This window comes from Aphanizomenon flos-aquae FACHB-1287 (assembly GCF_014698755.1).
In the GTDB taxonomy this organism is placed as follows: domain Bacteria; phylum Cyanobacteriota; class Cyanobacteriia; order Cyanobacteriales; family Nostocaceae; genus Dolichospermum; species Dolichospermum flosaquae.
Window position 1 is genome coordinate 1 of the sequence record NZ_JACJTO010000007.1, and the last position, 57,671, is coordinate 57,671.

Consider the following 57,671-nt stretch of genomic DNA (forward strand, 5'->3'; position numbering starts at 1 on the left):
GGTTAATGCTATTACTGATGAAAATGCTCTCAATTGGTTTAATCATTGTGGATTGTTTTTTGACCCTATTTAGATAGCTATTCTTGTACTGGACTTGATATCAAACTGCTGTAATTCCGGCTTGTGCTAGTCTATCAAAGACTTTGGCTAATTCGGCTTCATTACCTGCTTTTACAATCGTACCTCTGTCTAACCAAATTGCCCGAATTTCTGGTTGTGCTAATCGTTGATTAGTTGGAAATTGTTGCCATAAATTTGCCTTAGTTTCTAACCATTGCTGTCGCGCTAATGCATAGTTTTTTTGTTGAATTAATAAGGGGATATTTTTGATTGTTTCTCTAGCGTTTTCTATTGCTGCTACTTGTTGTACTTGGGAATTAGTGGTACTATTATTGATGTTTTGAGAAGAATTATAAGCTAATGCTGCTACATGGGTACTTTCTAATCTACCAATGAGATTTTCTAATTCTTTTTGCAGGGAAATTTCTTCTTTTTTATTAATTGGTTGATTAGAATTAGGGACAACATCTAACCGGACATTTTGCTCTAGTTGATTAATTGGATCAATTAAATTTTCATTGATGATTTTTGCAGAACCTAATAATTCTGAATTTTTTGACTTTGCTTGCAATTGGGAAGTAATATTTGTTTTCTTATTAGGGTTTTTGGCTGGTGGAGATTGGGAGGTAACAGTTGGTTTTTTAAGAGTTTGTGGTTTTGGGTTTTTTGGTTCAGTAATGATTATTGACTGACAATTTTTAGCGGGATAAGAAACTTGATTTTTACTATTATTTGTTAATTTTAAATGACGATTTAAAGCTGCTTTTAACCAAGCAATATCTAATTCTACAGATGCTACTTGATTTTTTCCCCAATGCCAACCGAATAAAGTAGATTTTTCAGTTGTTAATATTGCAGGTGGACGCTCCTTAGAGTTCCAAACTACAGGACTTTGGGTAGTAGAATTATTAGGAATAATCACACCACCGATAACAGAACCAAACAGTTCTTTTTGATTTATCCAATCGGGAATAGTTTTATTTGTGGGTTGTAAATTTTCCATAGTATTAAAGCTAAATCCCCAATAACCTCCCAAGAGTTTTCGTAATAATTGCCGGACTCCTGGGGTAGATAAATTACCCACTGGACCACTAGCTATTAAATATCCACCTTGACTCACCCATTGATCTAAAGCGATCGCCTGTTCCGTTGTCAATAGCTCTACATTTGGCAAAAATAACACCCGTGGTTTACCCCAATCATTGGGATCTTTAACTTGACTCAGAGGAACAATACAATAGTTAACATTTAACTTTTGTAAACGACTACTAATTTCTTGCCATTGTTCAGGATTATTCTCGCTATTGACCACACTAAATACAGGAAAATCATTTTTTACTGCTTTTACCGGCAATACTCCCAGGACATTAAACAGAAACAGGTTAACATTTAAAATAACGAATCCCACTGTCTTTCTATTCATTAGTCTGCTGTTAATTATTTAGAGGGTGGGAAAGATTTTTGTACATCATCAATCCTATTGAAAATAAGTATTAATTAATTCCTGCACTCCTGCTAGGGGGAAAATACTGACATTTAATTATTGAGATAGGATAGTTTTTCAACATTCAGATCATCTGATAAAATCAGAATAAATCAACAAAAGGTGGCACTTATGGCAACCCTACTCAGTGAAATTAAATCACAGACTGGACTGGTCATCTCCTGGGAAGCCTTACCCGATGATTTTCAGTTAGAGGACGAACCAGTGGAAAATACAGGACAACCACTTTTAGCGGGGGCTTTACGTGAAAGTTTAGAAATTAGTGGATTTCTGCAACCACAGATGTTAATTGCTGCTAATTTTGGGCTATGTTCCACATTAAATGGGCAATTTATCGCTAAAGCACCAGATTGGGTATACATACCTTCAGTTAAAGAGATATTACCTGATAGGAAAAGTTATACCCCCAATTTAGAAGGGGATATACCGGCAGTAGTGATAGAGTTTTTATCAGATAAAGACGGTGGGGAATATTCAGTTAAACGTACCTATCCACCTGGGAAATGGTTTTTTTATGAACAAATTTTACAAATCACTACGTATATAATTTTTGAGCCAGAGGGGGGATTATTAGAATATTATCAACTGGAAAATGGACGTTATGAATTACAGCAACCAGACGAAAATGGTCGTCATTGGGTTGATACAATGGGACTATTTTTAGGAACATGGAGAGGTGCAAAGGAAGGCCGTAACGGGTACTGGTTGCGATGGTGGGATAAAAAAGGTAATTTGTTATCTTGGGCTGTAGAATTGATTGAACAGGAACGTCAACGGGCAGAACAAGAACGTCAACGGGCAGAACAAGAACGTCAACGCGCAGAACAAGAACGTCAACGGTCAGAAAAAGAATACCAACGCGCAGAACAAGAACGTCAGGAAAAAGAACGACTAATAGCTTATTTGCAATCTCAGGGGATTGATCCTAATATACATCTTCCGTGAAAACTATGGGGGCAATTTACGTCCCCATAATAGATAGGTTCTTGAAATAGTGAAAGCGGTTATTTCTTGAAAAGGTGATATGAAATAGACATCTGGAGGTAGAGTGAAGTTTGTAGAAACCACATATTTAATTTTCACAAGGTGTCTAATTAATTGAAAATTCTCAATTTATTACCCACGAATACAAGTATTAATTAATTCCTCTACTCCTGCTACGGGGAAAATATTGACATTTAATTGTTGAGCTACTTCTTCAACCGTCATATCATCTAAAAATACTAGTTCCCCGTGCTTAAGCATAACCATAGGTAATAAAATTCCCTCTCCTAAATCTTGTCCTTTGAGATTTAAGAGTAAATCATGTCCTGTTAATAACCCTGTCACACTGATATTTTGTCCCCAATAATCGCTACATAAAGACTGCATATTTACCTCTAAACCCTCCACAGTATTTAATTGCTGTACCAGAGGTTTAAAAGCAGTTTCCACTGCATTACCGACCACCCAAGTTAATCTACGCTGATGTATAATTTTCGGTGGTAATAATGCTTTTGCAGTTTCCGTAAATTGTTTAATAAATAAGCGAATTGAACCGACCCCATTATCAATTTGGGGGTATTCTTCGTATTCAGCTTCGGTGGGTAATTCTTCCCCCGCAATTAAAAACCATTCATCAGCTAACCATACCACACTAGAACCAAATTTTTTGCGAAACTTTTCACAAAGTAATTTAACTTGACAAATTACCTCTTGTGCTTTTTCTTTTGTTACCGGACTCAACTCATCTTTTTGGGGACGAAACCGCGTTAAACCGACTGGAACAACTGCTACGGAAGCCACTGTTGGTAATTCTCCAGTATAAAAAGATGTTAAATCCTGTAATGTCTTCTCCAAAAATTTACCATCATTTATACCGGGACAAACGACAACTTGAGCATGAATTTGTAATCTTCGTTCTTGAAACCAGCGAATTTGTGATAATATTTCACCAGCACGATGATTTTTTAAAAGTCTAATTCTCACGTCTGGTTCTGTGGAATGCACGGAAACATACAGAGGTGATAACCGCATTTGCTCAATTCTTTGCCATTCTTTAGCGGTTAAATTCGTTAAAGTCAGATAAGAACCATATAAAAAGCTTAATCGGTAATCATCATCTTTTAAATATAAACTAGTCCGTTTTCCTGGTGGTTGTTGATCAATAAAGCAAAAAGGACAACGGTTATTACACTGAATTAAACCATCAAATAAAGCTGTAGCAAATTCCAGTCCTAAATCATCATCATCATCTTTTTCAATTTCTAGATGATGAGTTTTTCCGGTGGTATCTAAAACTTCTAATTCTAGAATTTCGTCAGCACACAAAAACTGATAATCAATTAAATCACGGGGTTTTATGCCGTTAATAGAAATAATAGCATCACCAACCTCAAAGCCAATTTCTTCAGCAATTGAGTCAGCAAGCACCTTGGTAATTTTAGCAGGTTGAATGGTAGTCATAAGTCAGTGGTCAATGGTCAATGGTCAATGGTCAGTGGTCAGTGGTCAGTTGTTTGTTGTCCCTTAGATTTGCGATTTAGCGATATATTTTTTCACTAAGTCTATATAGCGTTTTCCACTATAATAAGGTACAAAATTGAATCATTAAACTCTTGTGTCAGTTGTCAATGGTCAGTTGTCAGTTATTTGTTGTCCCTTAGATTTGCGATTTAGCGATATATTTTTTCACTAAGTCTATACAGCATTTTCCACTATAATAAGGTACAAAATTGAATCATTAAACTCTTGTGGTACGGGCATCTTGTCCGCTAGATATGTACCTCATAACACCGGGAAGTGCTATAATACCCAATTCCCAACTACCGTAAATATTCTAACAGATTTATCCTTGCCAACCCGCCTTAATTGCTAATAATATAGAAATACCAAAAGCCAATCTATACCAAACAAAAACTAAAGTATTTTTAGTTTGTAAGTATTTGATTAAAAAAGCAATTGATAAATAAGAGAAAATAAAGGTAGAAACAATACCAACAATTAACAAAATTACAATATTATCTGGTAACTCATGAGCTTGGAACATTTTGAATATCTTCAAACTTTTGTACAAAGTCGCAATAGTCAAAGTTGGAAATCCTAATAAAAATGAAAATTTCGCTGCTGCTTCTCTTTTTAACCCTAAAAATAAGCCAGTAGTTAAAGTTGAACCAGAACGGGAAACTCCTGGAACTAAAGCTAGAGTTTGTCCTAATCCTACCAAAATACCATCTCGAATTTCCAAAGCATTAAAACCTCGTTTTCGATTCCCCAATTTTTCAGCTAAACCTAGCAAAATTGCCATAATTAAGGACATTATCGCAATAATTAAGGCACTTTCAGGAATTACATCTTTTAATACAAACCCAATAGTTAAAGCGGGAATTGTCCCCGCAGCAATTCCCACAACAATTTTCCAATCTTCACTTTCCCAATCTTTATTTTTAAAAGCTTTAATTGCACCTTTCACTAAACTAGAAATCACAGACCAAAAATAACATAAAATGGCAATTACACTCCCAAATTGAATAGCGTCAACAAAATCTTTAGAACCAAGTTCTTTCCAATCAAATACCTTGGTAAAAATTAGTAAATGTGCTGTACTACTAATTGGTAAAAACTCTGTAATTCCTTGGACAATTCCTAAAATAAATGCCTGTATCATTCCTGGAACTAAATCAACTTGAATACTAACTCCTGTACTAGGTGCTGTTATTTGTGATAATATTATATTCATGCTACTTGTTTCTAAGATTGTTGTCATTAACCAGACTCCTCAGATGAATGAATAATTATAGCAAGTTATCCGACTTTACCTGGTTATGGTCAGTCTGTTTAGGGAAAATTCTACAATTTTATAGCACTTCCCATGCTCGTGAGGTACAAAGTTTTTTAGTTTTAGGGAACAGTTAACTTGTGTGTACTTCATTACACACAGAAACGATATAACATTATTATATTATTCGTTAGTAGCACAATATTATTTTCTTATTCCCCCACTTCGGAGATTTGTGTGGAAAATTATGATCTTGAATAAATAAAAACTCTATATATATGGGCGCACTATTTTCCACCCATAACATCATCATACCCGAAATTCAAAACACTGTCAAGCCCCCCGGCTGAAATTACCAAAACTCGTAAAATTATTGACGAAATTCTCAATAATCATGAGAATAAACCCCCCTTTATTGAGAAAACCCTTTTTTCCCAAAATTCTATATAAATAACTTATATCCCTGTAACAAAATACGCGAATTATCTAATCAATCTTGTGATCATCATATTTCTGAAACCTTAGCAAGATTCAAGTGCATAGGCCGATAAACAATTTTTATGTATAATCAAGATACCCCCTGGGGGGATTTTCAATTATGATATTGTGAGATAAGTAAAGTTTAGTAACAAATATTAAAAACGTTGATTAATCATACATTCTTTTCCTATACAGCTACTAACCCCACGCCAGATATCAATGACGACCTTAAAAATCCCTCTTTAGCAAACTTCATATCTTCCCGACAAAATTGGTTAGTATTTGCAGCATCAGTATTTTTAGTGTCAATACCAGTGTTCATGGAAGCTCCATTAGTGCGATTATTCCCTATCCTTAGCGTATTAATGACAGGGTTTTGGGTATGGCTCAGTATGAGATTAATGTCAAGTTCACGAACTTATTTATGGGGAGATCTACTTTTTGGATTTAGTTGGACTTGGTTAACGGGAGCAATTTATTGGGGTTGGTTAAGATATGAACCAATCTGGCATATACCCATAGAATCACTAGGATTACCCTTTGCTGTGTGGTGTTTAACGAAAAATTGGGGTAAAATCGGTAATTGGTTCTATTTAGGTTCTTTATTGGGGACAGTTTTAACCGATATTTATTTTTATATAGTAGATTTGATGCCCTATTGGCGACAAATTATGAGAATAGATCCGGCTGGTGCTTCACAAATCTTACAAAATGCCTTAGAAAAAGTTGAAACACCCTGGGGAGAGGGCTGGGCAGTGATTCTTGCCATTATACTGATGACAGTAGGAACAGGATCTTTACTAAATAAGCAATCCCATTGGTACGCCTTTGGGGGCGCGGTTTTGAGTACAATTCTAGTAGACAGTCTTTTCTTATTGGCAGCGGCTCTGGCGTAAAATTCCCATTAACTGAGGTAAAACGGAAAAATGGGCGCGAAGGTGCTAGGAGGTGAGACTTTTGGCAAAAGTCAAATCAAACCAAATAGTGGTAAATATTATGGATATTGATCCGCTGTATATTAGTTTTTGATGACTGTTGTGCAAGCTATCAACAATCTAGCTAAACCATGAAGAAACTAGGATCAAGTTAGAAAAGAAACTGCTTTAACAGACCTAAACTTCCGGTTTATGCCCTACTGTTAATAGCTTTTAGCTGCAACATTGTATTATTCCTTGAAAAAAAGAGGTAAAAATCGTGAAAGGATTGGTGCGTTTATTTACTGTGTTTACATTGTTGCTAGGCTGCTGGGGAATACTGGGAACTACTCAGACAGCCCAAGCCTTGAGTTTCAATAGCTTTGTAGGAAATCAAGTCCCTGTTTTAGCATTTGCCCGCCAAAACAAAGCAGATCAGAAACTAGGAACAGATTTTGGTAAAAAAATTGATTTGAACAATACCAACATTGCTGCTTTCCAAAAGTATCCAGGACTCTATCCCACCTTGGCTAAGAAAATTATCAAAAATGCTCCCTACAAAAAAGTGGAGGATGTATTAAATTTGGCAAAATTGAGCGATAAACAAAAAGCACTTTTGCAAGCTAATTTGGATAACTTCACGGTTACAGAAAAAGCGTCTGAATTCAACGAGGGTGACGACCGCATTAACAACGGTATCTATAGATAACCCTAGTTGGTTTGGTAATTGGTGATTGGTGATTGGTAGGGGCAATAGGCAAAAAGTCTAATAAATAAATTTCTCTATTACCCATTACCCATTACCTATTACCCATTACCTATTACCCATTACCCATTACCTATTACCCCATCTTGTCTGATATAGATATTCCTAACCAATTTGATGTTTTAGTAGTCGGTGCTGGTGCAGCAGGACTATATACAGCCCTGTGTTTACCCCCCTGCTTACAAGTCGGCTTAATTACTAAAGAAACAGTTTCTCTATCCGCTAGTGATTGGGCTCAAGGTGGTATAGCCGCAGCTGTCGCTCCAGAAGATTCGCCAAAACTGCATATTGAAGACACATTAAAAGCTGGGGCGGGTTTATGTGATCTAGCTGCTGTGAAATTCTTGGCTGAACAAGCTCCTCGTTGTATTGAATCTTTGGTTAATTTAGGTGTCGCTTTTGATCGTCATGACAGTAACTTAGCCTTAACCTTAGAAGCAGCCCATTCTCGTCCTCGTGTTCTCCATGCGGCTGATACTACTGGTAGGGAAGTCACAACTACTCTGAAAAATCAGGTTTTGCGTCGTCAAAATATTCAAGTCATTCAGCAAGCTTTGGCTTTGAGTCTTTGGATAGAACCAAAAACCGGTCAATGTCTGGGAATTAGCCTATTTTATCAAGGTAAAATTACCTGGATTAGAGCCGAAGCAGTAATTTTAGCTACTGGTGGCGGTGGTCAAGTATTTGCCCAAACTACTAACCCAGAGGTAAGTACAGGCGATGGTGTGGCCATTGCTTGGCGGTCCGGGGCTATTCTTCGGGATTTAGAATTTGTCCAGTTTCATCCTACAGCCTTGAGTAAACCAGGACGTTTTCTCATTAGTGAAGCTGTTCGTGGTGAAGGGGCGCATTTGGTGGATGATACCGGGCGACGTTTTGCTTTTGATTACCACCCAGCCGGGGAATTAGCACCGCGTGATGTGGTTAGTCGAGCAATTTTTAGTCATTTACAAAAAACGGCTGCTGACCCGGCTACAGCGAATGTCTGGTTAGATATGCGTCCTATTCCCCCTGAGAAAATTCGTCACCGTTTCCCCAATATCATTAATGTTTGTCAACATTGGGGTATTGATGTCTTTAATCAACCCATTCCCGTTTCTCCCGCTGCTCACTACTGGATGGGTGGTATCCTTACAGATGTGACTAATTCGACAAATATTCCTGGTTTATATGCTGTTGGGGAAACTGCTAGTACGGGGGTACATGGTGCAAATCGTTTAGCCAGTAATTCTCTTTTAGAATGTATTGTCTTTGGGGCGCAAATGGCTAATGTTGATGATCAAAAATTGATAATTCAAAAACAGGAATCTACGGGAATTATTGAAACTGGAAATTTTGCATTTAACCCGTCTGTGATTGAGTGGGAAAATCAACAAAGACAATTAGCAGAAATTCGCCAAAATTTACCCCGGATAGTTTGGAAAACCGCGGGTATTTGTCGAGAAAAATCAAGTTTAGAAACTGCCATTTTGCAAATTTCATCTTGGCAAGAAGACTTTGCTGCTTTACCTTTAAGTCAATTATTATTAAGTTTAAAACCGACACAATCAGTTAGTTTTGAACAGCCGAAAATTGAAAAAGAATTGAGGCTTTGGGCAGAAACTCGTAATTTATTAGATATTGCCGAATTAATTCTTAAAAGTGCTGTGTTTAGAACGGAAAGCCGGGGTGGACATTACCGTTTAGATTATCCCCAAACTGATCCTAATTGGCAAGTGCATACTCTGGTAAAAAATCAGGAATGGTGGATAGGTAATACAGCATTTTCCGCATTGTGAATAATGAAACTCTTGTGGTGCGGGTATCTTGCCCGCTATTAAAAAGTACGCTAAGGTAATTTTAAATTTAACTCTTGCAAAGTATTAGCGTCTGCTTTAATTGTAATTGTATTAGGTTCGACAGATTTGGTATTAACTTTTAACTGATAAGTTCCTTGTCGCAACTGTTCTAAATAGAAAACACCTGCATTATTCGTAATAGATATAACTGATGATTTGGAACTATTATCAATAGCTTCAACTTTAGCACCAGCAATAGGGTTTCCTTTGGAGTCTGTCAAAGTTCCTGCTAGAGTGTAAGCCGGTTGCAAGGGAATAAGAATAGGTGTATAACTTCCCTCAACCACTTGCACAGCAAAGGTACTAATTGCGGGTTGGAAGTCAGGAGGAAAACCAGCAGTATCTAAGTCTATACGATAAATTCCGGGGGGAAGACGGATAATTAAATTATCTTTGTGAATATCAAGTTGCGAAGATATTACAGGCTCATTATTGATCATGAGAAAATCAGAATTATCATGATATATTTCTTCATTATGATCTCGTTTTCCATTACTATTACGATCTAAGAAAGGTTTAATTAATAAACCTCCTTGAGTGCGAAAACGTTCGATTTGTCTATCACTCGGAGTTATCCCCCCTTGAAAACCCAAACTAGAAACCAGTTGAATACTCAAACTACTTTGATCAGAATTTAGAGAAACTCCTTCATAACGTGCCTGTAACAAAATACCTGGTAAAATAGTTGTTCCCAGCGTTCCATAAAGTCCTGTTCCTAAAGACCCTATTCTATAACCTAATTCACCTTGCCAAAGATTTTCACCGTATTTAGTTTGCATGGGAGAAGTATAATGCCAATATGCACTTAGTAAGTTAGCATTTTGAGAAGAATTGAGGGTTTCATATTTAAAAATTAAGGACTGAGAAGGATTAAATACATAAGATAGTTGGGAAGAAGTGCTGGACTGATTACCACTATGATTAAGGGATAAATTGCCTAAAGTTTGATTTAAACTCCAATTTAATTGAGCATTTGTATTAATATTCACCAGGGCAGAAGTAGAAGAATTAAGACTACTAGAAAAATAGCCTAAACCGAAATTTTTATCTTTGTCTAAATCACCATTACTATTAAATTTGAGGTGCTTTAAGATTTGGAAATCTAAAGTATAGCGAGTAGATTTTAAATCATTACTTAATGTCGCATAAAAATTAGGATTACCATCCCAAATTACATTAGTATTTAGCTTGATATCATCTGCTATTACACTAGAAACAGTAACTTTTAAAAGAGATTTTTCCCAACTGAGATTAGTATTAATCTTAATCTTATCTCCCATCAAACCAGAAATATTTGCTTTAAAAGGAGACCTTTGCGGCTGATAAAAAAGCTCTGTTAAACCTTGAAAAGATGAATCATATATACCCCCTAAACCTACAGTTAAATCCTTTGTTAATCCCCATCTTTGCTTGATTCCTCCACTAAATTGGGTAAAGTCTCCCCAAAAATCATTATTATTTAAATGTCGTTTCCACCCCCCAGAAACAATTAAAGCTGATGTTCCCTGTGACAGTTGTTCAGGTAATAAATTAAACCGGGCATCTTCAACTCGTGGTTTAGCAGTTAAAACTCCATCGACATATAATAAAACTTGATAATTTGTGCCTATTTGTCTACCCACAGGAACATTATCAAAACGGTAAGTTCCTGAACTATCAACTAACTGTTCAGCTATCGGAGTAGGATTATATAAACCTTTAACAAGACGTGCTAAAGTTCCTGGGGGAGCGCGACCTGTTACAGTTCCATAAATACGATCTGGTTGTAATCTTTGAATAATGTTTGCACTACCACTACCATAGTTAGCAAAGGGAGAAAAACCATAACGTTTAATAGTAGTAAATCCCCAAAAATCTCCTCCACTTGAACTTTGCCAAAAAGTTGGTTGTGAACCTAAATAATAATCACTAGAATCTGTTTGTTTAAGAATTTGTAGATCAGATAATTGCCAAGTTTTACTATCTGTAATATCACTTTGATTTAGCCGCAGAAACCAACTACTATCAAGGATTGTTCCCACCGCTGATAAAGTACCCTGATTCTTTAAATCTGAAGTGGTTGTACCAGTTAAATTAGTCTTTTGTTCCACCATACTCAATGTGATATTGGGAGGAGAAATTTTTGGTAATCCTGTTAAGATAACAGGCTTTTTTTCAATATTATTACTGTTGTCAGACTTGATTTCAGGAATATCAAAAACAATAGCATATTCCCGCCAATCAAATTTAGATTCAATACCGAAAATATCTTTAATTTCCTTCGTGGAAAGGACTAATCCTAATTCTGGATCATTATGCAGTTTATTAGTATCAAAATGAATAACTTTAAAAGGCGATCGCAACTCAACCTCATGATCTGATATACTTTTAGAAGTAAACTTTAATGTTTGCAAAACATCATCATAAGGAATTAACCAATTTTCAAAATTAATCGCGTCTTTGTCCTTAACTTCACCCCGCACTAAAACCCCATCTCTAATATTGCGTTTACCAGCATTTAAGCCAATAATAAATGTTGTTACATGATCATTTTTTGGCGGTATTGAAGTTACTTGAGTCAAAAATATTGGTAATTTTTCATCTCCAAAATATTTTGGTTGGGAAATATTTTTCAGGGGAGTTTTTATGAATATTTGCTTTTCATTTAAAGAAATTTGACCAGGTAATTCTGCTGCTAAAATTAAATTATTTTTGCCAATAAAACTACAACTAACTAAATTAAAAAAGCAAAGTATTTTTAGATAATTATTAATCTTTAAAAACACTGTTAAACTACGTCAAATTAAAAAAAAGACGGTTTTTATCGTATATTTGCCGATGAAAATCGTCTTGATAAATAAATTTTTAGGGAACAATAAATTTGACACTAAACGGAATTTTATTGGTCTGGTTTACACCCCATCCTAAATTACCAGAAAGTTGATATTCTCCCGGTTCTAATTGAATTTTTTTAGCAGCATTAGAATAATCAACAGTGAGATAACGTTCCCCTTCCGCAATGACCGTTGTATCTATACCTCTACCATTATAAATTTGTTTATTTTCCTTTTTAATCGTCCATTCTCCCTGAGTAATTACACTAGCTTTTCCGCTATTTTTAACTAATAATTGAAGTTGCTGCGATTTAGAATCAAATCTAGCATTAACCGCAGTTAAATTGTGGGAAATATTGCCCTTGCGAACATAAACAGCTACTCCTATTCTGGGAACAATTGCTGTTCTGAAAATAGCCCCTTTACTCGAATTTTGTTCTTCTTGAAAGGTCGCTTCTAAATTTTCTGTGAATAACATCGTCCGATATTCACCATCGGGTAAACTGGGAGGAAAGCGCGCAACAAACCGGATACGACGATTATCTGTACCAGGAACTTCCAGTTCTCGTGGAGAAAATTGCAAATAGGGAGTTAAATCGAAAGGACTGGAATCTAAAAGTTTAAATCCAGTTTCTAAATCATAAGTAAAAGGTTCAGTATAAACACGGGCACGGAAGCTTTTAGTGTCTCCATTTGTCACTGTAATGTTTCCTTGCGCTTGTCCCTGTTTAGCTGCGGTTTCAATTACCAGTGGAGAAATAGTAATATCAGCTTTAGCAGTATTTTCCAATAATAAAAAGGTAGAAAACACAATACTACTCAAAGGGTATAAAATTAGTTTCTTACAAGAACTTTTCATACTTAATTTTTACCAACTAGAATTATCTGCAGTATCATGGAGTAAGGATTGGACCTTAAAACCAGGTATCCAATCCTTGGAAAAAACAAGATAACTAAAGCGAGTCCTTGAAAAACCTACTTTTATTCAGGAATTAGGCTTTTTATGGACTCTGTTCTAGTTAGGAGTAGCGGTAACAGTAACCTTATAGCTATAGGTTCCAGCCACAACATTACCAGCACTACCTTGTGATCCAGCACTCATACCGACCTTGAAAGTACGAGATGTATCAGCAGGAATAGTCATATTAGTAGCATAGTAGTTAGTCCAAAACCGAGTGCCAGTGTAATTGCTTGCGTGCTGCTGAGTTTCCGTATCGTAAATAACAGATTGCCGATGAGGATCAATAAATCCAATAGGTGCTGACAGCCTAACGGGAAGTCCTGCACTTACCGTAGCATAACCATTGCAAGTAAGAGTTATTGAACCTGCAGTACCTGTATTAAGTGATGGTATACCAGTTGTACCTTCAACCCAGCCGTCGCCAGCAGCTAAGACACCATCTGTAATTTGCACCAAAGGTACAAATCCTTGCGATAGTACCTGAGAAGTTAATGTCCTTAATTTCTGCTTGGGCTTTGGGGTTGAAAGCCACTGCACTGAGAGCGGCAATACCAGTAATTAGAGCAAGACGACAAAGATTTTTCATGTTCAATACCAAAACTAGGTTTTTTATCCCTTCATTAAGTAGGTGAAGGTGGCATAAGCAAAATACGCAATCATATTTCAGTTACTTAATAGTTAGACGGTTTTAGCAGCCAAATTGTGAATTATTTAACGAAAATTCAGTAAATGGTTATAATCCAAACATTATATACTTACTGAGGAGTAGCTGTCAGGGTTACTTTATAGATGTAGCTTCCAACAGGATTACTTTGAGCATTGGCGCTACCAGCAATCATTTCCACTACTAAAGGTTCACTTATACAACCGCTAATACTCAAAGGCTCAGGGAACGAGTCGCCCCAGCCAGGAAAACCTGTAGAACTACCGACCTCAGCGGTTGTCATTCTGTTTCCTGAACGAATACGAGCTTTCCGAAAAGGATCATCGAAGCCTGAAGGTGCAGCTATCCGTTGCGGAACAGACACGCTGAAAAAGAAAGCAGTAGTAGTACAGGATATACTCACATCTGCTGTACCTATTAACTGGGCTTCATTAGCGCTAAAACCTATGGATGGGGTAGGATTAGCAGGTGACCCAATTTTAATAGTAATAGTTGCGGTAATATTGCCGTTAAAGTTAACATCCTGAGTTGCTTGGGCTTCAGATTTGGACGGGAATGCTAAAGCGTTCAGCACAGCGAAAATGCTCACCGCAGTTAAACGATGAATCATCATTAAATTATCCTTAAGGGAGAAGGCTGGGAAATTTGATTTGGAAATTTTGCGTAAGTAAATCCCAAAATAGATATCTTTTCTGAATAATTTTGTGGTACATGAGAGGGCTTTACAAAAATACATACAAAACTATCTTTGTAAAACATTACCAGAAATTAACCTCCACTATCAGCCCACACCTGCCATAAAGTTTGTAAATTCAACAAAGACACGAATATGCCCTTAAATCTTGTAGTTTGGGTATCTTGTCTGACCTTAAAATTTAAACACCCCACAAAATTAAATAATTTATTGTTGACTATTGCTAAAAACACTAAAAAATCCTGTAAAGATAGTTTCTGATTGCATAAAAGCCCAAATTTTTTAAGTATATCTTTTGGGAGATACTCCTCATTGATATCAGGTGTTTTTCTAACCTCTTCAATCTCCCAATCAGATTGAAGATCTACTACCATAAATTGTGAAGTAGTAACTGCTTGTTCTGGTTCTTTATGATTTACCATTGTCTCTGTTTGTAACTCATCAGATAATGCTAAAATCTCACCAGTAGAAATTTCTGTTTGATTCGTATTCTGAGATTTCCTTCTCCTTTTTGGAGATTGGGAAAAAGCCTGAGATTCACACTCATCTAAATCAGAAGAATATCTATCTTCTTCCCGAATAAAATCTTGATGATATCGCTGTTTTAAAATTGCCCGTGCTTGGGAAATCCGCTTGCGGACATTATCATAGGAAACATTCAATTTTTCTCCAATTTCTTGGTACGAAAATTCTTCTTTCCAGTACAGAATAAACGTTTCTCGCGGTCGGGAAGGTAACTCATCTATAACAACCTCAAAAAAATTTTCCAGTTCTTGTTGCGTAGCAACAAGAACTGGGTTTTCTTCTTTTTTGTTCACGAATATTTCTTCATATTCATCACAAATAACTTCCCAACTATTACCATATTCCATAAGGGAATGAAGTTCTCTATAAGTGTCAACACAGAGATTATAAGTTAATTTCGTTACGTAAGTCTTAAAATCTTTAATTTCGACCGTACAATTACTGATTTTATTCCAAGCTTTGAGCATTGCTTGACTAAGAACATCTTCTGCATCGTTGATATTGCTCATCCATTTGATGCAACAATGATATAGATAGTCTTTATGCTCATCCCATAATTGCCAAAAGGTTGAGTGTATATTTTTATTATTAATAGACAACAAGGGAAAGTTGCAGGAATGCATATCTAGTTAATCTACATTAGCTGTACAAGAAACATATTGAGATTATAGTTTAGTGCTGATTCTTTACGTAACCGTAATAAAAATCTAAAATGATACTTATTATCCTGAACTTTATACAAATAGGGTACGGGTTGACATACAGGAGGTTTTGTGAATAATTTACATAAAAACCCTGACAGTGAAAAACACTAAAATGTATAGAAAAGAGAAACAACAAGAAGCGACAGCAAAAAACTTTGAACTATTTTTTCAGCAAGCCTTAAATATGCAGTAGGGGTAAAGCCCATTGCTAAACCCCTACACTTAATTAATGATTTTTTGGATGTAGTTTTAATCTCTAGCGGAAGTATTTAAAGTTTTTCGGACCTGTATAACCTGTGATTTTTCCTAGTTCTTCTAGGTTTTGAACTCCGCTATAGCTTTTACCATTAATAACCCAAGTTGGGAAACTTTCAATTTTTGCGGCTTTACATAATTCTGGTTTACCATTAGGACTATCGTCGGCGCACTCTACCTTAGAATTATCATTAATGATTTGATAAGCTTCTTTCCCGAAAAGTAGCTTTTGTTCGTGACAGTGAGGACACCAATAGGCTACATATTCCTTAGCACCAGATTTGACAAGATGTTCAGCTAGGGCTATTTCTGCTACACTAGATTTAGTGGTAATTTCCCAGCCAAATTCGGGATTTGGTTGTTCTTTGGGCGTAAAGGTAATTGCTGTAGGTTTACCATCAGTTGATTCCGTAATATTACTTGATAAATTGACTTGAGAATAAACCCCTAAAGTGCCAATTAGCGTCACCATTGCTACAATCAAAGCTGTAAATAACATTTGTCCGATATCTTCCCAATCTCTACCCATGACAGTTAACACTAACATGGTTAATGCAAATAAAGCAGAAGCAATACAGTAAAGACAAATAGCTTTGAGTTGAAATGCTAGTACATACATTAGGTATCCACTAAAAACAGACATAGCGATCGCTCCTATAAACAGCAACCACCAAGTCACATTTTCTAGTTGTTTCTGATTTTTGTGATTTCCCCTAGAATTCAAAGCCAAAGGAGCTAAAGCGAATATGAACATACTAATGTATGCCAATAAACCGAACAAGGGTAATGGTTGACCTAAAACCGTAGCCCAAGGACTAGAAAGGACATCTACACATCCTTTCACATTTTCTGGTGTGGTACAAACCGGAGTGCTACCGGTCAGCTTCTCAAAAGTGAGATAACCTGTATTCAGGATACCAAATCCAGCGATCGCTACTATCGCCGGACGTGACCATTTATGAATCCCAGGAGTAGAACGACGACGAATCATAATATTGGTGATTGGTGATTGGTGATTGGTGATTGGTAATTGGTAATTGGTGATTGGTGATTAGTTAAGGAACTTTCGCATCATCTAAATCACGAAAATCAAAAGCATCATAGTTCAGACAATAGAGGTCTGCGGGCTGCTTCTACAAATTGACTGACGCGAATAGGGTCTATGGGTTGCTGAATTTGACCATGACGTTTGAGAGAACTAGAAACAATCACCCCGTTTGCGGCTTGTAGGAGAGTGCCAATATTCTGCCAACTTGCACCACTACCAATAAAAACAGGAGTACCAGCAGCCGCAGCACTAGCTAGTTCTAAATCTTCTTGGTCAGGGGGATTACCCGTAGCCCACCCAGATAAAATTACCGCATCAGCCAAACCTCTTTCAATAGTATCTTTTACTGCAACCGTCAGATTAGGATCACTCAACGGACGGGCGTGTTTTACCAAAACATCAGCAAAAATTTTCACATCAGATCCTAATTCCCGACGATACCGCAATAATTGATGGGCTTCCCCTTCAATTAATCCTTGGTCAGTTGCCATTACACCTGTAAGAACATTAATTCGGATAAATTGCGCCTTAACACAACTAGCAATAGCGATCGCACTTCTGCCATCATTACGTAACACATTTAACCCCACAGGCACAGTAACTAAATTCTGGACCCGTTGAACAACCATCGTCATGGCACTTACAACTGCGGGGTCAACTTGATTTTTAGTAAATGGGGCATCGAAAAAATTCTCAACGATGATCCCATCTACCCCTCCACTGGCAAGGGCTGTGGCTTCTTGTTCGGCGCGGTCAATCACCGCTTTCAGACTACCCCCCCAACGGGCTGAAGTAGGAAGCGGTAGCAGATGCAACACGCCAATAATTGGAGTTCGGGTTTTAAATAACTGATGTAGATCCACGTCTTTAATTTACTTGGCACAGTCTGGATTGCTTGCCTATCCCCACTTTCCAGACAAGGGGGCCTCAAATGGCACGAATAACTAGACAGTGAGAACCACAAAAAATGTAGATTCTCTGGACATTACAGCCTTCTGCCTTTTTATACTAATGTTTAAGTCGCTAGTTAGGGAACAGTCTATAGGAAAGAGATTGTAATTTCACCATTACCCATAACCAGCCTCAACTAGATTAAGAACCATCAACAGTTTGAATTAGATGTAAACTAGAGATGTTAGATCCAGAAGAAAGAAATATATTCCAGAAATATATTCTCCAATATATCTCACACTTTAAACTCCATAACCCTTGACCACAAGTGATCTGGGAGTTTAGATTAGAGGCGGGTTTTTTTTCATCAGCTTGCTACCTCCTCCTGAAGATGGAAATTAGCTGTAAACCTTCCATAAGATATGTTAAGATCAAACCTGATGACAAGAGGAGTTTGCCACTCACAAGATGCAAGGCAGCTTCCCGCCATTTATTTATGAATGTCGGAGTAGCATTACTGCTTGATAGGCGTAGTCGCCAATGCGATTTCCCCAGTTGGGTAGCGGCTTCTCAAAACAGACCTCTTGGTCGGCTTCCCAATGGGTAAATTAACAACGCCCACGCTAGGGTAATACAAAATACCATTAAGCGAATTGTTAAAAATATTATGAGTGTCAGACTTACCCAAAGACACTTAAGATGACCTTGGGAAACAAATTAGTAGGAGTATCATCAGATGACCCCTGTCAACATGATGGATAAAGGTCTCAATTTGGCTTTTACTAGTTAAAGTTGCTAGTTATATAGGTTAAGTCCAGTAATTAGTAGCGGGTAGTTGAGTAGGAATTACAGCGTAATTCACTGAGTGATTTATTAATCAAGGGTAAAGGACAACACTAAATCCTTGTAAATTTATTTACCTGTAGTCTCCTGTGTTTATTCCTAAACCAATGCTTGAATGTTAATTAACAAGGAAAAACGGAAGATTTATTGAAAATATGGGTGAAAAGCCAACAATTGCCATTTCTCACCTGGGCTGCGAGAAAAATCGAATTGATACAGAACATATGCTAGGACTGCTGGTAAATGCAGGTTATGGTGTAGATAGTAACGAAGAATTAGCAGATTACGTAATTGTTAATACCTGTAGTTTTATCGAAGCGGCTCGACAGGAATCAGTAAAAACCCTAGTAGAACTGGCAGAAGCAAATAAAAAAATCGTAATTACTGGCTGCATGGCACAGCACTTTCAAGAACAATTATTGGAAGAATTGCCAGAAGCCGTAGCGGTGGTAGGGACGGGCGATTATCACAAAATCGTTGATGTCATTGAGCGGGTAGAACAGGGAGAGAGAGTTAAAGAAATTACTGCCGAACCCACTTATATTGCCGATGAAACCACACCACGTTATCGGACAACAACAGAAGGCGTAGCTTACCTGCGAGTAGCGGAAGGCTGTGATTATCGGTGTGCATTTTGTATTATTCCCCATTTGCGAGGAAACCAGCGATCGCGTACTATTGAATCAATAGTTACCGAAGCCCAAGAACTGGTAAATCAAGGTGTTAAAGAAATAATTCTCATTTCCCAAATCACCACCAATTACGGACTAGATATTTACGGCAAACCAAAATTAGCCGAGTTGCTGCGAGCTTTAGGAAAGGTAGATGTACCTTGGATTAGGATGCACTACGCCTATCCCACCGGGTTAACACCAGAGGTGATTACCGCTATCCAAGAAACCCCGAATGTTTTACCATATTTGGATTTGCCTTTGCAACATTCTCACCCAGAAATTCTCCGGGCTATGAATCGTCCTTGGCAAGGACAAATAAATGATGGAATTATGGAACGGCTGAAAATTGCCTTACCATCAGCAGTGATCAGAACCACATTTATAGTTGGTTTTCCAGGAGAAACCCAGGAGCATTTTCAACATTTATTAGAGTTTACCCAACGACATAAATTTGATCATGTTGGTGTTTTTACCTTCTCACCAGAAGAAGAAACTCCTGCCTACAATCTACCTAATCAAATTCCCGCAGAAGTGATGACGGACCGCCGTAATCAACTGATGGAATTACAACAGCCAATTTCTTTCCAGAAAAATCAACAGGAAGTCGGCAAAATAGTTGATGTCCTGATTGAGCAAGAAAATCCGGGTTCAATTTCTTCCGGGGGAGAATTAATCGGTCGTTCTGGGAGGTTTTCCCCGGAGATTGATGGTCAAGTCTATGTTAAAGGAGAGGCTAGGCTAGGAACTATCGTTAAAGTAGCGATTGCAAGTGCCGATGCCTATGACCTTTATGGTCAAGTTGTCAATAGTTGAAGTTTCATTCCCATCTCTTATCTACTCTTGCATAAGACTTAATTTACAAATAAGTATCGGCTGACAAGTCCAAAATTCACAATAAAATCTAGGAGCGTTAATGAATTTATCATTTCAAGAATTAGGCATTTCCCAAGAACGGGCTGAACTGTTAGAAAACATGGGTTTTTCTGCACCTACAAATATTCAAACCCAGGCAATTCCTCAACTATTAAATGGTCGAGATGTAGTTGGTCAGTCCCAAACAGGAACGGGTAAAACCGCAGCTTTTTCTCTACCAATTTTAGAAAGGCTAGATCCTAATTTAAAAGCTGTACAAGCAATAGTTTTAACCCCAACTCGTGAGTTAGCAATTCAAGTTCATGCGGCTATTTCCCAATTTATTGGTAATAGTTACTTGAAAGCGGCGGCTATTTATGGTGGTCAATCAATTGACCGACAAATTATGCAACTCAGACGTGGGGCGCAAATCGTCGTGGGTACACCAGGACGGGTAATAGATCTACTGGATCGTGGTAACTTGAACTTAGATCAGGTTAGATGGTTTGTTTTAGATGAAGCTGATGAAATGTTAAGTATGGGCTTCATTGACGATGTAGAAAGAATTCTTTCTCAAGCCCCAGAAGAACGCCAAACAGCCTTATTCTCAGCTACAATGCCACCATCAATTCGGATGTTGGTAAATAAATTTTTGAATTCACCGGTGACTGTCACCGTTGAACAACCTAAAGCCGCACCGAATAAAATCAATCAGGTCGCTTACATAATTCCCCGTCATTGGACAAAAGCTAAAGCTTTACAACCAATTTTGGAAATGGAAGATCCAGAAACGGCTTTAATCTTTGTTCGTACCCGACGCACAGCCGCAGAATTAACCAGTCAATTGCAATCTGCTGGTCATAGTGTGGATGAATATCATGGTGATTTGTCCCAACAAGCGCGGGAACGTCTATTAATCCGTTTCCGTAACCGTCAAGTACGTTGGGTAGTAGCTACTGATATTGCAGCTAGAGGTTTAGATGTTGATCAACTTTCTCATGTGATCAACTTTGATTTACCTGATAGTGTAGAGACCTATGTACACCGAATTGGTCGGACTGGTCGGGCTGGAAAAGAAGGAACAGCAATTTCCTTAGTCCAATCCTTTGAACGCCGCAAACAACAGGCTTTTGAACGTCACAACCGCCAAACTTGGCAAATTCTATCTATTCCTACTAAAGCGCAGATTGAAGCCCAACATATCCAAAAGTTACGGGGACAAGTAGCCGAGGCTTTAACTGGTGAACGGTTAGCTTCCTTCTTGCCTATTATCAGCGAAATGATTGAGGAATATGATGCTCATGCGATCGCTGCGGCTGCTTTACAAATCGCCTACGATCAAACCCGTCCCGCTTGGTTATTATCAGGTGTAGACCTGCCCGTTGAGGAAAGCCCAACTCCCAAACCAAGAATTAACAAACGCGGTGATGGTGGAGAACGGGAACGCAGTTCTGGAGGTGGTCGCGGTGGTCGTTCTTCTTGGTCAAAGGAAGGTAAGGGCAATGAGGAAAGACGTAGTAGCGGTGGAGGTAGTCCTAAACCCAAGTTGAAAATAACTCACAATGAGTCTTCTCCTAATCCTAGCAATCACAAGTTAGGTTTACCTACAGGTAGAGAATAGTCTGGTGTCAGTAGTCAGTGGTTAGTTGTTTTTCTTTTACTACTAACTACTGCTCCATGAGGTTTTTTAGACAACTTTGCCTATTGAACCAATCCGCAACATTGATAAAATTAAGATCATCAAAAATAGCACTAAACCAATTGTACAAGCATAACTAATTTCTAAATTACCGAATGCTTGTTCATACAAATAATAAACAATTGTCTTAGAACTATTGAGTGGTCCGCCTTGAGTCATGATATAAACTTCTTCAAAAACTTTAGTAGCAGAAATAGCAGAAATTACGGCTACTAAAGACAAATAAGGTTTCATTAATGGTAGGGTAATATCCCAATGTTTGCGAATATTATCTGAACCATCAATAGCAGCAGCTTCGTAGATATCCGCAGAAATAGCTTGTAATCCAGCTAAATAAATTACCATATAGTAACCTAATCCTTTCCAAATAGTTACAGCCATAATACTCGCAAGGGAAATAGGGACAATTCCAAATATTTTATTTGGACTGGTTAACCAGGGGATTCCGTCGGGAAAAATTCCCAAGGTTTTAAGGATTTGGTTCAGTAATCCGGTTTCTGCGTATAACCATTTCCAGGCTATTCCTGCCACTACCATAGAAATTACCACTGGGGTATAATATGCCGTTCTAAACCAATTCATTCCTCGCAATTTTTGATTGACTAAAATGGCTAAAACTAAGGGTGAAAATACTAAAATTGGCACAACCCCAATTAGATAAATAAATGTGTTTTGTAAGGTTTGCCAAAAAACAGGGTCTTTTGATAAACGCAGAAAGTTTTTAAAACCAATCCATTGGGGAGGATCTCCTATATTCTCATAACTGGTAAAACTGAGATAAAAGGCTTGAATCGCTGGCCAAAAAACTGTCAAAATTAAGATAATTAAGGCAGGTAATAAAAATAGATAAGGTGTTATTCTCTGTTGAATTAAAATCCATTGTTTTGATGTTAATTGAGACATATATTTGATAGCCTTATAATTCTGGTTCTACTGTATCATGTTTACCACTTTTTACCTGTTCTAATAAACGAGGCATCCAAGGTAAAGCCAGAAAAATTCCTGCTAAAACTAGTAAAAATAGAGAAAGTCCAAAAAGCTGGTCGCGGGAAATTTCTAATACACCACGTAAAATTACCTCTCGTAAAGCCGAAACAATGGTAATTTCTACCGCAGCACCTACGGATATACTCCGTTCTTGTAGATAATCAACTAATAAGCGAAACAGTTCTACTAATATCAAAATAAACAAAATATCAGAAGTTACTTGCCGTAGATCTAATGGACGTAAAAATGATAAAAACATATCTCCTAAGCGAATCAGCATTACACAAAATAGACTTACACAAAGGGAGATAACAATAATATCCTGGAAAAGTTCTAAATTACGGACAATTCTATCTCGTTTAAACCAATTATTGACTTCTATAATTATTCGCTGTGGCATGGTATTTTCCAAAAAGGATAAATATATCTATTTTAATAATTAACCATGAAACCAGTTTTAATAAAGTCAGCAGAGAACAAGAAGTAATTACCAACTACCCAACTTGTAGTTAAAAATTCAAAATATCTAAAGATGCTTCTATTTCTAATTCTATAATTCTCGCTTTTGTATCTTTATATTCTGCTAATTTTCCTTCTTGCCAATATAAATCTGCGGCTTTATGAAAATCCTCAACTGCTGCCTGTTTATCTGCAATCTCTAACAAGGCATTTCCCCGGTTATAATAAGCATTAACATAGTGAGAATTAATTTTAACTACCTGAGTATAATCGGTAATTGCTGCTTCATATTGCCCTAAATCAAAGTGAGCATTACCCCGATAATAATAAGCATCAATATCATCAGAATTAATTTGAGTTGCTTGAGTATAATCAGCAATTGCTCCTTCATAATCTCCTAATTCAGCCCGATCATGTCCACGATTTTTATAACCAATAGCATCATCAATATCAAGATTAATTATTTGCTTTAATCGCTGTTTATCATCTAATAAATAACGAGATATTTGTCTATCTTTTTGCGTAGTAGCATAATCAGGATTTAGCTTTATAGCCTGGTGATAATCTTCGATTGCTCCTTGATTATCACCAATACGAGAACGAACCTCAGCGCGATTTTTATAATTAATAGCCAAATGGGGATTAATTATAATAGCTTGGGTGTAAGCTTCTATGGCTATTTGATAATTACCTTTTTGATAATGTGCCAAACCCATTTGATTGTAAGCTTGAGGATGATTAATATTAATATTTATTGCCTGACTATAATTAATAATTGCTGTGTCATATTCACCTAATTGATAATTAACTAAACCTAGTTTATAATAAATATCAGCATCACTATTATTAAACTGTAAAGCTTGATTATAACTATTAATTGCTGCTGCATACTCCCCTTTTTGAAAATATTCATCACCGATATCTAAATAAAAAATAGTTAAATCAACAGGTGCAGATTGAGTTTTAATTAATTGACTCTGAGATAGGTTTGATTTACGAGAATTTGCGGAAATTTGAACTTGTTCTAAATATGGCAATAATCCACCACCATACAATAATTGATTAATCCCAAAGGAAATTTTTCCAGTTTTCAATTTAATCATTTGTGTGGGAAGAAATCCAGCTAAAAAAAGGTGGTATGCAGATTGCGCTTCATTGACTTCTTCTTGAATCAAAATACAGACAATTACCGCATTTTTTTCGACTTCTTCAGCACTAACTGACCATCTAACTCTATTAATACTACCGTGACGCGATTTAACCTCAACGCCAATTAGAGAATTAGCAGTGAGAGTAAAATCACTTTTACCATCACCACCAAAGCGTTTTTCATAATCTACTTCAGTAATAAAATCAGCTAACCTTTCTTTAACAACTTCCTCACCTAATTTACCTTTCAGATTATTAATAAAAACATCACGGACTGGGGAAGTGCGTTTATATTTTTCCGCCATTAACCAGCAAAATCCCCGTAATGCTTTTAATCTATCACCAGAAATAATAGTTAATTCACTATGTTGACCTTCTGTTTCACAATGAAGTAAATACCCAGATGTGAACCTTTGTAGAAAGTCAGACTGTAGCGAACTCAGGAGGGTAATCCAATCCATTTATAATATTTCTTTGGTAATTGACAACTGACACATGATCATCAAATAGAAGATCGAAGATTCATTAAATATGCTTTCATTCTTTCTCGCCATACCTTACAGCACTTCCCGGTGTTATGAGTTACATATCTAGCGGGCAAGATGCCCGCACCACAAGAGTTTCATGATTCAACTTTGTACCTCATAAGAGTGTAAACCGCTGTATAACTTCAGAAAATGACATATTTCCTGAGATTAAATACTAAGGATTTTTTCCTTCTTTCTTAATTTGATTTAAGAATTGGATCAGTTTTTGATTAGATTCACTGGATACAGACCGAGCATCACTAGTTTGTGTTGGTGTAGTTACAGAATTAATATTATTTACAGTTGGTGTAGCAGCAGAAGATTTGATTTTCGATTCTGGTAATTTTTGAGTAGTATTTGGAGTTGCAGAAGGTTTGATTTCTGATTCTGGTAATTTTTGAGTAGTATTGGGAGTTGCAGAAGATTTGATTTCTGATTCTGGTAATTTTTGAGTAGTATTGGGAGTTGCAGAAGGTTTGATTTCTGATTCTGGTAATTTTTGAGTAGTATTGGGAGTTGCAGAAGGTTTGATTTCTGATTCTGGTAATTTTTGAGTAGTATTGGGAGTTGCAGAAGGTTTGATTTCTGATTCTGGTAATTTTTGAGTAGTATTGGGAGTTGCAGAAGGTTTGATTTCTGATTCTGGTAATTTTTGAGTAGTATTGGGAGTTGCAGAAGGTTGACCTTTAGAACTTACTCCCGGAGCATTGAGATTATTTTGGAACTTTAGTCGGAAAGGATAAGAACTAATTTGTTGCTTATCAGCTTGGGGAGGATTAGCACTGAAAAATTCTCGAGCCTTAGATTGTAACTTCGGCGATTCTGTGCCTTCTTGGAACTTAATATCTAAAACCTTACCATCTGAATCTACAACTAATCTACCTATAACTGTACCTTCCATCTCTGGTGTATCTATAGATATAGTTTCATGAATTACCCCTTTCTCTTTGATATTAGGATATTCTTGGCGAATATTTTGTCTAAGATTGTTGTATGAATTTAGTTTAGCCAGCAATTGTTCAGTTTTTTTAACTTTCGATTCAAGCTGATTTGTGGGTATTTCCGATGATTGTCCCCTAGAATTATCTACTAAAGCTAGTTTTTCCCCACCTTGAGGAATTTTAACCGGATTATTTTCTGATTCCATCGTTTGTGGAGGTGAAATACCTGCCGCTGTTGTACCCCCAATATCAATCTTATCAGCAGATGGATTATTAAGTGGCTCTCCAGGTATTTCCGTACTTTGTTGAACTTTTGGCAACCTATTAACAATTAGAGATTCGGTTTGTGGGATTCCCTGATTGAGTGAGGGGGTATAGGGAGTATATGTACTTCTGGGTGACAAGCTGCCCATGTCCCTCTGTGAACTATTGGGAGTCAATCTTTCAATAGATTTGCTAGGTAGGTAAGAGACATTATAGTTGGTTGACGAGCTAGGAATAGCTGGGAATATTGGCTGATTAGATAATTGTCTTTGTAAAGGAGAATAGTTGGTTAAGGGGCTACCCAAACTAGTACCTGGTAGTTGTTGCTGTAGAGGTAGCTGGGGTTGCGGTAAAGCTAATTGTGATGTTTGAGGGGGTTGTGGTAATCGGCTTTGATCAACGGCACTCAATTCCATCAATCCCACCGCTTTGGGTGAGTCAGTCTTTGAAGACACACTAGAATTAACTGGCATTAATGGCACGATTAAGGCAATAGCACCGTGGAGGCCAAGAGAGGCTATGGCGGCTATTCCCGTTGGTTGACTGAATACTTCTGGTATGTTTTTGAGAAGTGATACGTAAGACATAGGTAATTGGTAATTGGTAATTGGTAATTGGTAATTGAAGTTAATATCCCACAGGATCATTTACTTAGAGAAGGAGGAGTAATAATACTCAAGGTAAAATTGGTTAACTCCCAAAATTTTTATCTTCTGAATTATTTTTTATTTTTCGGGCTAGGCTATTGTGCCATTGCCGAGACGCATCTTATTTTCATATATAATAACTTCCCAAGAAGATAAGTTCAACAGGAGAATTAATCATATCTTCTCTAACTGTGACCAGTTTATCAATTTACTGTTCCCTATGGCTTTCTAGTTTGTTTTTAACCCTTTATCAGGGCTGGAGAGGTAATTTTTCAGCGTTAATATGTCCTCAGCAATTATCAATTCAAAATTTGATGGATTGAAAAGCCTCAAGCCCGGATAAATTAACCATTTTTAATAATCTAGGTAATCGCTGAAACATCGGCAAATCCTTTTAAATTGATAATTGCTGATAAACTCTGTCACCTTTTCCTTAGTATTTAGCCAGACCTGGAAAATCCTTGTACATGAGAAAATAAAGTCCAGAAGGTTTATTTTAGACCCCTTTAAGACGACCGGCACGACCCCGACGGGAAATGGTGGATTGTGATTTAGCCGGGGGGGGAGGAACATCTAAAACGATCTTTGCTTCTAAATCATCAACAGTTTCAGAGGGAGGAGTTAAGAGTGTTTGCTCTAATGTTTGGGTTTCTGGTGCTGTATTAGCCACTTGTTGGAGTTCAGGAACAAATTCCCTACCTTTAAGCCTTAATCCTAGCTCAAATAGTAGTTCTGCCATATCATCTCGGGAAACCTTTTCTTGATTTAACATAGAACAGTAGCGTTCTAATTCCTCAAGAATCTGATTCCGTAGATCCGTAATTTCATCTTGTAGTTTAGTGCGAGTCTCTTGTAGATTTTCTTGTAGGGTAGTGGTTTGTTGGTGTAGTGTTTTATCTATGGCTTCAATGTTACCCATCATTCGCTTACTCAACAGGTCAATCTGCTGACGAATTTCAAATTTATCATCTTCATCCTTTGCCTGAATCGCCTTGAAACGCTTATCAGCATTTTCTGCTAATTCGTCTAATTCAGTAGTGATAGATTCTTGTAAATCCTGGGTTGTACTAGCAATACGCTTATTGATACCATCAATCTGCTGGCGAATATCAAACTTTTCCTCCTCGTCTTTTAAAATCAAGGCACGAATTTTTTTTTCCCAGCTATCAATAGCAGTTTGCAACTCTGCTAAAAGTGTTTGACGCACCTCTTCACAGCGAGTCCTAACCTCCTGTTGAAGTGATATTGAATTGCGTTCTAGTTGCTCTAGACGATTACTATAATCCCTCATCTGCGGTCCAATGAGAACATCACGGATTTGGTCAATGTTACCCAAGCGTTCTCGAAGATCGGCTTTTATTAACTCGCTCATGATTTAGGTTTCCGGCTAAGTAAATATTATGACGTAATTAGAATATCACAAATCTAATTTGTGAGCAAAAAAAGATATGAGTGAATATAATGACTTTAATGTTTGATAGCAAAATCAGTATTTTGATTTTGATTTTAACAGATATAATTTAATCCTGTGATGATAGGTAAATTATATCTAACCAGTATGCATCAGCTAAAAAATAAATACAAATATGAAGACGAAGGAGAATTAGGTTAATGACACTCACCTATGGAACAGAGGGGTGCCTGCGTATTGGTCAACAATCCCCCGATTTTATAGCAACCACCGTAGTAGATCAAGAGTTCAGGTCAATTAGATTGTCTGATTATCGCGGTAGATATGTTGTGCTATTGTTCTACCCCCTAGATTTTACCTTTGTTTGTCCCACTGAAGTTACGGCATTTAGCGATCGCTATGAGGAATTCAGTAACCTAAATACAGAGATATTGGGCATTTCTGTAGATAGTGAATTTTCTCATCTCGCTTGGATTCAAACAGATCGTAAATCTGGTGGAGTAGGTGACATAAATTATCCCCTAGTTTCCGATATCAAAAAAGAAATCAGCGCCGCTTACAACGTTCTTGACCCCACCGCCGGCATAGCTTTACGCGGTTTATTTATCATTGATAAAGATGGCATCCTTCAACACGCCACTATCAATAATTTAGCCTTTGGTCGCAGTGTAGATGAAACCCTACGAACATTACAAGCAATTCAGTATGTTCAGTCCCATACCGACGAAGTTTGTCCTGTTGATTGGCAACCAGGTGACAAAACAATGATTCCTGACCCCGTCAAGTCTAAAGTCTACTTCGCTGCTATTAGTGAATTAGTAATTGATAATGAGTAATTGAGAATAACATTAGGGTTTTCAGATTTCAACACATAGATAAACGCTTGTTCTGGATCACTAAACCAAAGCCAAAATTAATAGTCACAAAATTACCTGAATATTTACTTTCCCCGGTGTTTCTTCCCAACTTGGTAAATGAGTATCCCAGGTTTTTACCCAATCTTCTCCTAGACTCCAATCTAAAAATAATTGGGGGTAAAGTTGCAGCATTATCTATAGCGGTTTCCGCTCTTATCAGGTACAAAATTGAATCATTAATACCATCCAAACCAAATAAATCAACATAATTTAATTGAAAATATACCAAAGATTTTTCAAAAGATTCACGAAAAATTTGAAAATCTGCAACCGGAGAAACCTTTTCAAAATGGCACTAATGAGGTACAAAATTGTGAAACTCTTGGATATGTACCTCATAACACCGGGAAGTGCTGTATTAGCTAAGAATTTGGGTTAGTGCGGATTGTAAATTCGGATATTGATACTCAAAACCAGATTCTAAAGTACGTTTTGGTAAAACCTGCTGTCCTTCTAAAACCACCTTTGCTCCATCTCCTAATATAGCTTCTATAGCAAATCCAGGAACAGGCAACCAAGAAGGACGATTCATGACCTTACCCATAGTTGTACTTAAATCATTCATCGAGACTGGTTGAGGAGCAGTACCATTATATACTCCTTCCATAGTTGATTTAGTTAAAGCTTGGATAATTAAACTAACGATATCATCTAAATGAATCCAAGAAAACCACTGTTGACCAGTGCCAATAGGTCCACCAGCAAAAAGTTTAAAAGGAGTAATCATTTTTCCTAAAGCGCCACCATTGCCCAAAATAATACCAAAGCGTAAAATTACTAAGCGGACATTGGTATCTTTTACCTTTCTAGCTTCCGCTTCCCACTCTTGACAGACTTGGGCTAAAAAGTCCTTACCGTTGGCGCTATCTTCATCAAAACTAGCAGTTTCACTAGTTCCGTAGTAACCAATAGCTGAAGTATTGACTAAAACACTAGGTTGAGGTTGACTTTTAGCAATAGCTTCGACAATTTTTTGTGTCCCCAGTTTGCGAGTGTTAAGAATTTCCTGCTTGCGTTCTGGAGTCCAGCGTCCCTCAGCAATGGGTTCTCCTGCCAAATTAACCACTCCATCACAACCTGCGATAGTATCTTGCCAAGCACCGGATACAATAGGGGTATAGGCAATAATTTCTAGGTTAGGGAACGCTTGGGGAGGGAAAACCTTTTGGGCAAAGGTAGTATTTCGAGTTAATACCAAAATTCTATGACCTTCTGCGTGTAGTTTTGCTACTAAGCGACTACCGACAAAACCTGTTGCACCACTAATTGCTATTTTCATCTTGCTTATTCTTGATTACCTAGTTAATTAAATCAATATGCGATACTGCTGGGTCAAACCTCCTCAATAAAATTGAATTAGTCACAACACTGACAGAACTAAAAGCCATTAATGCTGCGGCGCTGGCAGGACCGAGATTAAAACCCCAACCAGGTAATAAGACCCCAGCAGCCAGGGGGATACCTATAGTATTATAAGCAAAAGCCCAAAATAAATTTTGACGGATGGTATTGAAAGTGGCTCGACTTAGCTGAATTGCTCGGACAACATCGGTAAGGGAATTTCGCATTAAAATAATTTCGGCAGTTTCCATGGCCACATCTGTACCAGAATGTAAAGCAATGCCGACATCTGCCTGTGATAAGGCTGGAGCGTCATTGATGCCGTCTCCAACCATAGCTACGACTGATTTGATATTTCCTGACTGAAGACGTTGAATGGTGGCAGCTTTTTGGGCTGGGGGGATACCTGCCATAATATCAGCGTTGGTGATTCCTAGTTGTTTAGCGATCGCTTTGGCTACTTCCAATCTATCACCACTGAGGAGCATAACACGCAAACCCATTTGTCGCAATTTATCTACTGCGGTTTTAGCATCTGGTCTGAGGGTATCACTAACAGCAATGAGTCCCGTTAAAATTCCATCTACAGCCACACCAATTACAGTTTTGCCCTCTGTGGCTAATTGATGTGCTTGTTGTTGTGTTGTTTCATGAATATTGATTTGGTGGTAATTAAACCATTCCCAGTTACCTAAAAGGACATTTTTTCCCTCAACGACAGCAGATACGCCCATTCCTGGTTCTGTGTGGAAGTCTACAGCATGGGGGATAATTAACTCTCTGGCTTTGGCTTCCTGTTGAATGGCTGTGGCCAGGGGATGATAAGTACCGCTTTCCACGGCTGCGGCCAGTTGAATTAGGGATAATTGTGAAGTTGATTCAGCAATAACTAGACAATCTGTCACCGTCGGTTTACCTGTGGTGAGAGTTCCGGTTTTATCAAAAACTACCGTGTCGAGTTTGTGGACCTTTTCTAAAACGTCACCACCTTTGATCAATAGTCCCCGTTTTGCACCCATACCTGTTCCTACGAGAATAGCCGTAGGAGTAGCCAGTCCTAAAGCACAGGGACAAGCAACTACCATCACAGCGATCGCTAATTTTAAACTAATTAATAATGAGGAATACTGGGTATGAGGGGCTAAATGTGGGGAATTATGTCCCATATTGTGAGCCATTTCCATACCACCGGACATGGTGACATCTGGCCAGAAGTGAGTTCCCAAAAAATACCAAAATATAAATGTTAAGCAGGAGGCTGTTAATACACCGTAGGTAAAATACCCAGCCACCGTATCTGCTAATTTTTGCACTGGGGCTTTGCGAGTTTGGGCGGCTTCCACCAAGGCCACGATTTGGGCTAAAGTTGTATCATCACCTGTGCGGGTGGCTTGAATAGCAATAGCTCCTGACTGGTTAAGAGTTCCCCCGGTAACAATATCTCCTGGTTGCTTGATTACCGGTACTACTTCCCCGGTCAGCATAGATTCATCTATGGTAGTTTGTCCAAAGCGCACCTCACCATCAACGGGAACTTTATCCCCTGGTAACACCTGCAACCATTCACCTACACGCACTTGTTCTGCGGGAATTTGGATAATATTTGCCCCAGCTATCAATTTTTCTGGTTCTGGGTTAATAATTAAACGGGCTGTTTGGGGTGCGAGCGCTAATAATTGCCGAAATGCTTTAGCTGCGAGTCCTCTAGTCTGTTTTTCTAAGGTTCTTCCTAAAAGAATAAAACCCAACATCATCACCGGTTCATCAAAAAAGCATTCCCAACCCATTTGGGGAAATAATAAGGCCACCAGACTAGCAGTATAGGCTGTCACTGTTCCCAAACCAATGAGGGTGTTCATATTTGGCGCACCTCGTCGCCAACCTAGCCAACCTTCTACTAAAATTGGTCTACCAGGAATGATAATGGCGATGGTAGCCAGTCCACAATGAAACCAGATATTATTTAAAAAAGGAAAAATGGTAGACCCAATATTACCAAAATGACCTATTCCCGATAGGAGCAGTAGCAAACCAGCAATTATTAATTGTCTAGTTATCGTCCGCATTTCTTGACGCTGTCGGGCTTCTACCCCGAATTGGGGATGATTATCAGCACTTTTAGCTGTCCGTAATTGGCTGGGAAATCCTGCGGCTGTCAGTCCCTGAGCTAGGGCTTCTGGATTTACAATACCAGTTTCCGCTTCTATGACTGCAATTTCTGTTCCCAGGTTGACACAAACATTTTTAACTCCCGGATGCTTAATAAGCTGTTTTTCTACTGCATTTACACATCCTGCACATTTCATTCCCCCAACATCTAAAATGATTTTCTCTGAGTTAAGTATTTTTGTGGGAGGAGTAGATTCTAGAACTATTTCAGATTTTGGGGTCAGTTGCATGGCCAGTTTTTAGGTTCGCTTTTGTTAGTTTTGAGTCTTGATAATTACATCTCTACTTTGAGGTTAAGCTAAACCTGTCATTTTAACCAAGTCAAAAAATATTAAGTTTTTTCCCGTGTTCAAAATTATAGTTTTGTTCTGGCTGTGTATATAGCAGTTAACTGGACAGGCAGCATTAAGATTAAGATCTTGTAGAAATAAGCAATTTCCCACTCCGATACTACAGTAAAGTATCCCATACTCATCATTAGTAAGATAAGTAGATGGATTTGTTTATATTTGAGGGTTTGCATATCGATTATACTTGATAAACTTTTTAAAACCAGCCTTGTTTGTTAAGAAAATATGTATTAATAAATTCTTCCTGGGTTTTATTTAAGTAAATCATGGCTTCAATCAAACCAACGATTTGCACGACTATTAATGCAAGTCCGTAGGTAAAAGAACCACCAATTAAGGAAATTGCTAACATAATAAAACCTTCTGAGGTATAACCAAGAATAAATTTATGCAGCCCAAATCCACCAAAAATAATTCCAGCATAACCCGCTAACAGTTGCTTTGTAGTGTGAGATGGGTTAAAATTAATCATATTTAACTATATTCCTTGATGATTGGTAATTGATATTTTTTACTGGTAATACTAGATAATTTAAATGCTAATAGAATGCTGATAAAATGCAATCGTAAAAGCAGCAAATTTTTTGTAATATATAGCAAATCTGGCAGAAAAATATTGTGAAACACATTTACCAATTTTATAGATTTTTCTACATATCTTTTATTGTGAAATCCGGAGGATTTTTTGATAAGTATTCAAGGAGTTAACAGTTATACTAAATTATTTTTACCAATTACCAATTACCAATTACCAATTACCAATTATCAATTACCAATTACCCATTACCCATTACCCATTACCCATTACCCATTACTACCTAAAAGAAACAAACTAATTAATGTGCCACTGTTCCAAAGACTATGGAGAAGCATACAAGAAAGTAAATTGCGTGAGCGGGTGTAAACTATTCCTAAGACCATTCCTAATGCTGTCAGCGGTAGTATTTCTGATAAACTTAAGTGAGCGGCCGCAAATAACAAACTACTGACGAAAATTGCCCCCCAAACTGACATATAACGAGTTAAAGATGGTAATAAAAAGCCCCGAAATAGAAATTCTTCAAAAAGCGGTGCAGCTATGGCTGCGGTCAAGAAAAATATTCCTAATGCGGTATTATCACGGCTTTCTAGTGCCATTTGTAAAAGTGGATTACTGCCACCTTGTCCTTGCCATAATTTTTGATTAATTAGCGATACTATGACTACAATGGGTAAAGCTGTACAATAGCCACCTAGTCCCCACAAAACCCAATTACTGAAGATATAGAAGCGAAACCAGTTTTCAGGAAGGGGGAAAAAACGCCTAATGGAAAAATATAGAACTGATAAACAACCGAAAGCTACTAATAGATAACTGACTAAAACAGTAAAAGCCTCAATTCTGGCATTACCTGTACCACGAGGAATAGGTAAAATAGATAATAATTCTGGGATAAATAATTGTCCCATTAAGAAAAAGCCAACGACGAAAACCTGAATAATTATTTCCCAATTCCAAGGAGTTGACCAGACTAAATCGGCATTTTTTGCTAATAAGGATTCTCGACCTTTGAGTAAGCGTTGAACGACTAAGTAAACTAGGAGAATTAACCCTAAAAAAGCTGTTAATGTGGGGATAGTTGCAATTATCGCTAATGTTAATAATGCTTGGGCTGCTGCTTCTTGTTGGGCAATTTTCAGAGATAATAGGGCTTCTTGACGTTGTTGGAGTTGATATAATTGTTCTAAGGCCGTGGAACGAAACCAATTATCTAAATTTTGTTGAATTAATTGTTCAGCTTTGGGGAATAAACTGGGAGGTTGACTCCACATTCCGCTTAATACTTGAGCCGTTTCTAGATATTGAGAATTGATTTCTGAATGTTGCTGTAATTGATTCCAAGTTGTAATAGCTTTGTCTATTTCCTGTTGCTGTGCTTGCAAAATCCCCCACCGCAAATTTACTTCTGCTAACAATTTTCCCTGTTCTCGAACGGACTTTTGTAACCTTTTTTTCTCTGGAGAAATGGGAGTAGGTGTTGAAGATTGCAGGTTTGCTAATTCTTTCTTAATTGTCTGTAAATTGGCGTTAACAGATTTGCTTGCTTCTTCGTATTGCTTAATCGCACTTTCCAGGGGATTTGTACCGAGAATAGATTCTTGAATTGTTTGAATACTATTGTCGTTGCTATCTTCTGGTTGCCATGCTTGGGCTTGTAAGATAATATTAGTCTGATATAATTCTAGACGACCCTGGAACTGAGGTTTTTGCCAGCTACTTAATAAAGACAACCCTGAGAACATTATCGCTAACAAAGTTAGCCCAATTAATAGTAACCTTTTAATTGTCATCTATCCACCTTCAACTTACGAGTACAGGATCATCAGTTCCTTGGCAATTATAAGCCAGTACCGCTGGGTTTATACAAATTTTCATTTCTGGAGCGCCTGGAGTAGCTCCGGGTGAGATAAAAAATGTAAAAATAGAAAGAATATCCCAAATTATCAATAACATGGCTCCCTTACCCGATTATCGTCCTAAACAAATGTCCGTCGGTCCCCTAGAAGCCGAAATTCTCGGTATTGTCTGGGAACTAAGTTCAGCAACAGTCAAAGATGTACATGACCGCATTCTTTCTGATCCTGACCGGGAATTGGCTTATACTTCTGTTACTACCGTTCTCCGTCGTCTTACGGAAAAAGGCTGGTTAGCTTGCGATAAAGAAGGAAGAGCCTTTTATTGGCGGCCTTTACTGACCAAGCAACAAGCAGATATGATTAAAGCGCATGATCAATTACACCGATTTTTAGCAGTGGGAAATCCTGATGTGATTGCGGCATTTGCTGATAGTTTAGATCAAGCTGCTAGTGACCAAATCGAAGCCATAGCTAAACGCATTCAAGCTGCACGGGAAGCCAGAGGAGAAAAATAGAATTATGCATCTATTCATGATTGTTACCGCTGTAACCATTGCTTACTGGTTACGATTCTCTGGTAGAATACTCCCCGGAAATTGGTATTTACGCTGGCAAAAAACCCTATTTTTATTCCTTTTTCCGCCTTTACTGATATTCATGACGGTAACTTCTATAGTGTCCATGGGTACACAGGGAAAAATGGGCGGAATATATACCGACTCTTGCAGCTATCTCCTGGCATTAATTACCCTGGGATGTTTTTATATCTTAGGGGCTAAACTCGGCTTTCAGGGCTGGAAAGCGATTAAATCTGCTCGTGAATGTCCCCAAATTAATCTAGCTGGTCAACAAGCCCGACTTCTCAAAACTCAGGCTTTATTTGCTGGACAAATCGGTTTTTGGCGACCTGAATTAGTTGTTAGTCAAGGACTGGTAAAAACCCTCTCTCCAGCCCATTTAGAAAGTGTCTTAGCACACGAACAAGGGCATTATCTGTACAGGGATACATTCTGGTTTTTTTGGTTGGGTTGGGTGCGGGCTTGTACTGCTTGGCTACCGAATACAGAACCTTTATGGCAGGAATTGTTAATTTTAAGAGAATTACGGGCTGATAGTTATGCCGCTTCTCAAGTAGATGCGTTGGTATTAGCAGAATCTTTGTTATTAGTTGTGAGTAGTAACTCTATGACATCAGATATTTGTTGTGCTGCTTTGGGTACAGGCGATCGCTTGGAACAAAGAATAGAAGCTTTATTAATACCGTCTGAACCAATATCAGAAGCACAATTACAATCTTGGCATATTTTTTTATTGGCGTTTCTACCCTTGATTGCAGTCATATTTCATACTTGAATTATTTACCCTCTTCTTTCTGGAGGAGAGGGAAAAACAAAACAGCACAAATACCAATTTAGTTGGTAAATATTATCTATACAATCCTGCAAAAAGTAACCTTAAATACAATTAATATCAGATTTTCAAGATATATCATCTAAAATAGATTTATTTTCTAAATACAGCTTTACCAATTTTATTGGTAAATAATCTAATAATAATTGGTAAAATTATACCCAGTGTCAATTCCATGTATAAAAATTTCTCTCAGTCCAGGTTGCCAATAAAAACAAGAAAACTACTAATATTAATTACTACAGCATTAACGACTTTACTCTTGGTAATTGGCTTACCAACTGTTACTACTTCTCCTGTTGTCGCACAATCCAATACCAGCTTATTGATATCCGCCGCTGCTAGTTTAAAAGAGGTGTTGGTAGAAATTCAGCCTTTATACCAACAAAGTCAACCCAATGTTAATATTAATTATAATTTCGGATCTTCTGGTACATTACAGCAACAAATAGAACAAGGTGCGCCGACGGATATTTTCATATCTGCGGCCAAAAAACAAGTGGATACTTTAGAACAAAAAGGACTTTTAGTTACAGGAAGTCGAAATATCATTGCTAAAAATCGACTAGTTTTAATAGTACCTAAAAATGCAGTCGGTATCAATAGTTTCTATAGTCTCAAAGATGCTAAAGTCAAAAAAATTGCTATTGGTGAACCGAGAAGTGTACCCGCAGGACAATACGCACAACAAGTATTAGAAAAGTTGAAAATTTGGACAGAGGTTAAATCAAAACTGGTTTTTGCTAATAATGTCCGTCAAGTTTTAGCATCTGTAGAAAGTGGTAATGCTGATACAGGTTTAGTTTATGCTACTGATGCCAAAATCTCTAATCGAGTGAAAGTTGTAGTTACAGCAGATGAAAAATATCACTCTCCGATTATTTATCCCTTAGCAGTTGTTAAACGTAGTAAAAATGTTAATGCTGCTAAAGAATTTTCCCAATTTTTATCTAGTAATCAAGCTAAAGCTGTATTTAAGAAATATGGGTTTATTTTGCCTTAGTCATAAGTTAAATTACGGTATACTCAGATTAAATAAGGTACACCTTATGCGGGCAAGATGCCCGCACCACAAGAGTTTTATGATTAATGTCTGTACTTTATAATACCGGGAACAACTATATAATTTATTCACAGGATTAAATAAAAAACTCAAGGATATTACTGACGATTTATTAAACTACTTAAATAATTTTTCATTGATAAAAAGGTATAATACCAACTAAGTTGATTTATGACTTAATCAATCAAAACTTTCTTTAAACAATTATGCCACAGGATTTATCACCGCTTTGGATATCATTAAAAACGGCTTTATTGGCAACATTTATTACTTTCTTTTTGGGCATATCTGCCGCTTATTGGATGTTAGGATATCGTGGTAAAGGTAAATCTTTAATTGAGGGGATATTTGTTGCACCGTTGATTTTACCACCTACGGTAGTCGGGTTTTTACTGCTGCTATTTTTTGGTAAAAATGGTCCAGTTGGTAAACTTTTAGAACCGTTTGATGCGACAATTGTTTTCACTTGGTATGGTGCGGCGATCGCTGCTACAGTAGTTTCATTCCCATTAATGTACAAAACTGCATTGGCAGCTTTTAGCCAAATTGATGCTAATTTGTTACGAGTAGCGAGAACTTTGGGCGCTAAAGAATTGACAATTTTTTGGCGGATTAGTTTACCCTTAGCATTTCCTGGGATTATTGCTGCCACTACCTTAGCATTTGCGCGAGCTTTAGGTGAATTTGGGGCAACTTTGATGTTAGCAGGAAATATCCCTGGACAAACTCAAACTATCCCAATGGCGATATATTTTGCAGTAGAATCTGGGTCAATTAATGAAGCTTGGTTTTGGTCAATTATAATTATGATTGTTTCTCTTTCAGGAATTATTATAGCTAATTTTTGGCAAGAACTTTTATATAAATCAAAATCTCCAAAAATATCGAAAATTTTCAGAGAATTAGTAAATAAATCTTCTTTATTATCAGAAGATTGTCCCCAAAAAGGCTTATTTTTAGATATTGAAAAAAGACTCCCTAATTTTCATTTGCAAGTTGCCCTTAATACTGATGATCAACCATTAGGATTATTGGGAAGTTCTGGAGCAGGAAAAAGTATGATTTTGCGTTGTCTGGCTGGAATAGAAACACCAAATAAAGGAAGAATAGTTTTAAATAATCGGGTATTATTTGACTCAGAAAAGAAAATTAATCTGCCAATTGATCAACGAAAAATTGGTTTTTTATTCCAAAACTATGCCTTATTTCCACATCTAACTGTGGCGCAAAATATCGCTTTTGGTATACCTAAATATATAAATGCTCATGAGGAGGTAGAAAAGCAATTAATAACTATGCACTTACAGGGATTTGGAAACCGCTATCCACACCAACTTTCTGGGGGACAACAGCAACGGGTAGCATTAGCTAGGGCTTTGGCTAGTAAACCAGAAGCATTACTTTTAGATGAACCATTTTCGGCACTTGATACCCATTTACGCAGTCAATTAGAACAACAAGTTACAGAAATTCTGGATGATTATTCTGGTGTAACTTTGTTTGTTACTCATAATATGGAGGAAGCTTATCGGCTATGTCCCAATTTGTTAGTATTAGACCAGGGAAAAGCCGCTCATTATGGTTCTAAATATGAAATTTTTCAACATCCTGCGAGTGTAAATGTGGCTCAAATTACAGGTTGTAAAAACTTTTCTCGGGCTAATATTTTATCACCTCAAAAAATAGAAGCAATTGATTGGGGTTGTACTCTTGAAGTTAGAGAAAAAATTCCTGCAAAATTATCTCATGTTGGTATTCGCGCTCACCATTTGATTTTTACGAAAGATCCTCAACAAGTAAATACATTTCCCTGTTATTTAGTTCGTACCAGTGAAACACCTCACAGAATGACGGTATTTCTTAAATTACATTCTGCTGGTAATCATACTCATGATTATCATTTACAAGGGGAAATTTATAAAGAAAAATGGCTAAATATTCAAGAACAATCTTTTCCCTGGTATGTGCATTTAGAACCTTCTCGGTTACTTTTAATGGAGTAAATAGTCTGTAGCTATTCTTGACTACAGGGAAATGGCCTTTTTTACCAGCAGGTGGGTTATTTGCAATCCGTACCTGTGGCGGTGTGGCTAGGGGGGAGTTACCAGGTGCTGGGGGATGTTAAGGCTAGTAAACAATGGTGGGAAGTAGCTTGTGAGGAATGTCAGGAGGCGTTTAATCCGGCTGCGGCTGATTATTGGTTAGGGAGAGCCTTGGTGGGTTTGGGGGATAAATCAGGGGCTTAATCAAGGATTTGCAAATGCTGAAAAATTTTAAAGCCCTAATTTCTGCAACATTAAGTACCCATCAAGCGGTATTTTACCGGAAAGTGCGATCGCTACTTCCTGACCGAAAAGACGGGACACAAGCCCCGTCCTTCTAGGACGGTTTTATGTTAAAATTTGGTCATAGTCGCCATAGGGCATTGGGAGACTTTAAACGGACATGGAGGGACGATAAGACCACTTGTGGCGTGTTTCATTGAAGTGTCAAGAATCATCGCACCTTCAGGTCGGTGAGTATGTCAACCAACAACCCCAACGCCTACCTCAGCCATTCTGGGACATCCAAATTAGAAAGCCCAAAATTTGATCAACTGGTGGTACTGGATAATCATTCAAGTCAATGGTTACTGTTTGTCCTTCTAGTTGGAGAAACCGCCAAACCGTACCACTTGTCACCGTTCCGTAAATTGTGGAAATCGGCTGCTGCTTCTGTTGATTAAAGCGTTGTGCTGCTACCATTTCGGCTAAACATTGTCCCAGTCCTGGTTTTAGGTCTTCTTTTTTCGCTTCCACCAAAATCACTGCCGGGGCTTTAATATACAATTGCTCTGGAGAGCGACTAATCAGAAAATCAACATAACCCGTCAAATCAACCTCTGGCTGCACGTTGAACTCTTCGCCGGAAAAGACACTAATTTGTCCATGAAGCTGACGTTTGACTTCTAGTAACACGGGATTGATAATGCCTTCAGAACGCGCTTTTTCACTACCTACTGCAACTGCCCAAGGTATGGTTTCTTTCAATGTATCTTTGAGCAAAGAACTCGGATTAAATGGGGAAATCTCTGGTAGAAAGCGATCGCCTTCAACAATTGTCAGTTGAAAATCATCTACAGCTTTACTCAAAGTAAATTTACTATAAGGCATAAAAGTTTTCTCGATAATTGGTAATATAAAGATATTTTACCGAAAAGCGATCGCCTTGATAATGGGAAATTGAGGGCTTGACACTACCCATCGTAGACATCGCTGACAAAATAAGTAGGTGAGCGTTAAAAATTGTCGTTGGGATAAGGCAGGGGAGCAGGGAGCAGGGGGAAAGAGTTTGAGCTTGCTTTTCTTCACATACCTTTGGCTCACTGAGATAGCTTACATTATTATCTAAATATAAAACCAGAGGACCATCTGCTACTGACAAGAGGGACTCTTCTAAATAAGTTGTAAAACTTACCTTTTCTTGACTATAACTAACTTTATTTACTGTTTTCTAATAAATGGGAGAGACTGAAAAATATATCTTGATTATCTTGATTTTCAGCCTCCCTAAAATTAACTTAATTCCAATAAACCTTGATAACCTGTAACAATTCTATTACCATCTTTGAGAATGTGAACCTCAATTTGATCACTAGCCCAAGTGATTTTATCTGCAAATTCTGGGTTAAAAATATTCACATTTTGATTACTAGAAGAAACCGGAGAGTCAGGAGAATTAATTGCTAGAGATTTTACAAAAGGACCATCAATCAAAATATCTAATTCTGCTAATAATTCTTTTGCACCTGGAGGGGCAGAATTAGATTGTAATTGCTGGAGTGTAAAACCAGTAAAAGACATAATATTTAAACCCGCTGCTTTTAACTTTTTGGCTAAAATCGTTAATGCCGGTGCTTGCCAAAATGGTTCACCACCAGAAAAAGTTACACCCGTATTATGGGGATTTCTAAGAATACTTTCAGCTAGGGTATCAATAGCCACTAAATCATTAATTTCAAATGCCCAGGAGTCGGGATTAAAACAACCAGAACATTCACGGTTACAGCCTTGTACCCAGACCACAGCCCGACAACCGGGTCCATTAACTTCTGATTTGTCAACGTAACCCATAATGTTAAGATAGCCGGGGGGAATGTCCGCGAGTCCTAGAGATGGGTTCATGGGCTTGGTTTCCATCTTTTCTCAACTCCTTTTCAACTTTTCCTATTACTTGCTAATATAGCGAGACTCTGAAAAAGTGTGGAGAAAAAAAATATAAGCTTTTTCAAGGTTTGATTATTTTGTGTAATTAACCTGAGATCATTTTGTGCTTGGTAAATCTAAATATGGTTATTAAGTATCATCTTAACCTGAATAAGAAATATTCATCAGGTGTCGTTCCGCACCTGCACCTAAAAACCAGCGAATAGTTGTAAAAAACCGAGGCCAATTACCTGTACCATTACCCAATTCTTCCACTGCTATTTTCTCTTCTAGATCATTTATATCAATTGTCTCATCCTTAAGTTGCTCTCCTATATCTTTAATTACAACTATTCGTTGATCCTTTAATCGTTGAACATTAAGTCCAAGTTTATCAATAGTAAATTGAACATTTTCAATAGGAATACCAGCTTTTAAACAGGCAATTTCATCAGGTTTAATTTCACCAGTTAAACTACTGAATTTGAATAAACGTAATGTTGGTAAATTGAGAGGATTTAATAATCGACCATCAGGGATGAACTCATACTTTGCTGCACCACAGCAAGGAAAATCATTCGGAGGTCGTGAGTTTCTTATACCATCATCTTCACCAGGAATTTCTACGTTTTGCAGTCCACCTTGACAGATAGCCATCATATTTAGCCAATCCAGATCATGATTATTTTCTTTTGTTGATTGGTGACAAGGAATAAAGTGTTCAACTGATCTATCTTTTTCATGTAGTTCCATTTCACAATAGGCACAAAGTCCTTTTTGATCAGATGCTAAAGTATCACGAATTGGATTTAAAGTCTCTTGATTCTTTTTTAAATTCTTCCATTTTTTAAACTGAGAAGAAAATCGCTTTTTATAGTTTTTAAGTTCCTCTGGTTCTGGGGATTTAAGAACGTTTTTCACACTGCATTCCTCCGTTCTAATCTGCGGATTTGCATATCTGCTCTAGTCATATCTGGATCAAAAGATTCCCAGTGTTGTAATTCTTTTTTAAGGCGTTTTGCTTCTTCTAATTGACCATTATCAATTGCTTCAAAAAGCTGTGTCAGTGTTCTTGATTCTTCCGTATCTGGTCTTAAATCACTTAACCCTAAAACATATCTGACAATATCTGAACTTTTCATCCCCCTGGTAGGTGATGGACATTCCTTTATTTGATAATCTTCTAATATCTTCACCTGATTTTGTTTAACTGTTGTTACAACTTCAGGACTGTGAGTAGTGGCGATAATTTGAGTGTTGGGAAATACTTTTTTTAAATCAGGAATAATTTTTTGTTGCCAAGTTGGATGTAAATGCAAATCTAACTCATCAATCATTAAAATAGCTTCTGCTGCTAATGGGTTTTCCATATTTGGATTTGCTTGTGCTAAACGTCGCGCAAAGTCCATTACCAATGCCAACATATTGCGATATCCTGCACTTAATTGACTTAATAAAAGTTCTCTTTTTTCTCCTGTTTCCATTGTCCACTCAACCATCAATTTTGCAGATGTTGCACCTGAAAAATAAATGCGAGCATTGGGAGCAATAATGGTAGAAATAGCATTTCTTATTTGCTTTAAATCAGGAAGTTCAAAGTTAATATCTCTCCGCTTTTTTACCTCTCTTAGTTCTTGTAACTCGCGCACAAAAAACCAGTTAGCTAAATCTGTAAAATCAGATGTTGCATCAAGGATGTTATTTAAAGCATCAAATCTATTGAAGTATTTATTTGAAATATCTTCAATATCATCAATATTATTTAAGTGGCGATCACCTCTATAATAAGCTATAATGGAAAGGTCTGATTTTTTGTTATCTAATTGATTTAAAAATTTACTTTCCAGTTCGGCTAAAAGCTTTGTTAAACCTTTGAATGATAGAGATAAAGGCAACTTATTATTAGCAATCATTTCTTCATAAACACTTGTCCAATCTGAAAAACCAGTAGCAGATACAGTGAATTCTGGTGGATTTATTTTTCTATTATCTTCTTGATTGGCTGATACCTCTTGTCGTTCTAAAACAAGTGATTTGCCTTCTATCTCTTCTGTGGCTAAAAGCATCTGAATCTTAATAATATAGGGAATCATTGCAATAGCAATACCATCCAATAATGCACTTTTACCTGATCCATTATTGCCAACAAAAATATTGATATCGGGGTCTAAATTAACTTCCAAATGCTCGAAGCAGCGGAAGTTTTTGATAATGACTTTTTGAATGTGCATTGGTTTATTTTCCCTCTTTCCTCGTTTGCTCGTTCTCACACTCTGTATAAGAATGAATTATTGAAGACGCTGCTTTTTCTTATTTTAATGTTTGTACTTGGGAATAATTAAGAATTTTGGCATCAGCAGTTAATAAATTGCAATTATAATACCTAGAAGTAGCAACAATCATTTGATCAAATGGATCGCTATGAAACCCATTTAATCTGGTTGAATCAACTATTATGGGTAAGTTTAAATCTAATAATTGCACTCCTGGATAAGCTAATGCTAGTTCTAACCATTCATTAATTCGACAAGAAAAATTTAATCGGTTTTTTTCTACTAATTTAGCTACTTCCCAACACGAAACAATACTCACTCCTATACCCTGCGATTGAGATTCTTCTATCCATGCTTCATATTGTTTAGTAAGTCGCTGATTACCATCAACCCACCAAACCCAAATATGTGTATCAAGTATAATCATTGTAAATATTCCCAATCTTCTAAAGCTACAGGTTCAGTAGGATCATCATAACGGATCACTTTGCCACGTAAAGGATAAAGATTGGTATTTTGTGTTTCTAGAGATTTAATTTGATGTTGTGCGGTTTGAGGTTGTAAAATAATTACTTCCACAACATCACCAGCATGGAAAGGTAAACCTTTTAATACCAAAGTTCCATCTTCAGTTAAGGACGTTTCGATTTTATGAGCATTCATATTATCAATCTGGTGTGTTACAGTTGATTTTATTTTAACATATTACCTCGTTACCGTTAATTGCATTTCTTTGGTGTTAATGATTCTAAGTTATTCTCTAAAATCGTCCCTTTTAGATTTGCTCCCTGAAAATTTGCACCCCTAATATTTGCACCTTTTAAATTTGCTCCTGCTAAGTTTGCACCTTTCAAATTTGCCCAACTTAAATCTGCTTCTGTTAAATTAGCTTCCGTCAAATTAGCTTTAGATAAAAATGCGTTTCCTAAATGAGCCTTAGTTAAATTAGCTTTATGTAAATTGGCTTGATAAAGTTGAGCAGTCATTAATTCTGCTTCATATAAATTTGCTTCACTCAAATCAGCAGTAATTAAATTAACTGCGATCAAATTTGCAAAACCTAGATTACTACGAATAAGTTTTGACCCTGATAAATCAGCATCTTTTAAATTAGCATTTTGGCAATCTGTACCAATTAAATTGGCATCATTAATCATAGTATTTTCCAAATTCGCACCACCAAAGTTAGCACCAATAAAGTTTCCAAAACTTAAATCAGCATCTGTCAAAATTGCCCCGCTAAAATTAGCAAGACTCAAATTAGCCCTACTCAAATTAGCTGCAATTAATTTAGCTTCATAAAAAATAGCATTACTAATATTAGCATCACTAAAATTAGTTCGCACCAATAAAGCATGAGCTAAATTTACCTTATTCAAATTTACCCCTTGGAGATTTGCCCCCCGGAGGTTTTCTCCTAATAAATTGGCATTGCTAAGATCAATTTCAATTTGGGGATTTTTATTTCTCCATTCTATCCAATTAACTGCACCTGATCTTAATAAATTGAGATGTTGTTGATTTGCCATTTTTTGTTCCTATTCCTTTACTCGTTACGCTTACCTTGGGGATTTTCCCTTCCGGGTGAATTTTCAATTGCGGCTAAAGCGCCCGCTGCTCCTGCTAAAATATCCTGTTCTGTGCCACCTAAATAAAGTCTGCCAAAACTACCAACAGCTTGAACCTCCAAAATATTAATTTGCGCTGCTTTTTCCGCTTCATTAGCTGCTAGTGCTGCATAAGCCGCTGGTTCAACTTCTAATACGTATAGGGTTTGTCCTGCTAATAACAGTTGTCCCCGACGGCTACGGTTAATCAATTGGGTTTGATAAGCGTCAATATTGCGGATAATTTGGCTGGAAACCACACGAGGTTTGAGACATTCCTCTTTTTTCACACCTAAAAACGCTAAAATCGCATCTCCAGCGGCTCGTGTTTCCCCTTGAGAACCAGAATGCACCTCTAAAAGTCCGTATAGTCGTTCTACTACTTGCACTCCAGGACGGACAGAAGCGGATTTTAGGGCTACGTCCGTAATTTTATTGATTTCGATACCAGGAGAAATTTCAATCCACAGAGATGTATCCCCCGGTAACGGTAAGAAACCCTGGGCCACTGTTCCCATGTATGCGGCGTGTTGAGGTTGTAGATTGTCTAGAAATACGAAACTGCGTAATTCTATACCCAAGGTCTTAATTCTCCAGTTATGAGGGTAAACGTCTTTGATTTAGAACCTGGACTTCTCGAAGAAGTCGGGGATCTGCAATATATGAGTTTACCGTTAAAGTGGACTGATTTGGTAATTGGTGTGCCTAGTGCTAGAATAAAAAACAGCCAATTACCCAGACGAATCTTGTAAAAACCTAGCTTGAAGTTAATAGAGAGGAGTCTGTTTTAACAAGTTCTTTACCGTCTCGGGTTTTAATTACTCGTGCTGGTACGCCCACAGCTACGGAAAATGGGGGAATATCTTTAGTGACAACAGCACCAGCACCTATCACACTACCTCTACCGATAGTGACACCATCCAAAACTTTCACTCCATCTCCTAGCCAACAGTCATCCTCAATCACGATTCCCTGACTAGTAATGCCTTGGTATTTGATTAGCTGTGTTGGATCTGTAAAGTTGTGATTATTAGCATATATTCCAGTATGGGCTGCAATTAAACAATGCTTGCCAATTGTAATATTTCCCGGGCCAGCAATACAAGCACTAGGTCCAATAAAAGTATCTTCACCAATGTGAATCTGAGTATTATCTAACGCCCCAATCACCACATTATGCTCAATCACAACTCCATTTTCTAGCTGAATTTTATTATTTTTGTGTCCTCTTCCATCTATACGAACTCCTTTGAAAATATAAGTTCCATTCCCAAGTTCAATAGCATCAGCACCGAGAAATTCAATGCCATCTTGAAGATAAACTGAGCTACCTATGCGCGAAAAAATAGCGTGATATAGAAAATTGCGTAACTTTACACCACCAAAAATTGTGGGGATATCGCCAAGAAAAGTAGTTAAAAGAAGTTCTTGAAATCTTTTCAATCTTGATAAATGTTGTCCGTGATTCATGACTTTATTAGTGCTAATTAAATTGTGATATTGGAGATTTATGGAATTATGAACTGCTCAAATAAAGACATCCCGTATTTGAATCTTGCTGTGTACCATATATATTCCTAAATCTGCATTTTGAGCAACAATGGAAAATAATATGGCTAATATGAAGTTTTTCAACCATTTGAAAAACCCAATGCAAGTTTTTTAAAGCTAAAAGCTATTAAATACAGGTATTATTTAATTGCTAGACATAATTCTAGAATTACAGCAGTTTGTAACTGTCTGTATTCGTTATATATGTATTACTTGGAAATTAAAGGCAATACTTTTTATATTTGGAAATTAATAATAAATACTGAATTTTTATGCTTTAATGGAACATCAAACTTCTAACTATTGCTGCATATAAGTTAGTCATTTGACAAGACATTATAATTCAGATATTCAATTACCAAATATCAAAGTATTTATTTCAATTCAATTACATCTATTTATATTACGCTGCAATAGGCGTAAAATTTGTTCACTACCATCCAGATGTAATTGTTGAATTATTCATTAAATTTCCCAGTAAGTACAATCACTTCAAATTAAGGGGGAGTGTCTCCAACTTCCGCCATCACATTAAAATTAATCATCGGAGCAAACAAATAAATACTTCCCCGATTACTATAACGGCTTACTTGCAGCCAATTTTTAGAATCTGCCGCTGTTGTAATCATAGTATGTCAATAAAATTTACTTATGCACTCTTCTTATAAAACGACTTGATAGTGACATAAATAATGTCCTTCTACTATCATAAAAGAAAGTTGCAAAAAAAAATATAAAGTAATAATAAAGTTTCTACATAAATTATGAAGATTTAAAAGTCAACATTATTTTATACTTAGTACAAGTAAAGCCTGTATACTCTATAGGACATAAGTATAAATAATAATTACGAAAAAATGAGGTATTGATTATTGCTGTAGTTTGGGATTTATTAGCCCAATTTAATCTAATTAAAAGTAAAAACTGTATCTATAATTACAACTTTAATTTTCCAAAATATACCTTTCATTACAGCTTTAAAAAAGAATTATAGCGAGAATGGGATCTAAAGAAATGATTGTTTATTTATTTGCTCTTGTGAAATAATGGTAGCTATCTCAGAGAACATTCAGAACCGATTAACTATACAAACTGTAGAAATTGCCCCTAACACCACTGCGATTCGTTCTCTTGATTGGGATCGTGATCGTTTTGATATTGAATTTGGTTTACAAAATGGTACGACCTATAATTCATATTTAATTAGAGGTGAACAAACAGTTTTAATTGATACTTCTCACCAAAAGTTTCGTGATCTTTATTTAGATACTCTCAAGAGTTTAGTTAATCCTAAAACTATTGATTATATAATTGTTAGTCATACTGAACCTGATCATAGTGGTTTGGTAGAAGATGTTTTACAGTTAGCTCCTAGAGCCACTGTTTTAGCTTCTAAAGTAGCTTTACAATTTTTAGAAGGTTTAGTACATGAACCTTTTTCTAAGCGAATTGTCAAAAGTGGCGATCGCATTAAAATAGGTCAAGATCATGAAATGGAATTTGTCAGTGCGCCCAATTTACACTGGCCAGATACTATTTTTAGCTTTGATCGTCGAACCCAAATTCTCTACACTTGTGATGCGTTCGGAATGCACTTTTGTGATGATCGCACTTTCGACGAAGATCTAGAAGCAATTGAAGCTGATTTCCGCTTTTATTATGATTGTTTAATGGGTCCAAATGCTCGTTCTTTGTTAAATGCAATGAAGAGAATGGGTGAACTTGGTAAAATTAAAATTATTGCTAATGGACACGGACCATTACTACATCATAACCTCGATATTCTGACTGAATATTATCACAATTGGAGTCAAAAACAAACGAAAACAGAAACTACTGTTGGTTTATTTTATGTCTCTGGTTATGGATATAGCGATCGCTTAGGACACGCAATTGGTGATGGTTTACAAAAGGCTGGTGTGGGTGTGGAAGTATTAGATCTCAGCACCGCAGAAAGCCAAGAAATTCAAGAATTAGCCGGTCGAGCATCTGGTTTAATTGTGGGTATGCCTTCTACTAGTGCAGTTAAAGCACAAGCCGCAATTAGTTCTCTATTAGCTGTTGTCAAAAACAAACAAGTAGTTGGTTTATTTGAATCCTATGGAGGAAATGATGAACCTATTGATACTCTCAGACGCAAGTTTATCGACTTAGGAATTAAAGAAGCTTTCTCTGCTATTCGTATTAAAGAAACTCCTACAGATTTCACCTATCAACAATTTACAGAAGCCGGGATTGCTTTAGGACAATTATTAGTGCGGGAACGCAATATTAAACAAATCAAATCTCTCGACGTGAACATGGAAAAAGCGTTGGGAAGAATTAGTAATGGTTTGTATATTGTTACTGCAAAAAAAGGCGATATTAGTGGTGCAATGATTGCTTCTTGGGTAACACAAGCCAGTCTACAACCTTTAGGTTTTACCATTGCTGTAGCTAAAGATCGGGCTTTAGATAATTTATTACAATTAGGCGATCGCTTTGTTCTCAATGTTCTTGAAGAAGGAAATTATCAAGACCTGAAAAAGCATTTTCTCAAACGTTTAAATCCCGATGTTGATAGATTTGCAGAAGTAAAAACCCAAATTGCTAAAAACGGTTCACCGATTCTTACCGACGCTCTCGCATACATGGAATGTGAAGTAGTTAATAGTATGGAATGTAGTGATCATTGGATTTTATACTGCACAATTGCAGATGGAAAAGTTTCTAAACCAGATGGTATTACCGCAGTTCGTCATCGCAAAGTCGGGAATTATTATTAATTGGTGATTGGTGATTGGTGATTGGTGATTGGTACTTGGTGATTGGTGATTGGTGATTACTCCCTTCTCTACCTATTACCTATTACCTATTACCCATTACCCATTACCCATTACCCATTACCCATTACCCATTACCTATTCCCTAATTATTAACTAACCATCTTTCATAATAACTATGACACTTCCAGATTCATTCTCTAACGCTGTTGAATCAGCTAAAAATTGGGTTTCTCAAGTTTTTTCTTCCCAACAAATATCTATGAGCAATTCCCGACCCAGAGACGTACAGATATTACCGATTGCTACTAATACAAAAGTGATGAGATCGCGTAGCAAATCACGTCTTCGATTTGAAATTGAATATGCTTTAGAAAGGGGAACTACTTCTAATAGTTATTTAATAGAGGCCGATAAAACTGTTATAACAGACCCTCCAGCGGAAGGATTTACAGAAATTTATCTAGAAGCATTACAGAAAACTATTAATGTTCAAAAGTTGGATTATGTGATTTTGGGACATTTTAACCCCAATCGCATTCCCACTTTAAAAGCAATTTTAGCACTAGCGCCACAAATCACTTTTGTTTGTTCTCTTCCTGCTGCGAATAATTTACGCGTTGCTTTCACAGACCAAGATATCAAAGTATTAGTTATGCGGGGGAAGGAAACCCTAGATTTAGGTAAAGGTCATATTTTGAAATTCTTACCTACTCCTAGTCCGCGTTGGCCGGAAGCACTTTGTACTTATGACCAACAAACCCAAATTCTCTTTACAGATAAACTTTTTGGCGCACATATCTGTGGTGAAGAAGTATTTGATGATCATTGGGAAACTTTCAAAGAAGACCAACGTTATTACTTTAATTGCCTCATGGCTCCTCATGCAACCCATGTTGAGTCAACTTTGGAAAAGATCTCTGATTTACAGGTGAGAATGTATGCTGTCGGTCATGGACCCTTGGTACGCACTAGTTTAATCGAACTAACTAAATTATACAGTGAGTGGAGTCGCGCTCAAAAAGATCGAGAAATATCCGTAGCGCTACTTTACGCTTCCGCCTATGGTAACACCGCTACCCTTGCACAAGCCATGGCTTTAGGATTAACTAAAGGAGGTGTTGCGGTGAAATCTGTAAACTGTGAATTTGCTTCTGCTGAGGAAATCCGCACCAGTTTGGAACAAGCAGACGGTTTTATCATTGGGACTCCCACTATCGGTGGTCACGCACCCACACCTATTCATACCGCTTTAGGAATTGTTCTTTCTACGGGTGATAATACTAAACCTGCGGGAGTATTTGGTTCTTATGGTTGGAGTGGTGAAGCTTTAGACTTGGTAGAATGTAAACTCCGAGACGCGGGTTATCGTTTTGGTTTTGATACCTTGAAAGTCAAATTTAAACCAGATGAAGTAACTCTTAAATATTGCGAAGAGGTCGGTACAGACTTTGCTCAAAGTTTGCGAAAAGCCAAAAAAGTGCGTGTTCCTCAACAAGCCGCAACTCCCACAGAACAAGCTGTAGGCCGGATTATTGGTTCTATCTGTGTAATTACCGCCAAACAAGGAGAATTTTCTACCGGGATGATGGGAGCTTGGGTGTCTCAGGCTACTTTTAATCCACCGGGAATTACTGTAGCGATCGCCAAAGATCGCGCGGTTGAATCTTTATTGTATCCTGGTGGTAAATTTGTCCTCAATATTCTTCCTGAGGGTATTCACTTGGAATATATGAAACATTTCCGCAAGAGTTTCCAACCGGGAGAAGATAGATTTGCTAATTTTCCGAGAATAGAAGCGGACAATGGTTGTACAGTTTTGACAGAAGCTTGTGCATATCTAGAATGTTTAGTACAGCAGCGTCTAGAATGCGGTGATCATTGGGTAATATACGCAATTGTAGATAATGGTAAATTACTTAAACCTGATGCTGTGACTGCAATTAACCACCGGAAAACAGGCTCATATTATTAAGGATACATCAAGCGATCGCAAATTAGTAAAAATGCGATTGCTTTCTTTTTACATGGATTGACTCAAGAATAAAAATCCTACTTGTAATAACCCAACTACAAACCCTAAAACACCACCTAAAGTAACAATTGCTTGTAATTCATTTTTGACAATTCCCTCAATTGCTGCTTCTAATTCAGCGGGGGAAGTGGCTTTTACTCGTTCTACAATCACTTGATCTATAGATAAAATTGGAATTGCTTGAGCGACAATCATTTCTAAATCTTTTTCTAAATACTTCTCTAAAATTAATGCTAAATCCCGCGCAACAACTTCTAAGGAAGTATTAACCACAGTTGAACTACTTAACCGATTTAGTAATACAATGGAAATTCTTTCCCAATCAGCAGATTTTGTTAATTCTTTGAGCAAACTACTACCACTATTTTGTAGATATTGACGCACACTATCTCTAATAGTTTTTCGCAGTTGACGCACAGTACCAACTGGGAGATTTTGCAAAGATAAATTTTGTAATAATTCTTTCAAGCGATCGCGCATTTTTAGTTCTTTAATTAACTCTTGTAATCTTTGATTACTTGCTTCTTTTTCATCTAGACAAAATGTCCGCAACCGAGTTAGAGTATTCTTTAAACCAAACAAATTTGCAACTACCCAATAAGTACCACTGGTTTTTTCTCGAAAGCTTTCATCAATAGTTTGAATTGTCCGATCTGTTAGAAAATCAATTATAATTTGTCGTAATTTATCTGGAGGTAAAATTGCCTCTAATAACCAATCAGCTAACCGATTAGATTGTTCTTGAGTTAGTTGAAACTCTAGCAATATCTGATCAAATATTTGATTAATTTGTGTTTCTAAAAATGTCTCCTGTCGCGCTAAAACTTTCAAGAGACGGGGTAAGGACTCACCTAATAAATCCCGCAAAATCCCTGCCAAAATTTTAGTGCTACGAGGGTTTTTATCACCTTTGACTTGATCAACTACTAGACGTAATAACCAGAAAATTCCTCCTTGCATTCGTTCAGGTTGTAGGAGTTTCCGCGCCAGATTTTGCATTTCTTCTGGAGTCAGTAACGATTTCATAATCGCATTAGCAATATTCTGTCCTAACCGTTCCTGATTACTAGGAATTAAACCAGGAGTAAACGGTACTTTTCGTCCAAAAATATAAAGAACTTTGTAGGGACGAAATAACATTTTTATGGCTATATCGTTTGTGTAATAGCCAATTAATCCACCTAGAATTGGAGGTGATATATATAATAAAATTCGAGACAAATCCACAGGCTTTTGGATTGGTTAATGGGTAATTTGTAATTCGTAATTCGTAATTGTCATGGGTGAAATCAGGGATATCAAAAAAATTTTTATTTTGTTTATATCCTCGTTGAAATCACTAATCACTGTTCCGACTTTCGGTTAAATATCCGCTGATATTCATAGTGAAAGACAATTACTAATCACCTAATTACTACTAATACTCCCATCATATCGTTAGCAATGGGATAGTGTGTAACATCCACAAAACCAGCTTGACACGCTAACTCTATTTGCTCCTTCCCACTGGGAAAACGGTCTAAACTAGGGCTAATATAAGCATATTCATCTTTTAAGCCTAGATTGGTAGCGATGGGAACTACAAGATTATCTAAATACCATTGTTGCACAGCGCGGAACTGTTGATTACTAGGACGATGAAAGTCCAAAATTGCAGCTTTTGCTCCTGGTTTGAGAACACGGTGTATTTCTTGCAGACTACGAGGAATATCTTTAACATTTCTTAATCCATAGCCCATAGTCGCTGCATCAAAATAATTATCATCAAAGGGTAAATTTAGTACATCTGCTTCTATCCAGCTAATAGGCGGTTGGGGATGGTGATTTTTGCAGCGTTCTTGAGCAGTATCCAATAAGTTGGCTGAAAAATCAACCCCATAAATTTGCCCTGTCATTCCTACATGACGTGCTAACCGAAAAGTTAAATCACCACTACCGCAGCATAAATCTAAGCTAGTATCACCAAGTTTGACCCCACTCCATTTGACTGTCATTTCTTTCCAAATTCGATGTTGTCCTAAACTTAAGCGGTCATTGAGTTGGTCATAAACAGGAGCAATACGGTTAAATATAGTGCGAACTTCGTTACTCATTTTTTAGGGAATAGGGAATAAATTAGTCTGTACTAGCTATTAAAATTTATTGGCAGGTTAAATCATAATTTTGACATAAATTGATCAGTTTTCCTTGAATCGGCTATGCTATCAGCAGCAACTTTCCTATAAACCCAAGATATAAAGACACATATATTTTTCAAATGTATGAATGGACACTTATAATTACTGGTTGCAAATTTCTGGGATTTGGTATTGCGATCGCTCCCCAAATTTCGCTACAATATCAAGGCTGTGGGTATGTTCAAAGTCGCTGAGGATCAAGCTACACTTTTATGAGCCACCCTGTGACACCCCAATAACTAAGATTTTACAAAGAAAAGCGAAAAAAAATGGCGAAACGTGTGCAATTAGTTTTAACAAAAGATGTGAACAAGCTAGGAAAACTCGGCGACCTAGTAGAAGTAGCCCCCGGTTATGCTCGTAATTACCTGATTCCCCAAAGTTTAGCTGCTCGTGCTACACCTGGTCTACTCAAACAAGTAGAACGACGACGGGAGAAGGAATATCAAAGACAATTAGAGCTTAAACAACAAGCAACAGAGCAGAAAACAGCTTTAGAAAATATTGCTGGTTTAAAAATTGCCAAGCAAGTTGGTGAAAATGAAGCTATTTTCGGTACTGTTACGACCCAAGATGTCGCAGATGCAATTCAAGCCGCAGCTAGTCTAGAAATAGATCGTCGTGGAATCACCATTCCCGATATTGGCAAATTGGGTACTTACAAAGCTGAAATTAAACTCCATGCTGAAGTAACAGCAGTCATTAATATTGAAGTCGTCTCTAACTAACGGTGACTTAATTAATCACCACAGATGGTATATCTGTGGTTATCAATTGGATAATTAGGTAAAATCCAAAAGCACCACGATTTCTAATTTTATGGCTGAAGGACTAAGTTTTCAAAGTGATGGTAGTAATCGTCTACCACCTCAAAACATCGAGGCAGAAGAAGCGATTTTAGGAGGTATTCTACTAGATCCAGAGGCAATTGGTCGAGTCAGCGATCGCCTAGTTCCCGAAGCTTTTTATATTAGTGCCCATACAACTATCTATCAAGCTGCCCTCCGTCTGCATATCCAGCAAAAACCGACTGATTTACTTTCCATTACTAGTTGGTTGACGGATAATGATCAATTAACGCAAATTGGTGGTAGAAATAAATTAGCAACATTAGTAGAACGCACGGTTTCAGCGGTAAATATTGATGCCTTGGCAGGGTTAGTGATGGAAAAATACCTGCGACGACAATTAATTAAAGCAGGTAATGAAATTGTCCATCTTGGTTTTGAAACAGAAACGGAATTACCAATAGTTCTGGACAATGCTGAACAAAAAGTTTTTAACGTCACTCAACAAAAAACCCAATCAGGATTAGTTCATATTGGTGACACCTTAACTAATACTTATGAAGACATAGAAACTCGTCATCAAGGTATCGCATTACCGGGAATACCCTGTGGTTTTTACGATTTAGATGCTATGACCAGCGGTTTTCAGCGTTCTGATTTAATTATCATCGCTGGCAGACCGTCAATGGGCAAGACGGCGTTTTGCTTAAATCTAGCTCATAATATTGCAGCGGGCTATCAATTACCAGTTGCGGTTTTTAGTTTAGAAATGTCTAAAGAACAGCTAGTACAAAGACTATTAGCGAGTGAAGCCGGAATTGAAAGTAGTTATTTAAGAAGTGGTCGCATTAGTCAAACTCAATGGGACCCATTACTTCGCGCTATTAATAGGCTTTCAGAAACCCCTATTTTTATTGATGATACGTCAAATATTACAGTCACACAAATGCGAAGTCAAGCGCGACGACTGCAAGCCGAACAAAGTAAAAACTTAGGATTAATAGTAATTGATTACTTGCAATTAATGGAAGGTAGTAGTGATAATCGTGTGCAAGAATTATCGAGAATTACCCGTTCTTTAAAAGGTTTAGCAAGAGAATTATCTGTACCAATAATTGCGTTATCACAGTTAAGTCGTGGTGTGGAAGCAAGAACTAATAAACGCCCAATGTTATCTGATTTGAGAGAATCAGGTTCAATCGAACAAGATGCGGATATAGTTATGATGTTATATCGTGATGAATATTATTCACCAGATACTCCAGATAGAGGAATTGCAGAAGTAATAATCGCTAAACATCGCAATGGACCAACAGGAACAATTAAACTATTATTTGATCCACAATTTACAAAATTCAAAAATCTCGCTAAACCAAACAATAATTGGTAAGTAATATGTTCAATAAAAATTATTTCCGCTTGATTTTACTATTTATCTCTATTAATATTGGTAGTATTCAAGAAATAGCTAAAGCACAAACAGTTACTCCCGAAATTACTACTACCAAACAAGTTTGTCCCGCTCAATTACCAGCAGCTATTAATAATATTATTAATCGTCCCCAATTTAGTCGAGGGCGTTGGGGTATTTTAGTTAAACTATTATCATCAGAAAATATTCTTTATAGTCAAGATAGCCAAAAATATTTTATTCCCGCTTCTAACATGAAGCTATTTACAACAGCAGCAGCATTACAACAATTAGGGGCAGATTTTCGGATTCGTACCTCTATTTATGATGAAGGTAATGGTGTTTTGCGTGTAGTAGGTAGGGGAGATCCTAGTTTTAAAAATTCCCAATTAACAATATTAGCAAAACAACTATATCAACAAGGAATTAGACAAATTAATCAGTTAATTTTTGATGATAGTTATTTTCAAGGTGAGGTAGTTAATTCCAGTTGGGAATGGGAAGATATACAAGCTGATTATGGTGCACCTATTCACAGTTTTATTCTCAATGAAAATGCTACTATACTAACTTTTTCCCCCCAAACTATCGGTAAACCATTACAACTAAAATGGACCGAACCAACAGAAGCATATCGGTGGAAAATTACAAATAATTCTGTCACAACTCAAACAAATGAACCCGGTTTTGTAGAAGTAAATCGTGACTTAAAAGGACAAACTCTGCGAATTAAAGGACAATTAGCTGTAAATTCTCAACCAGAAATTATAGGTTTAGCTGTATTTGATCCAATTGCCAATTTTATCAGCCAATTTCGTCAGAATTTAGATAGAGAGGGAATCACTGTTAAAGAAACTAGAAATAATAATCTTAGTCAAAATAAACAAGAAAAAGAAATAGCCGCAATAG

Annotated in this window: 52 protein-coding genes (1 of these 52 running past the window's edge); 19 read left to right on the top strand and 33 right to left on the bottom strand. The window is 37.1% G+C overall.

The window, feature by feature from the left end:
- Positions 1-100: 100 nt before the first annotated feature.
- The gene (locus H6G44_RS04970) at positions 101-1,483 is read right to left on the bottom strand and encodes a hypothetical protein (RefSeq protein WP_190386330.1); all 1,383 of its coding nucleotides are present in this window, start codon (positions 1,481-1,483) and stop codon (positions 101-103) included.
- Positions 1,484-1,675: 192 nt separating this feature from the next.
- On the opposite strand from H6G44_RS04970, the gene H6G44_RS04975 reads away from it, so the two are divergent.
- On the top strand, positions 1,676-2,509 hold the full coding sequence (locus H6G44_RS04975; RefSeq protein ID WP_190386329.1) for a Uma2 family endonuclease: 834 nt from the start codon (positions 1,676-1,678) through the stop codon (positions 2,507-2,509).
- A gap of 171 nt (positions 2,510-2,680) precedes the next feature.
- Here H6G44_RS04975 and H6G44_RS04980 read toward each other — a convergent pair whose 3' ends face one another.
- Both H6G44_RS04980 and H6G44_RS04985 read right to left on the bottom strand, forming a co-directional pair.
- On the bottom strand, positions 2,681-4,009 hold the full coding sequence (locus H6G44_RS04980) for a TIGR03279 family radical SAM protein (RefSeq protein WP_190386328.1): 1,329 nt from the start codon (positions 4,007-4,009) through the stop codon (positions 2,681-2,683).
- A 382-nt stretch (positions 4,010-4,391) separates the two neighbouring features.
- Positions 4,392-5,210, bottom strand: a complete 819-nt coding sequence (locus H6G44_RS04985) for an undecaprenyl-diphosphate phosphatase (RefSeq protein WP_375379347.1) — start codon at positions 5,208-5,210, stop codon at positions 4,392-4,394.
- Positions 5,211-6,016: 806 nt separating this feature from the next.
- Between H6G44_RS04985 and H6G44_RS04990 the strand changes: the two genes are divergently transcribed.
- The 3 genes from H6G44_RS04990 to nadB all read left to right on the top strand — a co-directional run bounded on the left by H6G44_RS04990 (position 6,017) and on the right by nadB (position 9,259).
- Positions 6,017-6,697, top strand: coding sequence for a DUF3120 domain-containing protein (locus H6G44_RS04990; RefSeq protein WP_375379346.1), 681 nt, complete (start codon positions 6,017-6,019; stop codon positions 6,695-6,697).
- A gap of 298 nt (positions 6,698-6,995) precedes the next feature.
- Positions 6,996-7,424, top strand: coding sequence for a photosystem II complex extrinsic protein PsbU (gene psbU, locus H6G44_RS04995; RefSeq protein WP_190386325.1), 429 nt, complete (start codon positions 6,996-6,998; stop codon positions 7,422-7,424).
- A 143-nt stretch (positions 7,425-7,567) separates the two neighbouring features.
- On the top strand, positions 7,568-9,259 hold the full coding sequence (gene nadB, locus H6G44_RS05000; RefSeq protein WP_190386324.1) for an L-aspartate oxidase: 1,692 nt from the start codon (positions 7,568-7,570) through the stop codon (positions 9,257-9,259).
- 50 nt (positions 9,260-9,309) lie between these two features.
- Here nadB and H6G44_RS20610 read toward each other — a convergent pair whose 3' ends face one another.
- The 7 genes from H6G44_RS20610 to btpA all read right to left on the bottom strand — a co-directional run bounded on the left by H6G44_RS20610 (position 9,310) and on the right by btpA (position 17,846).
- On the bottom strand, positions 9,310-12,084 hold the full coding sequence (locus H6G44_RS20610; RefSeq protein WP_190386323.1) for a carboxypeptidase-like regulatory domain-containing protein: 2,775 nt from the start codon (positions 12,082-12,084) through the stop codon (positions 9,310-9,312).
- A gap of 79 nt (positions 12,085-12,163) precedes the next feature.
- A complete protein-coding gene (locus tag H6G44_RS05010) occupies positions 12,164-12,943 on the bottom strand; it encodes a hypothetical protein (RefSeq protein WP_311138912.1) in 780 nt (259 codons plus the stop codon).
- A 204-nt stretch (positions 12,944-13,147) separates the two neighbouring features.
- A complete protein-coding gene (locus H6G44_RS05015; protein WP_190386321.1) occupies positions 13,148-13,630 on the bottom strand; it encodes a hypothetical protein in 483 nt (160 codons plus the stop codon).
- A gap of 218 nt (positions 13,631-13,848) precedes the next feature.
- Positions 13,849-14,370, bottom strand: coding sequence for a hypothetical protein (locus H6G44_RS05025; RefSeq protein WP_190386320.1), 522 nt, complete (start codon positions 14,368-14,370; stop codon positions 13,849-13,851).
- A gap of 155 nt (positions 14,371-14,525) precedes the next feature.
- A complete protein-coding gene (locus tag H6G44_RS05030) occupies positions 14,526-15,599 on the bottom strand; it encodes an RNA polymerase sigma factor (protein ID WP_190386319.1) in 1,074 nt (357 codons plus the stop codon).
- Between the two features lie 337 nt (positions 15,600-15,936).
- Complete coding sequence (locus H6G44_RS05035; RefSeq protein ID WP_190386318.1) at positions 15,937-16,926, bottom strand: vitamin K epoxide reductase family protein; 990 nt, start codon at positions 16,924-16,926, stop codon at positions 15,937-15,939.
- 107 nt (positions 16,927-17,033) lie between these two features.
- On the bottom strand, positions 17,034-17,846 hold the full coding sequence (gene btpA / locus H6G44_RS05040; protein ID WP_190386317.1) for a photosystem I biogenesis protein BtpA: 813 nt from the start codon (positions 17,844-17,846) through the stop codon (positions 17,034-17,036).
- Positions 17,847-18,872: 1,026 nt separating this feature from the next.
- Between btpA and rimO the strand changes: the two genes are divergently transcribed.
- On the top strand, positions 18,873-20,204 hold the full coding sequence (gene rimO, locus H6G44_RS05045; RefSeq protein ID WP_190386316.1) for a 30S ribosomal protein S12 methylthiotransferase RimO: 1,332 nt from the start codon (positions 18,873-18,875) through the stop codon (positions 20,202-20,204).
- Between the two features lie 100 nt (positions 20,205-20,304).
- Positions 20,305-21,864: a DEAD/DEAH box helicase gene (locus H6G44_RS05050; protein ID WP_190386315.1), complete on the top strand. Its 1,560-nt coding sequence runs from the start codon at positions 20,305-20,307 to the stop codon at positions 21,862-21,864.
- A 66-nt stretch (positions 21,865-21,930) separates the two neighbouring features.
- On the opposite strand, the gene H6G44_RS05055 is transcribed toward H6G44_RS05050, so the two are convergent.
- From H6G44_RS05055 to H6G44_RS05075, 5 genes are all read right to left on the bottom strand, one after another.
- Entirely contained in the window at positions 21,931-22,845 is a 915-nt protein-coding gene (locus H6G44_RS05055; RefSeq protein ID WP_190386314.1) for a carbohydrate ABC transporter permease, read from the bottom strand.
- Between the two features lie 13 nt (positions 22,846-22,858).
- Positions 22,859-23,329 (bottom strand): phosphate-starvation-inducible PsiE family protein, encoded by a 471-nt coding sequence (locus H6G44_RS05060; RefSeq protein WP_190386313.1) that lies wholly within the window; start codon positions 23,327-23,329, stop codon positions 22,859-22,861.
- A 109-nt stretch (positions 23,330-23,438) separates the two neighbouring features.
- A complete protein-coding gene (locus tag H6G44_RS05065) occupies positions 23,439-24,998 on the bottom strand; it encodes a tetratricopeptide repeat protein (RefSeq protein WP_190386312.1) in 1,560 nt (519 codons plus the stop codon).
- 241 nt (positions 24,999-25,239) lie between these two features.
- Positions 25,240-26,856: a hypothetical protein gene (locus tag H6G44_RS05070; protein WP_242046776.1), complete on the bottom strand. Its 1,617-nt coding sequence runs from the start codon at positions 26,854-26,856 to the stop codon at positions 25,240-25,242.
- 556 nt (positions 26,857-27,412) lie between these two features.
- The gene (locus H6G44_RS05075; RefSeq protein WP_190386310.1) at positions 27,413-28,288 is read right to left on the bottom strand and encodes a hypothetical protein; all 876 of its coding nucleotides are present in this window, start codon (positions 28,286-28,288) and stop codon (positions 27,413-27,415) included.
- Between the two features lie 239 nt (positions 28,289-28,527).
- Between H6G44_RS05075 and H6G44_RS05080 the strand changes: the two genes are divergently transcribed.
- The gene (locus H6G44_RS05080) at positions 28,528-29,163 is read left to right on the top strand and encodes a peroxiredoxin (protein WP_190386309.1); all 636 of its coding nucleotides are present in this window, start codon (positions 28,528-28,530) and stop codon (positions 29,161-29,163) included.
- Between the two features lie 84 nt (positions 29,164-29,247).
- Here the strand turns inward: H6G44_RS05080 and H6G44_RS20490 are convergent, their stop codons facing one another.
- The 6 genes from H6G44_RS20490 to H6G44_RS05105 form a co-directional block, all read right to left on the bottom strand.
- Positions 29,248-29,376 (bottom strand): hypothetical protein, encoded by a 129-nt coding sequence (locus H6G44_RS20490; RefSeq protein WP_276513834.1) that lies wholly within the window; start codon positions 29,374-29,376, stop codon positions 29,248-29,250.
- A gap of 226 nt (positions 29,377-29,602) precedes the next feature.
- The gene (gene thyD, locus H6G44_RS05085; RefSeq protein ID WP_190386308.1) at positions 29,603-30,523 is read right to left on the bottom strand and encodes a thylakoid membrane protein ThyD; all 921 of its coding nucleotides are present in this window, start codon (positions 30,521-30,523) and stop codon (positions 29,603-29,605) included.
- Positions 30,524-30,542: 19 nt separating this feature from the next.
- Positions 30,543-32,984, bottom strand: a complete 2,442-nt coding sequence (locus H6G44_RS05090) for a heavy metal translocating P-type ATPase (protein WP_190386307.1) — start codon at positions 32,982-32,984, stop codon at positions 30,543-30,545.
- Between the two features lie 316 nt (positions 32,985-33,300).
- Positions 33,301-33,576 carry a TM2 domain-containing protein gene (locus H6G44_RS05095; protein WP_190386306.1) on the bottom strand — a complete coding sequence of 92 codons (276 nt, stop codon included), beginning with the start codon at positions 33,574-33,576 and terminating at the stop codon, positions 33,301-33,303.
- Between the two features lie 332 nt (positions 33,577-33,908).
- A complete protein-coding gene (locus H6G44_RS05100; protein WP_190386305.1) occupies positions 33,909-35,435 on the bottom strand; it encodes a CPBP family intramembrane glutamic endopeptidase in 1,527 nt (508 codons plus the stop codon).
- Between the two features lie 10 nt (positions 35,436-35,445).
- Entirely contained in the window at positions 35,446-35,598 is a 153-nt protein-coding gene (locus H6G44_RS05105) for a hypothetical protein (RefSeq protein WP_190386304.1), read from the bottom strand.
- Here H6G44_RS05105 and H6G44_RS05110 point away from each other — a divergent pair.
- The 6 genes from H6G44_RS05110 (at position 35,597) to H6G44_RS20495 (ending at position 40,357) form a co-directional block, all read left to right on the top strand.
- A complete protein-coding gene (locus H6G44_RS05110; RefSeq protein ID WP_190386303.1) occupies positions 35,597-36,016 on the top strand; it encodes a BlaI/MecI/CopY family transcriptional regulator in 420 nt (139 codons plus the stop codon). The two genes, H6G44_RS05105 and H6G44_RS05110, sit on opposite strands and share 2 nt — an antisense overlap.
- Before the next feature lie 4 nt (positions 36,017-36,020).
- Positions 36,021-36,854 carry a M56 family metallopeptidase gene (locus H6G44_RS05115; RefSeq protein ID WP_190386302.1) on the top strand — a complete coding sequence of 278 codons (834 nt, stop codon included), beginning with the start codon at positions 36,021-36,023 and terminating at the stop codon, positions 36,852-36,854.
- Positions 36,855-37,086: 232 nt separating this feature from the next.
- Entirely contained in the window at positions 37,087-37,914 is an 828-nt protein-coding gene (gene modA / locus H6G44_RS05120; protein ID WP_190386301.1) for a molybdate ABC transporter substrate-binding protein, read from the top strand.
- A 266-nt stretch (positions 37,915-38,180) separates the two neighbouring features.
- The gene (gene modB / locus H6G44_RS05125) at positions 38,181-39,977 is read left to right on the top strand and encodes a molybdate ABC transporter permease subunit (protein WP_190386300.1); all 1,797 of its coding nucleotides are present in this window, start codon (positions 38,181-38,183) and stop codon (positions 39,975-39,977) included.
- A gap of 60 nt (positions 39,978-40,037) precedes the next feature.
- The gene (locus tag H6G44_RS05130; protein WP_199305638.1) at positions 40,038-40,220 is read left to right on the top strand and encodes a hypothetical protein; all 183 of its coding nucleotides are present in this window, start codon (positions 40,038-40,040) and stop codon (positions 40,218-40,220) included.
- A 14-nt stretch (positions 40,221-40,234) separates the two neighbouring features.
- Positions 40,235-40,357: a hypothetical protein gene (locus H6G44_RS20495; protein WP_276513835.1), complete on the top strand. Its 123-nt coding sequence runs from the start codon at positions 40,235-40,237 to the stop codon at positions 40,355-40,357.
- 166 nt (positions 40,358-40,523) lie between these two features.
- On the opposite strand, the gene H6G44_RS05135 is transcribed toward H6G44_RS20495, so the two are convergent.
- The 8 genes from H6G44_RS05135 to H6G44_RS05170 all read right to left on the bottom strand — a co-directional run bounded on the left by H6G44_RS05135 (position 40,524) and on the right by H6G44_RS05170 (position 46,619).
- On the bottom strand, positions 40,524-41,126 hold the full coding sequence (locus tag H6G44_RS05135; protein WP_190386299.1) for a hypothetical protein: 603 nt from the start codon (positions 41,124-41,126) through the stop codon (positions 40,524-40,526).
- Between the two features lie 402 nt (positions 41,127-41,528).
- Positions 41,529-42,152: a 4Fe-4S single cluster domain-containing protein gene (locus tag H6G44_RS05140; protein WP_190386298.1), complete on the bottom strand. Its 624-nt coding sequence runs from the start codon at positions 42,150-42,152 to the stop codon at positions 41,529-41,531.
- Positions 42,153-42,320: 168 nt separating this feature from the next.
- Complete coding sequence (locus H6G44_RS05145; protein ID WP_190386297.1) at positions 42,321-43,079, bottom strand: retron system putative HNH endonuclease; 759 nt, start codon at positions 43,077-43,079, stop codon at positions 42,321-42,323.
- Complete coding sequence (locus H6G44_RS05150; RefSeq protein WP_190386296.1) at positions 43,076-44,389, bottom strand: AAA family ATPase; 1,314 nt, start codon at positions 44,387-44,389, stop codon at positions 43,076-43,078. Before H6G44_RS05150 ends, H6G44_RS05145 begins: the two co-directional genes overlap by 4 nt.
- A gap of 79 nt (positions 44,390-44,468) precedes the next feature.
- The gene (locus H6G44_RS05155) at positions 44,469-44,858 is read right to left on the bottom strand and encodes a type II toxin-antitoxin system VapC family toxin (protein WP_190386295.1); all 390 of its coding nucleotides are present in this window, start codon (positions 44,856-44,858) and stop codon (positions 44,469-44,471) included.
- Entirely contained in the window at positions 44,855-45,094 is a 240-nt protein-coding gene (locus H6G44_RS05160) for a hypothetical protein (protein ID WP_190386294.1), read from the bottom strand. The genes H6G44_RS05155 and H6G44_RS05160 overlap by 4 nt, the downstream gene beginning before the upstream one ends.
- A gap of 56 nt (positions 45,095-45,150) precedes the next feature.
- Complete coding sequence (locus tag H6G44_RS05165; protein WP_190386293.1) at positions 45,151-45,960, bottom strand: pentapeptide repeat-containing protein; 810 nt, start codon at positions 45,958-45,960, stop codon at positions 45,151-45,153.
- Positions 45,961-45,977: 17 nt separating this feature from the next.
- Positions 45,978-46,619, bottom strand: a complete 642-nt coding sequence (locus H6G44_RS05170) for a hypothetical protein (RefSeq protein ID WP_190386292.1) — start codon at positions 46,617-46,619, stop codon at positions 45,978-45,980.
- Between the two features lie 18 nt (positions 46,620-46,637).
- On the opposite strand from H6G44_RS05170, the gene H6G44_RS05175 reads away from it, so the two are divergent.
- Positions 46,638-46,790, top strand: a complete 153-nt coding sequence (locus tag H6G44_RS05175; protein ID WP_190386291.1) for a hypothetical protein — start codon at positions 46,638-46,640, stop codon at positions 46,788-46,790.
- A gap of 4 nt (positions 46,791-46,794) precedes the next feature.
- On the opposite strand, the gene H6G44_RS05180 is transcribed toward H6G44_RS05175, so the two are convergent.
- Both H6G44_RS05180 and H6G44_RS20500 read right to left on the bottom strand, forming a co-directional pair.
- Positions 46,795-47,508 (bottom strand): acyltransferase, encoded by a 714-nt coding sequence (locus H6G44_RS05180; RefSeq protein ID WP_190386290.1) that lies wholly within the window; start codon positions 47,506-47,508, stop codon positions 46,795-46,797.
- 578 nt (positions 47,509-48,086) lie between these two features.
- Positions 48,087-48,218 carry a hypothetical protein gene (locus H6G44_RS20500; RefSeq protein ID WP_015080175.1) on the bottom strand — a complete coding sequence of 44 codons (132 nt, stop codon included), beginning with the start codon at positions 48,216-48,218 and terminating at the stop codon, positions 48,087-48,089.
- A 417-nt stretch (positions 48,219-48,635) separates the two neighbouring features.
- Between H6G44_RS20500 and H6G44_RS05185 the strand changes: the two genes are divergently transcribed.
- A complete protein-coding gene (locus tag H6G44_RS05185; protein ID WP_190386289.1) occupies positions 48,636-50,354 on the top strand; it encodes a diflavin flavoprotein in 1,719 nt (572 codons plus the stop codon).
- A gap of 259 nt (positions 50,355-50,613) precedes the next feature.
- On the top strand, positions 50,614-52,326 hold the full coding sequence (locus H6G44_RS05190; RefSeq protein ID WP_190386332.1) for a diflavin flavoprotein: 1,713 nt from the start codon (positions 50,614-50,616) through the stop codon (positions 52,324-52,326).
- A gap of 48 nt (positions 52,327-52,374) precedes the next feature.
- Here the strand turns inward: H6G44_RS05190 and H6G44_RS05195 are convergent, their stop codons facing one another.
- Together H6G44_RS05195 and ubiE are read right to left on the bottom strand one after the other, a co-directional pair.
- The gene (locus H6G44_RS05195; protein WP_190386288.1) at positions 52,375-53,613 is read right to left on the bottom strand and encodes a DUF445 domain-containing protein; all 1,239 of its coding nucleotides are present in this window, start codon (positions 53,611-53,613) and stop codon (positions 52,375-52,377) included.
- A gap of 176 nt (positions 53,614-53,789) precedes the next feature.
- The gene (ubiE, locus tag H6G44_RS05200) at positions 53,790-54,479 is read right to left on the bottom strand and encodes a bifunctional demethylmenaquinone methyltransferase/2-methoxy-6-polyprenyl-1,4-benzoquinol methylase UbiE (RefSeq protein ID WP_190386287.1); all 690 of its coding nucleotides are present in this window, start codon (positions 54,477-54,479) and stop codon (positions 53,790-53,792) included.
- 353 nt (positions 54,480-54,832) lie between these two features.
- On the opposite strand from ubiE, the gene rplI reads away from it, so the two are divergent.
- From rplI to dacB, 3 genes are all read left to right on the top strand, one after another.
- Positions 54,833-55,291, top strand: coding sequence for a 50S ribosomal protein L9 (gene rplI, locus H6G44_RS05205; protein ID WP_190386286.1), 459 nt, complete (start codon positions 54,833-54,835; stop codon positions 55,289-55,291).
- A 91-nt stretch (positions 55,292-55,382) separates the two neighbouring features.
- Complete coding sequence (dnaB, locus tag H6G44_RS05210) at positions 55,383-56,741, top strand: replicative DNA helicase (RefSeq protein WP_190386285.1); 1,359 nt, start codon at positions 55,383-55,385, stop codon at positions 56,739-56,741.
- Between the two features lie 5 nt (positions 56,742-56,746).
- Positions 56,747-57,671, top strand: the 5' portion of a protein-coding gene (dacB, locus tag H6G44_RS05215; RefSeq protein ID WP_190386284.1) for a D-alanyl-D-alanine carboxypeptidase/D-alanyl-D-alanine endopeptidase. It continues 545 nt past the right edge of the window; the window shows 925 of its 1,470 coding nt (coding positions 1-925); its start codon is at positions 56,747-56,749; its stop codon lies beyond the right edge, outside the window.

Coding starts and splice junctions, on each gene's coding strand:
- H6G44_RS05065 (WP_190386312.1), bottom strand. CDS start 24,998: ATGGATTGGATTACCCTCCTGAGTTCGCTACAGTCTGACTTTCTACAA.
- rimO (WP_190386316.1), top strand. CDS start 18,873: ATGGGTGAAAAGCCAACAATTGCCATTTCTCACCTGGGCTGCGAGAAA.
- H6G44_RS05140 (WP_190386298.1), bottom strand. CDS start 42,152: ATGGAAACCAAGCCCATGAACCCATCTCTAGGACTCGCGGACATTCCC.
- modA (WP_190386301.1), top strand. CDS start 37,087: ATGTATAAAAATTTCTCTCAGTCCAGGTTGCCAATAAAAACAAGAAAA.
- H6G44_RS05050 (WP_190386315.1), top strand. CDS start 20,305: ATGAATTTATCATTTCAAGAATTAGGCATTTCCCAAGAACGGGCTGAA.
- H6G44_RS05135 (WP_190386299.1), bottom strand. CDS start 41,126: ATGCCTTATAGTAAATTTACTTTGAGTAAAGCTGTAGATGATTTTCAA.
- H6G44_RS04985 (WP_375379347.1), bottom strand. CDS start 5,210: ATGATACAGGCATTTATTTTAGGAATTGTCCAAGGAATTACAGAGTTT.
- thyD (WP_190386308.1), bottom strand. CDS start 30,523: ATGAAAATAGCAATTAGTGGTGCAACAGGTTTTGTCGGTAGTCGCTTA.
- H6G44_RS20495 (WP_276513835.1), top strand. CDS start 40,235: ATGCTGAAAAATTTTAAAGCCCTAATTTCTGCAACATTAAGTACCCAT.
- H6G44_RS04980 (WP_190386328.1), bottom strand. CDS start 4,009: ATGACTACCATTCAACCTGCTAAAATTACCAAGGTGCTTGCTGACTCA.
- modB (WP_190386300.1), top strand. CDS start 38,181: ATGCCACAGGATTTATCACCGCTTTGGATATCATTAAAAACGGCTTTA.
- H6G44_RS04975 (WP_190386329.1), top strand. CDS start 1,676: ATGGCAACCCTACTCAGTGAAATTAAATCACAGACTGGACTGGTCATC.
- H6G44_RS04970 (WP_190386330.1), bottom strand. CDS start 1,483: ATGAATAGAAAGACAGTGGGATTCGTTATTTTAAATGTTAACCTGTTT.
- H6G44_RS05080 (WP_190386309.1), top strand. CDS start 28,528: ATGACACTCACCTATGGAACAGAGGGGTGCCTGCGTATTGGTCAACAA.
- H6G44_RS05075 (WP_190386310.1), bottom strand. CDS start 28,288: ATGAGCGAGTTAATAAAAGCCGATCTTCGAGAACGCTTGGGTAACATT.
- H6G44_RS05185 (WP_190386289.1), top strand. CDS start 48,636: ATGGTAGCTATCTCAGAGAACATTCAGAACCGATTAACTATACAAACT.
- H6G44_RS20490 (WP_276513834.1), bottom strand. CDS start 29,376: ATGCTGCAACTTTACCCCCAATTATTTTTAGATTGGAGTCTAGGAGAA.
- H6G44_RS05150 (WP_190386296.1), bottom strand. CDS start 44,389: ATGCACATTCAAAAAGTCATTATCAAAAACTTCCGCTGCTTCGAGCAT.
- H6G44_RS05180 (WP_190386290.1), bottom strand. CDS start 47,508: ATGAATCACGGACAACATTTATCAAGATTGAAAAGATTTCAAGAACTT.
- ubiE (WP_190386287.1), bottom strand. CDS start 54,479: ATGAGTAACGAAGTTCGCACTATATTTAACCGTATTGCTCCTGTTTAT.
- H6G44_RS05095 (WP_190386306.1), bottom strand. CDS start 33,576: ATGATTAATTTTAACCCATCTCACACTACAAAGCAACTGTTAGCGGGT.
- H6G44_RS05030 (WP_190386319.1), bottom strand. CDS start 15,599: ATGCATTCCTGCAACTTTCCCTTGTTGTCTATTAATAATAAAAATATA.
- H6G44_RS05090 (WP_190386307.1), bottom strand. CDS start 32,984: ATGCAACTGACCCCAAAATCTGAAATAGTTCTAGAATCTACTCCTCCC.
- H6G44_RS05105 (WP_190386304.1), bottom strand. CDS start 35,598: ATGTTATTGATAATTTGGGATATTCTTTCTATTTTTACATTTTTTATC.
- H6G44_RS05190 (WP_190386332.1), top strand. CDS start 50,614: ATGAGCAATTCCCGACCCAGAGACGTACAGATATTACCGATTGCTACT.
- rplI (WP_190386286.1), top strand. CDS start 54,833: ATGGCGAAACGTGTGCAATTAGTTTTAACAAAAGATGTGAACAAGCTA.
- H6G44_RS05165 (WP_190386293.1), bottom strand. CDS start 45,960: ATGGCAAATCAACAACATCTCAATTTATTAAGATCAGGTGCAGTTAAT.
- H6G44_RS05035 (WP_190386318.1), bottom strand. CDS start 16,926: ATGATTCGTCGTCGTTCTACTCCTGGGATTCATAAATGGTCACGTCCG.
- H6G44_RS05100 (WP_190386305.1), bottom strand. CDS start 35,435: ATGACAATTAAAAGGTTACTATTAATTGGGCTAACTTTGTTAGCGATA.
- H6G44_RS05055 (WP_190386314.1), bottom strand. CDS start 22,845: ATGTCTCAATTAACATCAAAACAATGGATTTTAATTCAACAGAGAATA.
- H6G44_RS05155 (WP_190386295.1), bottom strand. CDS start 44,858: ATGATTATACTTGATACACATATTTGGGTTTGGTGGGTTGATGGTAAT.
- H6G44_RS05070 (WP_242046776.1), bottom strand. CDS start 26,856: ATGTCTTACGTATCACTTCTCAAAAACATACCAGAAGTATTCAGTCAA.
- dnaB (WP_190386285.1), top strand. CDS start 55,383: ATGGCTGAAGGACTAAGTTTTCAAAGTGATGGTAGTAATCGTCTACCA.
- H6G44_RS05060 (WP_190386313.1), bottom strand. CDS start 23,329: ATGCCACAGCGAATAATTATAGAAGTCAATAATTGGTTTAAACGAGAT.
- H6G44_RS05025 (WP_190386320.1), bottom strand. CDS start 14,370: ATGATGATTCATCGTTTAACTGCGGTGAGCATTTTCGCTGTGCTGAAC.
- H6G44_RS05160 (WP_190386294.1), bottom strand. CDS start 45,094: ATGAATGCTCATAAAATCGAAACGTCCTTAACTGAAGATGGAACTTTG.
- H6G44_RS05110 (WP_190386303.1), top strand. CDS start 35,597: ATGGCTCCCTTACCCGATTATCGTCCTAAACAAATGTCCGTCGGTCCC.
- H6G44_RS05175 (WP_190386291.1), top strand. CDS start 46,638: ATGAGGGTAAACGTCTTTGATTTAGAACCTGGACTTCTCGAAGAAGTC.
- H6G44_RS05115 (WP_190386302.1), top strand. CDS start 36,021: ATGCATCTATTCATGATTGTTACCGCTGTAACCATTGCTTACTGGTTA.
- H6G44_RS20500 (WP_015080175.1), bottom strand. CDS start 48,218: ATGATTACAACAGCGGCAGATTCTAAAAATTGGCTGCAAGTAAGCCGT.